General features: G+C 65.8%; 55 protein-coding genes and 1 tRNA gene (2 of these 56 only partly in view). 22 read left to right on the forward strand and 34 right to left on the reverse strand.

Features of this window, described 5'->3' with window-relative positions:
• Positions 1-544: the start of an adenylate/guanylate cyclase domain-containing protein gene (locus JQ617_RS30820; protein ID WP_212029604.1), read on the reverse strand. The gene continues 1019 nt to the left of window position 1, outside the view; the window shows 544 of its 1563 coding nt (coding positions 1-544); the start codon lies at positions 542-544; its stop codon lies beyond the left edge, outside the window.
• A gap of 193 nt (positions 545-737) precedes the next feature.
• Here JQ617_RS30820 and JQ617_RS30825 point away from each other — a divergent pair, with 193 nt between their 5' ends.
• Positions 738-1829, forward strand: coding sequence for an enolase C-terminal domain-like protein (locus JQ617_RS30825; protein ID WP_212029605.1), 1092 nt, complete (start codon positions 738-740; stop codon positions 1827-1829).
• A gap of 37 nt (positions 1830-1866) precedes the next feature.
• Here JQ617_RS30825 and JQ617_RS30830 read toward each other — a convergent pair whose 3' ends face one another.
• Complete coding sequence (locus JQ617_RS30830; RefSeq protein ID WP_212029606.1) at positions 1867-2289, reverse strand: RidA family protein; 423 nt, start codon at positions 2287-2289, stop codon at positions 1867-1869.
• Positions 2290-2408: 119 nt separating this feature from the next.
• Here JQ617_RS30830 and JQ617_RS30835 point away from each other — a divergent pair, with 119 nt between their 5' ends.
• Positions 2409-2894 carry an NUDIX hydrolase gene (locus JQ617_RS30835; RefSeq protein WP_212029607.1) on the forward strand — a complete coding sequence of 162 codons (486 nt, stop codon included), beginning with the start codon at positions 2409-2411 and terminating at the stop codon, positions 2892-2894.
• Between the two features lie 170 nt (positions 2895-3064).
• Here the strand turns inward: JQ617_RS30835 and JQ617_RS30840 are convergent, their stop codons facing one another.
• Together JQ617_RS30840 and JQ617_RS30845 are read right to left on the reverse strand one after the other, a co-directional pair.
• Positions 3065-3310, reverse strand: a complete 246-nt coding sequence (locus tag JQ617_RS30840) for a hypothetical protein (RefSeq protein WP_212029608.1) — start codon at positions 3308-3310, stop codon at positions 3065-3067.
• An 11-nt stretch (positions 3311-3321) separates the two neighbouring features.
• Positions 3322-3795 carry an L-2-amino-thiazoline-4-carboxylic acid hydrolase gene (locus tag JQ617_RS30845; protein WP_212029609.1) on the reverse strand — a complete coding sequence of 158 codons (474 nt, stop codon included), beginning with the start codon at positions 3793-3795 and terminating at the stop codon, positions 3322-3324.
• A 301-nt stretch (positions 3796-4096) separates the two neighbouring features.
• Between JQ617_RS30845 and JQ617_RS30850 the strand changes: the two genes are divergently transcribed.
• Positions 4097-4621: a Cif family virulence factor gene (locus JQ617_RS30850; protein WP_212029610.1), complete on the forward strand. Its 525-nt coding sequence runs from the start codon at positions 4097-4099 to the stop codon at positions 4619-4621.
• Between the two features lie 26 nt (positions 4622-4647).
• Here the strand turns inward: JQ617_RS30850 and JQ617_RS30855 are convergent, their stop codons facing one another.
• The 3 genes from JQ617_RS30855 to cpdR all read right to left on the reverse strand — a co-directional run bounded on the left by JQ617_RS30855 (position 4648) and on the right by cpdR (position 5534).
• Positions 4648-4887 (reverse strand): hypervirulence associated TUDOR domain-containing protein, encoded by a 240-nt coding sequence (locus JQ617_RS30855; RefSeq protein ID WP_212029611.1) that lies wholly within the window; start codon positions 4885-4887, stop codon positions 4648-4650.
• Positions 4888-5024: 137 nt separating this feature from the next.
• A tRNA-Val gene (locus JQ617_RS30860) sits at positions 5025-5099 on the reverse strand.
• Positions 5100-5174: 75 nt separating this feature from the next.
• A complete protein-coding gene (gene cpdR, locus JQ617_RS30865; RefSeq protein ID WP_007597092.1) occupies positions 5175-5534 on the reverse strand; it encodes a cell cycle two-component system response regulator CpdR in 360 nt (119 codons plus the stop codon).
• 334 nt (positions 5535-5868) lie between these two features.
• Here cpdR and JQ617_RS30870 point away from each other — a divergent pair, with 334 nt between their 5' ends.
• From JQ617_RS30870 to JQ617_RS30880, 3 genes are all read left to right on the forward strand, one after another.
• A complete protein-coding gene (locus tag JQ617_RS30870; RefSeq protein WP_212029612.1) occupies positions 5869-6759 on the forward strand; it encodes an N-formylglutamate amidohydrolase in 891 nt (296 codons plus the stop codon).
• Positions 6760-7296: 537 nt separating this feature from the next.
• Positions 7297-8079 carry a histidinol-phosphatase gene (hisN, locus tag JQ617_RS30875; RefSeq protein WP_063687003.1) on the forward strand — a complete coding sequence of 261 codons (783 nt, stop codon included), beginning with the start codon at positions 7297-7299 and terminating at the stop codon, positions 8077-8079.
• 22 nt (positions 8080-8101) lie between these two features.
• The gene (locus JQ617_RS30880) at positions 8102-9079 is read left to right on the forward strand and encodes a Bug family tripartite tricarboxylate transporter substrate binding protein (RefSeq protein ID WP_212029613.1); all 978 of its coding nucleotides are present in this window, start codon (positions 8102-8104) and stop codon (positions 9077-9079) included.
• Positions 9080-9327: 248 nt separating this feature from the next.
• Here JQ617_RS30880 and JQ617_RS30885 read toward each other — a convergent pair whose 3' ends face one another.
• Positions 9328-10218: a LysR substrate-binding domain-containing protein gene (locus JQ617_RS30885; protein WP_063686999.1), complete on the reverse strand. Its 891-nt coding sequence runs from the start codon at positions 10216-10218 to the stop codon at positions 9328-9330.
• A gap of 149 nt (positions 10219-10367) precedes the next feature.
• Here JQ617_RS30885 and JQ617_RS30890 point away from each other — a divergent pair, with 149 nt between their 5' ends.
• The gene (locus tag JQ617_RS30890) at positions 10368-11120 is read left to right on the forward strand and encodes a sulfite exporter TauE/SafE family protein (protein ID WP_063686997.1); all 753 of its coding nucleotides are present in this window, start codon (positions 10368-10370) and stop codon (positions 11118-11120) included.
• Positions 11121-11288: 168 nt separating this feature from the next.
• Here the strand turns inward: JQ617_RS30890 and JQ617_RS30895 are convergent, their stop codons facing one another.
• The gene (locus JQ617_RS30895; RefSeq protein WP_212029614.1) at positions 11289-11921 is read right to left on the reverse strand and encodes a LysE family translocator; all 633 of its coding nucleotides are present in this window, start codon (positions 11919-11921) and stop codon (positions 11289-11291) included.
• Between the two features lie 238 nt (positions 11922-12159).
• Here JQ617_RS30895 and JQ617_RS30900 point away from each other — a divergent pair, with 238 nt between their 5' ends.
• The gene (locus JQ617_RS30900) at positions 12160-13956 is read left to right on the forward strand and encodes an adenylate/guanylate cyclase domain-containing protein (RefSeq protein ID WP_212029615.1); all 1797 of its coding nucleotides are present in this window, start codon (positions 12160-12162) and stop codon (positions 13954-13956) included.
• A 198-nt stretch (positions 13957-14154) separates the two neighbouring features.
• Positions 14155-16935, forward strand: coding sequence for a di-heme-cytochrome C peroxidase (locus tag JQ617_RS30905; RefSeq protein WP_212029616.1), 2781 nt, complete (start codon positions 14155-14157; stop codon positions 16933-16935).
• A gap of 137 nt (positions 16936-17072) precedes the next feature.
• On the opposite strand, the gene JQ617_RS30910 is transcribed toward JQ617_RS30905, so the two are convergent.
• Entirely contained in the window at positions 17073-18020 is a 948-nt protein-coding gene (locus JQ617_RS30910) for an alpha/beta fold hydrolase (RefSeq protein WP_145658086.1), read from the reverse strand.
• 235 nt (positions 18021-18255) lie between these two features.
• On the opposite strand from JQ617_RS30910, the gene JQ617_RS30915 reads away from it, so the two are divergent.
• Entirely contained in the window at positions 18256-18723 is a 468-nt protein-coding gene (locus tag JQ617_RS30915) for an Hsp20 family protein (RefSeq protein ID WP_063687776.1), read from the forward strand.
• Between the two features lie 350 nt (positions 18724-19073).
• Entirely contained in the window at positions 19074-19844 is a 771-nt protein-coding gene (locus JQ617_RS30920) for an alpha/beta fold hydrolase (RefSeq protein ID WP_212029617.1), read from the forward strand.
• A 143-nt stretch (positions 19845-19987) separates the two neighbouring features.
• Here the strand turns inward: JQ617_RS30920 and JQ617_RS30925 are convergent, their stop codons facing one another.
• Entirely contained in the window at positions 19988-20806 is an 819-nt protein-coding gene (locus tag JQ617_RS30925; protein WP_212029618.1) for a hypothetical protein, read from the reverse strand.
• Between the two features lie 491 nt (positions 20807-21297).
• On the opposite strand from JQ617_RS30925, the gene gltB reads away from it, so the two are divergent.
• A complete protein-coding gene (gene gltB / locus JQ617_RS30930; protein WP_212029619.1) occupies positions 21298-26031 on the forward strand; it encodes a glutamate synthase large subunit in 4734 nt (1577 codons plus the stop codon).
• Between the two features lie 159 nt (positions 26032-26190).
• A complete protein-coding gene (locus tag JQ617_RS30935) occupies positions 26191-27642 on the forward strand; it encodes a glutamate synthase subunit beta (RefSeq protein WP_212029620.1) in 1452 nt (483 codons plus the stop codon).
• 208 nt (positions 27643-27850) lie between these two features.
• On the opposite strand, the gene JQ617_RS30940 is transcribed toward JQ617_RS30935, so the two are convergent.
• Positions 27851-29593, reverse strand: coding sequence for an outer membrane beta-barrel protein (locus JQ617_RS30940; protein WP_212029621.1), 1743 nt, complete (start codon positions 29591-29593; stop codon positions 27851-27853).
• A 191-nt stretch (positions 29594-29784) separates the two neighbouring features.
• Here JQ617_RS30940 and JQ617_RS30945 point away from each other — a divergent pair, with 191 nt between their 5' ends.
• On the forward strand, positions 29785-30792 hold the full coding sequence (locus JQ617_RS30945; RefSeq protein ID WP_212029622.1) for a KpsF/GutQ family sugar-phosphate isomerase: 1008 nt from the start codon (positions 29785-29787) through the stop codon (positions 30790-30792).
• A 103-nt stretch (positions 30793-30895) separates the two neighbouring features.
• On the opposite strand, the gene JQ617_RS30950 is transcribed toward JQ617_RS30945, so the two are convergent.
• Positions 30896-31453 carry a carboxymuconolactone decarboxylase family protein gene (locus JQ617_RS30950; RefSeq protein ID WP_212029623.1) on the reverse strand — a complete coding sequence of 186 codons (558 nt, stop codon included), beginning with the start codon at positions 31451-31453 and terminating at the stop codon, positions 30896-30898.
• A gap of 71 nt (positions 31454-31524) precedes the next feature.
• On the opposite strand from JQ617_RS30950, the gene JQ617_RS30955 reads away from it, so the two are divergent.
• Positions 31525-31851 carry a winged helix-turn-helix transcriptional regulator gene (locus tag JQ617_RS30955; protein WP_212029624.1) on the forward strand — a complete coding sequence of 109 codons (327 nt, stop codon included), beginning with the start codon at positions 31525-31527 and terminating at the stop codon, positions 31849-31851.
• A 182-nt stretch (positions 31852-32033) separates the two neighbouring features.
• Here the strand turns inward: JQ617_RS30955 and JQ617_RS30960 are convergent, their stop codons facing one another.
• From JQ617_RS30960 to hemH, 5 genes are all read right to left on the reverse strand, one after another.
• On the reverse strand, positions 32034-32477 hold the full coding sequence (locus JQ617_RS30960; RefSeq protein ID WP_212029625.1) for an NfeD family protein: 444 nt from the start codon (positions 32475-32477) through the stop codon (positions 32034-32036).
• Between the two features lie 51 nt (positions 32478-32528).
• Positions 32529-33533, reverse strand: coding sequence for an SPFH domain-containing protein (locus JQ617_RS30965; protein ID WP_063686969.1), 1005 nt, complete (start codon positions 33531-33533; stop codon positions 32529-32531).
• A gap of 201 nt (positions 33534-33734) precedes the next feature.
• Entirely contained in the window at positions 33735-34262 is a 528-nt protein-coding gene (locus tag JQ617_RS30970) for a hypothetical protein (protein WP_249157697.1), read from the reverse strand.
• Positions 34263-34380: 118 nt separating this feature from the next.
• On the reverse strand, positions 34381-35349 hold the full coding sequence (locus JQ617_RS30975) for an ABC transporter substrate-binding protein (RefSeq protein ID WP_212029626.1): 969 nt from the start codon (positions 35347-35349) through the stop codon (positions 34381-34383).
• Between the two features lie 4 nt (positions 35350-35353).
• Entirely contained in the window at positions 35354-36391 is a 1038-nt protein-coding gene (gene hemH, locus JQ617_RS30980; RefSeq protein ID WP_212029627.1) for a ferrochelatase, read from the reverse strand.
• A gap of 82 nt (positions 36392-36473) precedes the next feature.
• On the opposite strand from hemH, the gene JQ617_RS30985 reads away from it, so the two are divergent.
• Complete coding sequence (locus JQ617_RS30985; protein ID WP_212029628.1) at positions 36474-36872, forward strand: MAPEG family protein; 399 nt, start codon at positions 36474-36476, stop codon at positions 36870-36872.
• 7 nt (positions 36873-36879) lie between these two features.
• On the opposite strand, the gene JQ617_RS30990 is transcribed toward JQ617_RS30985, so the two are convergent.
• From JQ617_RS30990 to JQ617_RS31005, 4 genes are all read right to left on the reverse strand, one after another.
• Positions 36880-37317 (reverse strand): acyl-CoA thioesterase, encoded by a 438-nt coding sequence (locus tag JQ617_RS30990; RefSeq protein ID WP_212029629.1) that lies wholly within the window; start codon positions 37315-37317, stop codon positions 36880-36882.
• Positions 37318-37559: 242 nt separating this feature from the next.
• A complete protein-coding gene (locus tag JQ617_RS30995; protein WP_212029630.1) occupies positions 37560-38705 on the reverse strand; it encodes a nickel/cobalt transporter in 1146 nt (381 codons plus the stop codon).
• The gene (locus JQ617_RS31000) at positions 38696-39334 is read right to left on the reverse strand and encodes a DUF1007 family protein (RefSeq protein ID WP_063686956.1); all 639 of its coding nucleotides are present in this window, start codon (positions 39332-39334) and stop codon (positions 38696-38698) included. The genes JQ617_RS30995 and JQ617_RS31000 overlap by 10 nt, the downstream gene beginning before the upstream one ends.
• The gene (locus JQ617_RS31005; RefSeq protein WP_212029631.1) at positions 39334-41415 is read right to left on the reverse strand and encodes a M3 family metallopeptidase; all 2082 of its coding nucleotides are present in this window, start codon (positions 41413-41415) and stop codon (positions 39334-39336) included. Before JQ617_RS31005 ends, JQ617_RS31000 begins: the two co-directional genes overlap by 1 nt.
• A gap of 135 nt (positions 41416-41550) precedes the next feature.
• Here JQ617_RS31005 and JQ617_RS31010 point away from each other — a divergent pair, with 135 nt between their 5' ends.
• Entirely contained in the window at positions 41551-41805 is a 255-nt protein-coding gene (locus JQ617_RS31010; RefSeq protein ID WP_063686952.1) for a hypothetical protein, read from the forward strand.
• Between the two features lie 488 nt (positions 41806-42293).
• On the opposite strand, the gene JQ617_RS31015 is transcribed toward JQ617_RS31010, so the two are convergent.
• The gene (locus tag JQ617_RS31015; RefSeq protein ID WP_186467140.1) at positions 42294-42482 is read right to left on the reverse strand and encodes a hypothetical protein; all 189 of its coding nucleotides are present in this window, start codon (positions 42480-42482) and stop codon (positions 42294-42296) included.
• On the opposite strand from JQ617_RS31015, the gene JQ617_RS31020 reads away from it, so the two are divergent.
• From JQ617_RS31020 to JQ617_RS31035, 4 genes are all read left to right on the forward strand, one after another.
• Positions 42481-43623, forward strand: a complete 1143-nt coding sequence (locus JQ617_RS31020) for a type III PLP-dependent enzyme (protein ID WP_063686950.1) — start codon at positions 42481-42483, stop codon at positions 43621-43623. The two genes, JQ617_RS31015 and JQ617_RS31020, sit on opposite strands and share 2 nt — an antisense overlap.
• A gap of 127 nt (positions 43624-43750) precedes the next feature.
• Complete coding sequence (locus JQ617_RS31025) at positions 43751-44338, forward strand: GNAT family N-acetyltransferase (protein ID WP_212029632.1); 588 nt, start codon at positions 43751-43753, stop codon at positions 44336-44338.
• Positions 44339-44487: 149 nt separating this feature from the next.
• The gene (locus JQ617_RS31030; protein WP_212029758.1) at positions 44488-44877 is read left to right on the forward strand and encodes a RidA family protein; all 390 of its coding nucleotides are present in this window, start codon (positions 44488-44490) and stop codon (positions 44875-44877) included.
• Between the two features lie 40 nt (positions 44878-44917).
• Positions 44918-46360, forward strand: coding sequence for a homospermidine synthase (locus JQ617_RS31035; RefSeq protein ID WP_212029633.1), 1443 nt, complete (start codon positions 44918-44920; stop codon positions 46358-46360).
• Between the two features lie 115 nt (positions 46361-46475).
• Here JQ617_RS31035 and JQ617_RS31040 read toward each other — a convergent pair whose 3' ends face one another.
• The 11 genes from JQ617_RS31040 to JQ617_RS31090 all read right to left on the reverse strand — a co-directional run bounded on the left by JQ617_RS31040 (position 46476) and on the right by JQ617_RS31090 (position 54816).
• Entirely contained in the window at positions 46476-46808 is a 333-nt protein-coding gene (locus JQ617_RS31040) for a hypothetical protein (RefSeq protein WP_063687768.1), read from the reverse strand.
• 100 nt (positions 46809-46908) lie between these two features.
• Positions 46909-47625, reverse strand: a complete 717-nt coding sequence (locus JQ617_RS31045) for an MgtC/SapB family protein (protein WP_063686944.1) — start codon at positions 47623-47625, stop codon at positions 46909-46911.
• Positions 47626-47655: 30 nt separating this feature from the next.
• A complete protein-coding gene (locus tag JQ617_RS31050; protein ID WP_212029634.1) occupies positions 47656-48675 on the reverse strand; it encodes a WD40 repeat domain-containing protein in 1020 nt (339 codons plus the stop codon).
• A complete protein-coding gene (locus tag JQ617_RS31055) occupies positions 48675-49727 on the reverse strand; it encodes a CobW family GTP-binding protein (protein ID WP_063686940.1) in 1053 nt (350 codons plus the stop codon). Before JQ617_RS31055 ends, JQ617_RS31050 begins: the two co-directional genes overlap by 1 nt.
• A 56-nt stretch (positions 49728-49783) precedes the next feature.
• A complete protein-coding gene (locus tag JQ617_RS31060) occupies positions 49784-50647 on the reverse strand; it encodes a metal ABC transporter solute-binding protein, Zn/Mn family (protein ID WP_212029635.1) in 864 nt (287 codons plus the stop codon).
• A 2-nt stretch (positions 50648-50649) separates the two neighbouring features.
• Positions 50650-51519, reverse strand: a complete 870-nt coding sequence (locus JQ617_RS31065) for a metal ABC transporter permease (RefSeq protein WP_212029636.1) — start codon at positions 51517-51519, stop codon at positions 50650-50652.
• A 6-nt stretch (positions 51520-51525) separates the two neighbouring features.
• Positions 51526-52278: a metal ABC transporter ATP-binding protein gene (locus JQ617_RS31070; protein ID WP_212029637.1), complete on the reverse strand. Its 753-nt coding sequence runs from the start codon at positions 52276-52278 to the stop codon at positions 51526-51528.
• Between the two features lie 2 nt (positions 52279-52280).
• Positions 52281-52517, reverse strand: coding sequence for a hypothetical protein (locus JQ617_RS31075; RefSeq protein ID WP_212029638.1), 237 nt, complete (start codon positions 52515-52517; stop codon positions 52281-52283).
• 145 nt (positions 52518-52662) lie between these two features.
• Positions 52663-53163 carry a hypothetical protein gene (locus tag JQ617_RS31080; protein ID WP_212029639.1) on the reverse strand — a complete coding sequence of 167 codons (501 nt, stop codon included), beginning with the start codon at positions 53161-53163 and terminating at the stop codon, positions 52663-52665.
• Positions 53160-53771, reverse strand: coding sequence for a permease (locus JQ617_RS31085; RefSeq protein ID WP_082884970.1), 612 nt, complete (start codon positions 53769-53771; stop codon positions 53160-53162). Before JQ617_RS31085 ends, JQ617_RS31080 begins: the two co-directional genes overlap by 4 nt.
• A 448-nt stretch (positions 53772-54219) precedes the next feature.
• Positions 54220-54816 carry a superoxide dismutase gene (locus JQ617_RS31090; RefSeq protein ID WP_014491764.1) on the reverse strand — a complete coding sequence of 199 codons (597 nt, stop codon included), beginning with the start codon at positions 54814-54816 and terminating at the stop codon, positions 54220-54222.
• Positions 54817-55059: 243 nt separating this feature from the next.
• Between JQ617_RS31090 and JQ617_RS31095 the strand changes: the two genes are divergently transcribed.
• Positions 55060-55521: the 5' portion of a GNAT family N-acetyltransferase gene (locus JQ617_RS31095; RefSeq protein ID WP_063686925.1), read on the forward strand. It continues 66 nt past the right edge of the window; 462 of the gene's 528 nt are visible here — the first part of the coding sequence; its start codon is at positions 55060-55062; its stop codon lies off the right edge, out of view.

Genomic DNA, 55521 nt, shown 5'->3' on the forward strand with positions numbered 1-55521 from the left:
TCTCGGGGTGGCTGTTATGGCAGCTCACGCAGGCCGGGCCCATGGTCACCGGCGCGACGAGGCGGACCTTGTCGTTGAACAGCGAGGTCTCGGTCTCCACGATCTTCTGCTCGGGATCCCTGCGCAGCGCGTCCAGCGCGTCCTTCTCGAACTTGTCGAGCTGGTGCGGCGCGCGGTTCTGGAACGGGACGTCCGAGACGAAACGGTAGGTGATGTTCTCCTGCTGCGCGCCGATCACCCGGCCGAGCTCGAGCGACAGCGTGGCCGGGATCGGGATCGCGCCGGGAACCGACTCGTAATTGTGCACGACCCTGGTCGTGCCGTTGGGGTTGGCGAGGATGCGCCCGACGACGTTCGACGCGTAATAGCTGCGCACGCTCGTGATCACCGAGTTCAGATCGATCGCCTGGCGGCGTAGCGCGGTCTTGGAGAGCTCGGTCAGGTCCAGCCACACCGCCAGCGGCAGGGCGAGCAGGAGGAAGGCGATCGCAGCGCCGGTCAGGAGGCCGCTCTTGCGCTGTTCTTCGGAGATCTCTTGTTTCACTCTCTGGCTCCGTTGTGTGCAATCTTGTCGCAAATCACCGGGATTTGCGGCACAGCCTGCGGCGGCACAGAGCCAATAAACCCGGGTCCGCGCAACCCCCATTTATGGTGGTCGCGGCAGGCGGCTTTTCGTTTCATCGCAATCGTCTAAGATCGGCATGAACCTGCATTCACTCCGCCGGGAGCCCCTCCGAATGACCGAGACCGTCCGCATCAAGCGCTTCAACGCGCGCCCCGTGATCGTGCCGATGAACCTGCCGCTGAAAACCTCGACCGGGGCCGTGGCAAAGGCGCCGCTGGTGCTGATCGACTGCGAGACCGACCAGGGCGCGGTGGGGCACGCCTATCTGTTCTCGATCACGCCTTCGGCATTGAAGCCGCTAACCGCGATGGTCACGGAGATGTCGGAGCTCATCGCCAGCGATGAGCTCCTGCCGTTCGAGATCGAGCGCAAGCTGAGCCAGCGCTTCACCCTGCTTGGGCTCGCCGGCCTGCAGCGGCTGGCGCAATCCGGCATCGACATGGCGGCGTGGGATGCGCTGGCGCGCAGCAGAGGCCTGCCGCTGGCGCGGCTGCTCGGCGGCGCGCCGAAGCCGGTCAGGGCCTACAATTCGAAAGGGCTCGGCATCATGCCCGCGGGCGCCGCGGTGGAGGAGGCCCACAAGCTGCTGGCCGAGGGTTTTCACGCCGCGAAGATCCGCGTCGGCCGCAGCGATGCGCGGGACGATCTCGCCGTCGTGCGCGCGGTGCGCAAGGCGGTCGGAGACGACGTGACGCTGATGTGCGACTACAACCAGGCGCTCACCGTCACCGAGGCGATCCGCCGCGGCGAGATGCTCGACGACGAGGGCCTGAGCTGGATCGAGGAGCCGATCCGTCACGACGACTACGCCGGCTGCGCCCGCTTCGCCGATGCGCTGGGGACGCCAGTCCAGATCGGCGAGAATTTCGACAGCGCGTTCTCCATGCAATCCGCATTGTCCGCGGAGGCCTGCGACTATGTGATGCCCGACGTGCAGCGCATCGGCGGCGTCACCGGCTGGCTCCGTGCCGCCGCGCTGGCACATGCCGCAGGGATCGAGATGTCGACGCACCTGTTCTCGGAGGTCAGCGCGCATCTGCTCTGCGTGACGCCGACCGCGCACTGGCTGGAATATGTCGACTGGGCCGACGCGGTGCTGTCGACGCGGCTGCAGATCAAGGACGGCTATGCGCTGCCGGGCGAAGAGCCGGGCAACGGAATCGCGTGGGACGAGGCCGCGGTGAAGAAATATCTCGTCGCGTGAGGCCGCCGGTCGCGGCGTCGATCACCGATCGACGGGCCTACGAGCGGACGGCGGCAATCATGCTCAGCTCGACGGGAGCCCCGCGCGGCAGCTCGGCGACGCCGACGGACGTCCGCGTGTGACGACCGCGATCGCCGAGGCGTTCGATCAGCCGGTCGGAGGCACCGTTCATGACTTGCGACTGCTGGGCAAATCCGGGCGCCGAGGCGACGTATCCCACGAGCTGCAGGACCTGGACGATCCTGTCCTCTCCGCCCGTTGCGTGGTTGATGGCGGCAACACAGAGATCGGCGCAAAGGGCCGCGGCTTCCTGTGCGGCCGCGATATCGACGCCCGCGCCGACCTTGCCCGCATACAGCAGGTCTTCGCCGCGACGCGGCAGCTGACCGCTGACATACGCAATCCCGCCATGGATGATCACCGGCAAATAGTTGCCGCCGGGCTTGTTCACACTGCTCATCTCGCCTTCTTTCATCTTTGCGGATGACCGGACAATGACAGGCGGTGAGTCCCGGATCAAGACTGCGAGGCTTTCGCACGCCGTTGCGCAGCGGCGGCGCGCGCGATAACGATCCCCCCATGACCACATGGCGTCCACATCCCCGCATCCGCGTCGTCGCGATCGGCCTGCACTGGCGGGACGGGCGGCTGCTTGCGGCCGAGGTGCGCGACGATGCGGGGCGGATCAAGGGCGTGCGCCCGCTCGGCGGCGAGATCGAGTTCGGCGAAAGCTGGCAGGCCGCTCTCGTGCGTGAATTCAACGAAGAGCTCGGCATCGACATCAGCATCACAAGCGAGCCGTTGATGCTGGAGAACATTTTCGTGCACGAGGGATCGACCGGGCACGAGGTGATGTTCATCGCCGAGGTCGCGTTTCCAGAGGGCGCATTCGCCGGCCGGGACCGCATCGATTTCCGCGAGGACAATGGCGAAGAGATCGTCGCGCGCTGGTTCGATCTTGCTGAGCTCGACGTGGATGGCGGGCCACAGCTCTATCCGACCGGGCTGAAGGAGTTGCTGCTCGGGCGCAATGTTTCGAGCCCGTCATCCCCGCGCAACCGCTAAGCGGTTGTCGCTGGAGGCGCGAGTGGCGCGATGCTCAGCATCGCGCCGAGAGCCTCGAAGGATGAACGGCCCGGACATAGCGGGGCCGTCGCCCTTCGAGGGCCGCTGAAGAAGCGGCCACCTCAGGGTGACGGATATGGACTTGAACACATCGCCGCCTACCCGCGAGGCTACCAAGTCTCCGCGCCCGGGATCTTCTTCCGTACCGCCATGCGCTGGACCCAGATGCAGCGGCGGACGGATCGGTTGGAGCGGCCGACGGCGGATATCCCCTCGCCGGCCTGAAGCAGCGGCGCCACGGTCTGGCGCAGCTCGCGGCAGCGCTGGAGCTCGGCCTGCCAGTCGATGATCCCAGCGTCGGCGCGCGGGGCAAGCAGCGCCGACATCGTTATGGCAAGGCAGATGGTCCGGATCATCGACATTCCCTTCATGGCGCGCCGCCGCTATCGCGCCGGTAGCGGAAATCGCAATGGTCGGCGCCCTGCATGATCGTCTGCGTGCGCGCGAGCCTGACGTCGGGGCCAAACCCTTCCGCGGTCGCGAAGTCCGCGGTGCAGACCAGGAGAAAGCCGAGCTCGGGCTCGCCGAGCGCCTTGTAGAACTCGGCATAGGCGCAGCGCTTCACGTCGAACGCGAAGGAGTCCGGTGTCTGCTCGATCACGTCATAGGCGAGCGCGTCGTCACGGGCATAGGTCCTGAAGGCCGAGGACACGGCCTTGCCGAGATCGGCCTCGTTCTTCGCCTGCCAGAACTCCTCGCCAAAGCCGCGATAGAGATCGCCGAGCGCCTTGCGCACGATCGCGTTGGCGCGCGCCGCGCCAAGCTCGGCCTGCAGTGCCTTGACCAGCGGCACCAGCACCTGGGCCTGGATCTTGGCCTGTTCGATGACGGACACGGTCATGGGCGGGCTCGCGTCACGGGATGATGGGGCGTAGCCCGGATGGAGCGTAAGCGTAATCCGGGACAGCGCGGTCGCCAGGATGCACTTGCCCCGGATTGCGCTTCGCTCCATCCGGGCTACGAAGGCGCGGGATGATAGCGCAGCTTGATGCCGGCGGCGAGCGTTTGCCCGTTGCACCGAAGGCCCACGCGTCCGTGAGGTCACGACGGCCGCCGATCGTGCGTTCCTGAAACGTCACCGCGTCCATGGATGGTATGACGGTCACCATTCAAATGCCGACGGCAAATGACGAGAGGTGAACATGATCCGACCCGAGATGTCTCAGGATAACGCCAGGCCACGGCCTTCGGTGCGACGTCGCCGTCTTGCGGCCATCGCCGCAGCGCTGTTTCTCGCGGCGGCGTACTGGCCGGCCGCACCCGCACTGGCCGCGGCAAACGAAGCCGAGGCACGCGCCATCTTCGAGAGGTTCATTACCGCGCAGAATGCGCACAACGCGGACGATGTGAAAGCCCTGCTCTGGAATTCGCCGGCGACGCTGCTGTTTGCGCGGAACATCGAGACGCGGGGACGCGATGCCGTCGCCGACCGCTTCAAAACCTATTACGAGGGCACCTGGCACCTCGAACCCGACATGTCGAAATTCCACGTCGCCGTGATCTCGAGCGAGGTCATGCAGGTCCTCGTGCCGATCGTGTTCACGCGCGCCCTGCCGGGCAAGCCACCGCAGCAGAACACGTTCCTGATCAGCCAGACCTACGTCCGGGATGCGGACGGCTGGTCGGTTGCCTCGATCATGCCGATCGCGAATACGGAACTGAAGTAGAGGGATGCGGCATCCGGGCTGCGGACTCAGGTCCGCAGCAGTCGCAGCGCCCGGCCCTTGTGCAGGGCGACGTGGTCGGTCTTGTCGCTCTTGATTTCGTATTGCGGATCATCAGGCGAGGCGTGGTGCGTGTAGCCCTTGTAGTCGACATCCCTGGTGTGGACGCGCAGGACATGGCCGCGCACCCGGCCGGCCTCGGAATTCCAGCTGACGTGGTCGCCGCGTTTGAAGGATTTTGCGGAGGTCTTTGTGAGCCGCTTGGGCATGCCGGAACAATGCCGGAGTGGGCGGACGCGTTCCAGGGCAGAGGAGGATGCAGTCCGTCTTCGCTCTGCGAGCTTCGCCGGACACGCTTCGCCATCATTGGGCGTGGCTGTGCCACGCGAAGCCTTTTGGCGAAGCGTGGTGGGCACGACAGGGATCGAACCTGTGACCCCTACCATGTCAAGGTAGTGCTCTCCCGCTGAGCTACGTGCCCTAATAGTCCACTTACGTCGGGTGGGGTCCCTATAACGGCTCAGGGGACCCTGCGCAAGGACGGAAGGAGGCCGATTTAGGCCGCCAGCATCTTGTTCACTTCGCTGACCAATTCGCGCAGATGCACGGGCTTGGACAGCACCTTGGCGTTCTTGGGGGCGTCCGAATCCGAGTTCAGGGCGACCGCGGCGAAGCCGGTGATGAACATGATCTTGATGTCGGGGTCGAGTTCCGAGGCCCGGCGGGCGAGCTCGATGCCGTCCATTTCCGGCATCACGATGTCGGTCAGCAGCATCTCGAACGGCTCTTCCCGCAACCGCTGATAGGCGGCCATGCCGTTGTCGTGGGACGAGACCTGAAAACCGGCGTTTTCCAGCGCCTTGACCAGGAAACGGCGCATATCGTTGTCGTCTTCGGCGAGCAGGATCTTTGGCATGGCAGGAAACGTCGAATCCCCAGAGGATATCAGCAGAGGTTACTAAGCCCGACAGAGGGTAAATTTGGGGTGAAAATCTTAACCCCAAGCCGGCTCGCGCTGCCGGTCCCTTGTGGACCCGAACGGGCTCCGAATCAATCGAGCCGCACCAAGCCGTCCCCGCTTGCCTGTCCGCACGGTTAAGACCTGTTCCAGGGGCCGATCACATCTTTTCGCTTGGCAGAATGGTTGCGATTCCGGACAATGACGACACATAAGAGCCGCTCGACCGGCCGAATCATTCGATCCGGGTTCATGCCGGATCGCGCGGCGCGAAGGGACGAAGCCTGAGAAGATGACCCGGTTTGACGGCGAGGTGTCGCCAGCGTTCGAAATCTTCGAGCCCGCCGAATGGCGCGCGCCTGTCATCTTCAACTCGCCCCATTCCGGCTCGACCTATCCGGACGAATTCCTGGCGGCCTCGCGGATCGACCTTCCACAGCTCAGGCGGTCCGAAGATTCCTTCATGGACGAGCTGACCGGCCATTTGAGCGCGCGCGGCTTTCCAACGGTGCGGGTCAACTTTCCCCGCTCCTATGTCGACGTCAATCGCGAGCCCTATGAGCTCGATCCCCGCATGTTCACCGGCCGCCTGCCGAGCTTCGCCAACACCCGCTCGATGCGGGTCGCGGGCGGCCTCGGCACCATTCCGCGCGTGGTCGGCGACGGCCAGGAGATCTATCGCGACCGCATCCTGGTCGACGATGCGCTGGGACGGATCGAGACGCTGTACAAGCCCTATCATCGCGCACTGCGCCGGCTGATCAACAAGGTGCACCAGATGTTCGGCACCGTGGTGCTGGTCGACTGCCACTCGATGCCGTCGGTCGGCGTCTCCAGGGACGAGCCGCGCCGGCCCGACATCGTGATCGGCGACCGCTACGGCACGAGCTGCACGCCGCTGCTCCCCGACAGGGTCGAGGAGACCATGACCGGGCTCGGCTATTCGATCGGCCGCAACAAGCCCTATGCCGGCGGCTTCATCACCGAGCATTACGGCAACCCCGCGAGCGGGCTGCATGCGGTGCAGCTCGAGCTCAACCGCGCCATCTACATGGACGAGCGGCGGCGCGAGCGCGGCCCGCGCTTCGCGCAAGTGGCTGCCGATTTCGGCGTGCTCGCCGACGTGCTGGCGACCACGATCCCGTTCGCCGATCTCGGCCCGTTCCAGGCCGCGGCGGAATAGGCCAAACTTTTTCTGCTGTTCTGTCTTGGCGATCGGACGCGCGCGATTGGCGCGAACGCGTTTTCGCTTCGCTTGCCTCTGCGCATCAAACTGAAATTGGAGCGGACAGAAAAAAGGGCCGCTTCTAACGAAGAAGCGGCCCAAGTCTAGGGAGGAAACGCCCAAGGAGGGCAGCGGTAACGCAGAGCGCTACCGCACCGCAACAATATGCGGCCGCGCCGCACAAAGTGCAAGGGCTTTCGAGCCGTTTCCCATGCAGTATGCACATGGCTCAATTGCTTCTATGGAAACCCAGATTCAGTTTCTTTGATAAGGAAATTCAATGGGTTGATAGTCATTTGCATACGAACAAGGCATGGTCGGAACTAAGTTTTCAACTCTGTGATCGATATTTGGCCAGCGGATGACTCGAATGAGGCAGGGACCCTGGGGCATCCAAAATACCAGGGTGCAAAGCCAAGACAGCGCTGCACGCGGGAGGCGAATTGAGCTAGGCAGGAGCGAGCTTCACCTGACTTTCGCTTTTGGGGATTTGCCGTGACGGTGATCGACTTCTCCGCCTTCATCGGACGGCTCGCCACCGCCTCCGGCGAAACCATCCTGCCGTTCTTCCGCACCTCGCTGTCGATCGACGACAAGAGCAAGACCAAGGATTTCGACCCCGTCACCGAGGCCGACCGCGCCGCCGAGGCGGTGATGCGGCGGCTGATCAAGGCGAGCTTCCCCCAGCACGGCATCGTCGGCGAGGAATTCGGCAATGAGCGCGAGGACGCCGACTATGTCTGGGTGCTCGACCCCATCGACGGCACGAAATCCTTCATCGGCGGCTTTCCGATCTGGGGCACGCTGATCGCGCTGCTGCACAAGGGCACGCCGGTGTACGGCATGATGCACCAGCCCTTCATCGGCGAGCGCTTTTCCGGCGACAACGGCTCGGCCACCTACAAGGGCCCCTCCGGCGAGCGCCGCCTCCAGGTCCGCCGCTGCGCCTCGCTGTCGGAAGCGACGACCTACACCACCTCCCCGCTGCTGATGAACGAGCGCGACCGCGCCATCTTCGGCCGGATCGAGAAGGGCGCCCGGCTGTCGCGCTATGGCGGCGACTGCTACTCCTATTGCATGCTGGCGGCCGGCCATGTCGACCTCGTGGTCGAGACCGAGCTGAAGCCCTACGATATCGCGGCGCTGATCCCGATCGTGACCGGAGCCGGCGGTGTCGTCACCACCTGGGAAGGCAAGCCGGCCCAGGGCGGCGGCCGCATCGTCGCGGCCGGCGACGCCAGGGTCCACGAAGAAGCACTGAAGCTGCTCAACCAATAACAGACGCGAGCGGGAGGCTTGCATGACCATCTCACGCAGGCTGCCGGCTGGATTGTTGTTGGGATTGCTGTTGCTGCTGCCGTCATTGGCGTCGGCGCAGAATTTTCCGGCAAAGCCGATCAAGCTGATCGTGCCGTTCCCGGCCGGCGGGCCCAATGACATCATCGCCCGCGTGATCGGCCAGCGCATGTCGGAGCTGTCGGGCCAGCCGGTGCTGATCGACAATCGCGGCGGCCAGGGCGGCGTGCTCGGCACCGACGCGGTCTCCAAGGCCCCGCCCGACGGCTACACCATCGCGATCTCCTCGGCCGGCGCGCTCGCGATCAGCCCGAGCATGGAACGGGTCGCCTACGACACCCAGACCGACCTCGCGCCGGTGACGCTTGTTGCGACCGTGCCGGAAATGCTGGTGGTCGCCACCAACGTGCCCGTCAAGGACGTCAGTGAGCTGATCGCGCTGGCGAAGGCGCAGCCGGGCAAGCTCAACTTCGCCTCCTCCGGCCCCGGCAGCCTGCCGCATCTCGCCGGCGAATTGTTCAAGCTGACGGCGAAGATCGACATCGTCCACGTGCCCTATCGCGGCGCCGCGCCCGCGGTGAACGATCTGCTGGGCCAGCAGGTGCAGATGACCTTCCTCGATCTCCCGGTGCTGCTGCCACAGGTCAAGGCCGGCGCCTTGAAGCCGATCGCGATGGGGTCGGCCGAGCGCGCACCGACCGCGCCCGAGGTGCCGACGCTTGCGGAGGCCGGTTTCCCCGATCTGCGCGTCGAGAACTGGTACGGCATGGTCGCGCCCAAGGGCACGCCGAAGGAGATCGTCACCGCGCTGCATGCGCTGGCGACCAAGGCGATGGCGGATCCTGGCGTGAAGGAGAAGCTCGCCCAGCAGGGCGCCACGCTGGTCGGCGACGAGCCGGAGCATTTTCGCGCCTTCATCGCCGATGAGACCAAGAAGTGGGCCAAGGTGATCAAGGACGCCGGGGTCGAGACGGCGAAGTAGGCTCACTCCCCCATGGGAGGGTTAGGGCCGGCCTCAACACGACCGGTGCGTTCCCTCCCCCCCTTGCGGGGGAGGCTAGGGAGAGGGGTTCACACGGGGACTCCATCGATCGCACGAAGAATTTCTTCGCGACTCTCACGCCTTTTGCTGGGCTACCCCTCTCCCCCGCCCTCCCCCGCAAGGGGGGAGGGAGCGCAGTTGTGCTCGGTGCGGGGATCGAGGCTCATGCCAACTCGGGCAACAATCTCTCACACCGCCTCTGCCCGCAGATGCTCCACCAGCATCTTGGCCGGCCGCGGCAGCGTCTTGAAGCTGCGGGCGCAGATCACGAGCTTGCGGTTGGCCCAGGCGTCGCGCAGGCGGACCATGGCGAGCGGCATCAGCCTGGCGCAGCGGCGGGCGGCGGATATCGGCACCAGGGCGATGCCGACGTCGGCGGCGACCATCTGGCAGATCGCGTCGAAGTCGCGCAGGCGCGCCCGGTAATGCGGGCGCATGCCGAGCCGGGCGGCGTGCTTCGAAATGTGCATCTGAAGCGCGGTGGCACTGGTGAGCCCGACGAAGTCGCAGGCGCCCGCCTCCTGAAAATCGATCTGGCGGCGGCCCGCGAACGGGCCGCGCTTCGACGTCACCAGCGTCAGGTGATCCTCGCTGAAGACGAAGCGCTCGATATGATCGGGCAGCGCGTGCTCGGCGGCGAAGCCGAGATCGGCGGCGCCGGCGGTGATCGCGGCCGCGATGTCGGTGCTCTCGCGCTCCTCGATGTCGATGGCAACGTCGCGATGCTCGCGCAGGAAGCCGGCCAGCGCCTTCGGCAGATGCTCCGAAAGCCCCGAGGTGTTGACGAGAAAATGCACGCTCGCGCGCACGCCGCTGGCAAAGCCGGCGAGATCGCCGCGCATGGCGTCGACCTGGTGGATCACGAGCCGGGCATGGTCGAGCAGGCTCTCGCCGGCCGCGGTCAGCTCGACGCCGCGGCGACCGCGCTTGAGCAGGGCGACGCCGAGCGCATCCTCGAGGCCCTTGATGCGCGCGCTGGCCGAGGCCAGCGCCAGGTTCGACCGCTCCGCGCCGCGGGTGATGCTGCGCTGGTCGGCGACCGCGATGAAGAGCTGGAGATCGACGAGATCGAAGCGCATGGCAGGTTTCTCCAAACCTCATTGTTCGGGCATGACCTCTGCGGAAGGTCGCGCGTTTTCCGGATCGTGCTCGAGCCTTCGCCGTGAACGAAGGCTGGCTCCATAACCTCCAGATTGTGCCGGAGTGCGCCTTGGGTCAATGTGCCGACATGTTCGACCCTCTCCTCATCGTCATCGCCGCGGTCTTCCTGCTCGCCGGATTCGTCAAGGGCGTGATCGGGCTCGGCCTGCCGACCGTCTCCATGGGCCTGCTCGCCGTGAGCATGGCCCCGAGCCGCGCCATCGCCATCGTGATCGTGCCCGCCATCGTCACCAATATCTGGCAGACGTTTGCCGGCCCCTATCTGCGGGACATCCTGCGGCGGTTGTGGCCGCTGATGATCGGCACCGTGATCGGCTGCTGGCTCAATGCCGGCGCGCTGACCGGCCCGCATGCGCGCTACGGCACGATCGTGCTCGGCGTGCTGCTGGTCATCTACGCCGTGATCGGGCTGAACAAGCTGCAGTTTCGCGTCGCGCCGAAAAACGAGAAGTGGGTCGGCGGCGTGGTCGGCGTGATCACCGGCGCGATCTCGGCCTCGACCGGCGTGCAGGTGATCCCCTCGATGCCGTTCATGCAGGCGATCGGCATGGAGAAGGATGAGCTGGTGCAGGCGCTCGGCGTGTTCTTCACCACCGCGACGGTGGCGCTCGCCTTCAACCTCACCGCGGGCGGATTGCTGACGCCGGCCAATGCGGTGCCGGGCGCAGTCGGGATGGCGATGGCCTTTGCCGGCATGTTCATCGGCCAGTCCGTGCGGGCGCGGATGCCGGCCGAAGCGTTCCGCCGCTGGTTCCTGATCGCGATGATTTTGCTCGGGCTCTATCTCGCCGGCAGCGCGCTGGCGAAGGAGTTCGCCTGAGGGAAGATCGTAGGGTGGGTTAGCTGGCGGCTGCGCGAAGCGCGGCCGCTGGCGTAACCCACCTCTTCTGTCTCTGTGGAAACGAACAGTGGTGGGTTACGCCTCGGACTGCGCTTTGCGCAGCCGAAGGCTAACCCACCCTACGCATCCATCATTCGTTCGAACGAGCTACCGCGTCTCCAGCATGGCGACGCGGATGCCGAGATAGATGAAGAGACCGCCGAGCGCACGGTTGATCCAGGCGATGGCGCCCTCGGAGTGCCGCAGCCGGTTGGCGGCCTTGGCCGCGAAAGCGGCGAGCACCAGGCACCACAGCGTGCCCGTGAAGATGAAGATCAGGCCGAGCGTCAGGAAGGCGAGCGGCTTGTGCGGCGCATCGGCTGCGACGAATTGCGGCAGGAACGCCAGGAAGAACAGCGCGACCTTGGGATTGAGCGCGTTGGTGAACACGCCCTGCAGGAACACCCGCCGCAGCGAGCTGCGCTCGGCCTCGTCCCGGACCGCCGCCAGCACGGGCCGCGACCACAGCATCTGGAGGCCGGTGACGACCAAATATGCCGCCCCGACCAGCTTCACGATCGAAAAGGCGGTCGACGAAGCCATCAACAGTGCCGAAAGACCGATCGCCGCGCCCGCGACATGGAAAAAACAGCCGCAACTGATGCCGAAAGCGGCGGCGGCGCCGCCCCGCCAGCCCATCTGCATGCTGCGGCCGATCACATAGACGCTATCAGGGCCTGGCGTGATGTTGAGCAGCACGCCGGAGAGGATGAAAAGCCAGATTTCGTGAATGCCCAGCATGCAAGCGGCCCCCTCTCGCCCGTCCGGGCGGTCTCAAATTCCGCTTAGTCGGTTCGGCCGCCGCCGTCCACCGGCGGGATTGCGTAGGATTTACCTCGATTTTGCAATGCGGTTCATACTTTCACTCGGCCGCATCTGCTTTATAAAGGCAGGGTTACTTGAAATGCGGGATTCGAGGTGACTGCCACGCCGTGGCCGGTCCCAGATCCCTTACCAAGTCCCCTTGGAGCCCCGGAAGATGGAAAGACGTCTGGCCGCCATTGTCTGCGCCGATGTCGCCGGCTATTCGCGCATGATGGGCAGCGACGAAGCCGGCACCCATGCCGCCTTCAAGGCTCATCGCGCCGCGATCCACCCCATCATTCTCAATCACGGCGGCCGCGTCGTGAAGAACACCGGCGACGGCTTCCTGCTCGAGTTCGCCTCCATCGTCGGTGCCACCGAGGCGGCGGTCGCGATGCAGACGCTGATGGCCGAGCGCAACCACCATCTGCCTGCGGACCGCGCGATGCAGTTCCGGCTCGGCATCCACATGGGCGACGTCATCGCCGACGAGGACGAGGTGTTCGGTGACGATGTCAACATCGCCGTCCGCATGGAATCGGTGTCGAGCCCCGGCGGCTTCGCGATCTCGGCCAAGGCCTATCGCGAGGCCAGCAAGCATCTCACCGTGCCGCTGACCGACGCGGGCAACCATCGCTTCAAGAACATCAAGGATGCGATCGGGGTCTGGACCTGGACGCCCGAGGGGGCGCCGGCGCTGGCCCCCGAGCTGAGGGAGGCGTCGGCGCTGTCGCAGCAGTACCGTACGGCGATCGTCGGCGTGCTGCCCTTCGCCAATCTCAGCGACGCCCAGGACGAATATTTCTCCGACGGCCTCACCGAGGATCTGATCCACGCGCTGTCGCTGCAATCCTTCTATCGCGTGCTGAGCCGCAACTCGACCTTCGCCTTCAAGGGCAAGAATTTGAGCACGCGGCTGATCGCGCGCGAGATCGACGCGACCTATCTGATCCAGGGATCGGTGCGGCGCGCCGGCGCCAAGATCCGCGTCACGGCCGAGCTGATCGCGCCGGAGACCGGCGAGCAGCTCTGGACCGGGCGCTACGACCGCGACATCGGCGATCTCTTCGCGATGCAGGACGAGATCACCACCAACCTGTCCGCGGCGATCGCCACCGAGATCGTCCGTGCCGAGGCCTCGGCGCCGGCGCGGCTCTCGACCGACGTCACCGCCTGGGATCGCTTCCTCAAGGGACTGTCGCATTACTACCGGCAGACCAAGGAGGATCTGGCCGCCGCCGTCGACCTGTTCCGGGAGGCCATCAAGGTCGATCCCAAACTGTCGATCGCGCATGCCTATCTCGCCACGATCCAGATCCAGAGCATCCAGTTCGGCTGGGTCAAAGGCACGCGCGAGATGTGGGCCGAGGCGATGAACCTCGCCGAGACCAGCGTCCGGCTCGACCCGCGCTCTTCCTTCGCGTTCTCGATCCTGTCCTGGGCCCACGCGATGGAGGGACATTACGAGGCCGCGATGGACGCCGCCAAGCGTGCGGTCGCGCTCAACCCCTACGACAATGGCGCACGCGGCGTGCTCGGCATCTGCCATTTCGTGATCGGCGAGCATCGCGAGGCGATCGAGCTGTTCTCGATGGCGGCGCAGCGCGACAACAGCGACCCGCGCTACCAGTGGGCCACGCTGAACGCCTTCAGTCATTACCTGTTGCGCCAATATGACGCGACCCTGTCATGGGCGCGCGAGCAGCTCTACATCAACCCCAATCACATGCAGGCGCTGGCGATCCGCGCCGCGGCCCTGGCGCAATTGGGCCGGACCGCGGAAGCCGACGAGGCCGCCCGGGTGCTCATGAGCAACTACCCGACCCTCAACGTCGACCGTCACTTGCGCAATTTCCACTGGAAGCGGGCCGAGGACGTCGCGCATTACCGCGCGGGACTTCTCAATGCGGGTGTGCCGCTCGGCAAGCTGACCCTGGTCCAGAGCGACGTCAAACGCGCCGCCGAGTCCTGACCGGCGGCCCGCGGGCCTTTCACGCGCTCTTCACATCCCCGTGGCGGTCTGCCGCCTGGCCTTATTGACAGGACAGTGAAATCGGCCACACTTCTCTACACGCTGAAGTAGTATAGCCTGCTGTCGGTTTGTTAGGACTTTGCGCGCTTGATCGCGCCGCCGTATTTCGCGATTCGCTGTTTTTCAGGATTTTGGGCCATGCATGATCCCGCTTCGAAGCCGCCCCTCGCCCCCTCGATCCAGGTCTCGCCGGACAATCCCTGCCCATTCCTGCGCGGCCTCGTCGGCGAAGGCTTCGTCGACGGCGGCACCGTTCCGCTCAACACGCTGTCGCAGACCATCGCGAATGCGAGCGGCGAGACGGGGCTGAAGAAGACGTCGGCCCGCATCCAGACCCGCGGCGTCGCGATGATCGCCAACGGCTTCAGTCATATCCTGAAGAGCTGGTGGTCCGGCGCGCAGCTCGATGCATTGCGCGGCGGGCCCCTCGACAAGCTCGGCGCCGGCTCGCGCATCCTCGGCGTCGACGGCAAGGTCAACGAGGACGAGATCGCTCGTCTGGCGAGCTTCGGCCGTACCTACAACGACCCGAATACGGGCATGAGCGAGACCGGCCTCAACGCCGCGGAAATCAAGACGTTCATGCAGGAGAATCTCAAGCGCGCCGGGAGTAGCGCGCGCTGGTACTACCCGCTGCTGATGAAATTCGAATGGCCGATCCTGCTGAAGATCATGGGCAAGGGCGGCAAGGACAAGCCCGAGGACCGCTATCTCAGCGTGGACGACGTCCGCACGCTGTTCAACGAGCGCAGCTTCCCCGATCGCATCAACCAGCGGATCGTATCGCAACCGCTGCTGTCGACCTGCGCGCTCCGGTTTCGCTGGGCGCTTGGCCTCACGGCGGGCGCTTTGGCGCTCGTTCTTGCCGTCCTCGTTGCGGTCGCCGAATTCCCCAACCAGGTCCGCGCGATGCTGCCGCAGAAGGGCATCCTCGCGCAGCTCCTGCCGCCGCCCTTGCCCACGCTTCCGCAGACGACGGCCGCCTATTGGCTCGAGCAGAACTGGTCGCTGAAAGACCGGCACTGGTTCCACCACGCCAGCCAGGGCACCGCGACCTTCCCGGTGCCATATGAATGGTTCATGGCGCTGGAGCAGCCGCGCCTTCGCCTGGTCTCGCAGCCCGGCATGTTGAAGGACAGCACCTATCTCGAGCGCTTCGGCTTCATCCCGAGCCCGAAATCGATCAACACCGACGCGGCCACGCTGCGCCAGTTCGGCTACGCCAACGTCTATGAGACGACGCAGGCGGGCGACTGGTCATCAAGGTGGACGCCGGCCGAGAACGTCGACGGCCTGCCGGTCGGCTTCGCGCGAATGACGGGCGTGGTCGATCCCGCGACCGGCCGTCGCGAGGAGGACAAGATCGGGCTGACCTGCGCGGCCTGCCATACCGGCCATATCCAGTATCAGGGCATCGACGTGCGCTTCGACGGCGGCCCGGCGATGACCGATCTGAAGAAGCTCGAGCTCGTGACCGGGCTGTCGATCGCCTACACGGTGTACGTCCCGTTCCGCTTCGACCGCTTTGCCGATCGCGTGCTCGGCCGCGAAGCAAGCAAGGCGGACCGCAAGGCGCTCAAGCAGAAGCTCTCCGCGACCATGGATTTCCTGCTCGACTGGCAGACCAGGTACAACAACACGATCGAGCACAAGAAGACCTGGGACGGCAGGTGGCAGCAGGACACCGAGGAAGGCTTCGGCCGCCTCGACGCCCTCAATCGCATCGGCAATCAGGTGTTCGCTCAGGATCTCGCCTTGAGCGGGGTCAAGGGATTCGAAAAGAACCTGCATGCCCAGGACGCGCCGGTCAGCTATCCCGCGATCTGGACGGTGCCGTGGTTCAAGTTCGCCCAATACGACGCCTCCATCGAGCAGCCGCTGATCCGGAACGCGGGCGAGGCCCTCGGCGTGACCGCCCTGCTCAATCTGTCCGACGCCTATCCCGAGAAGCGGCTGTGGGCCTCCTCCGTCGATATCAGGACGCTCGGCTGGATCGAGGACATGCTCAGGGGCCCCGATCCGTTCAGGGCGCCCGATCCCGCCAAAGGTCCGAAGTTCGGCGGCCTGCTGTCGCCGAAATGGCCGTCGCAAATCCTCGGTGACGCCTGGCGGATCGACCAGACGAAGGTCGAGAACGGCCGCAAGATCTACGCCGAGATGTGCTCGGGTTGCCATTTGCCCGCCGTCGACACCCCGGCCTTCTGGTCCTCGGGGCATTGGGAGACAAGCGGCGACAGCAAGGTCCTGAACGCGGTCACGATCCCGCTCAAGGAGATCAAGACCGATCCCGAACAGTCGCTCGTGCTCAGCAAGCGGATCGTCGACGTGCCCGCCTTCCTGAAGGTGAATACGTCGGACCTGCAGAAATGGTGGCAGTGCGACATCCCGACCGCGAGCACCTCGCCGACCGAGATGGTCTATGCGCTCGGCCTCATGACCGTGGTCGATCTCGTCGCCCAGAAATGGATGGTCGACCAGGAGGTGCCGGACGCGGAACGGGCGAAATTGTGGAATATGGCGCGCAAGAACTGCCTCAATCCCGCGCCCGATCCGCGCTACCGCGCGCGGCCGCTGAACGGCATCTGGGCGACCGCGCCCTATCTGCACAACGGCTCGGTGCCTTCGCTGTACTGGCTGCTGAAGCCGCAGAACGAGCGCCCGCAGAAATTCTGCATGGGCCGCCGCGACTATGATCCCGTGACGGTGGGCTTCGCGGTCACTGCCGACGAGCGCTGCAAGACCGGCGAGACGCAGTTCTTGATGACCGGATCCGACGGCCGGCTGATCCAGGGCAACAGCGTGCTCGGGCATTCCTTCGAGCGCAAGGAAGGCGAGCCGAAACGCGATGGTGTGATCGGCCGCATCTTCAGGGATGACAACGAGCGCTACGATTTGATCGAGTATCTGAAGACGCTGTAGCGAACTGACACTGCTTCGAGATCGTCATGGCCGGGCTTGTCCCGGCCATCCACGTTCTTGTCTCGCCGAACCGAACTCCGTGGATGCCCGGGACGAGCCCGTCATGACGGAGTTTGCGGCGCGATCTCGCGCGCTTCTCACTTGAACAGCGGCGTGCCCGGCACGAAGGCGTCGAAGGCGGCCCAGAACTGGGAGCGGTAGCGGTCCTGCTCCTGAAGGATCTCGTGCTTGGCGCCCGCGATCACGAGATGCGAGCCGGCACGCAAATGATAGGCGAACTCCTCGATCGCCGCGGTCGAGACCACGGCGTCGTTGGAGGCCGCCAGCATCAGGATCGGCTGGCGGATCTCGGAGGGGTAGTTCATGCCCCGGAAGGTGTTCATGGCGCGGAAAGCGGTGTCGGCCCAGGCGACCGTGGGTGACGCCAACCCGAGCGTCGGATCCTCCTCCAGGATCGCGGCGTTGCGCGCATAGCGGACGGGATCGCTGGTCAGGGGATTGTTGATGAAGGGGTCGAGCCCGGTGATGCGGTCGCTGCCGCCGGGAACATAGCGGCCGCCCATCCCCATCAGGCGCATCGTCTTCAGCAGCGCGCGCGCCGGAAACGAGGTGGAGCGGCCGGGCAGGTCGATCATCGGCGCCGACAGCACCATGCGGTCGAACCAGCGCTTGCCGGAATGCGCCACGCGCAGCATCACCGTGCCGCCCATGGAGTGGGCGAGCGCGAAGAAGGGCGGCGGGCAGTCCGGCAGCACCACCTGCTGCACGAAGGCCTCGACGTCGATCTCGAAATCGGAGAAGTCGCGCACATAGCCCTTGCGCGGGTCGCGCAGGCGGCGCGACGAATGCCCCTGCCCGCGCCAGTCGATCATCGCCACGGCGAAGCCGCGGTCGCGCAGATCGCGCACGGTCTCGAAATATTTCTCGATCTGCTCGCTGCGCCCGGTGAAGACGCAGACCGTGCCTTTGCGGTTCGCCGGCGGCGCCCAGCGCGCAAAGCGCAGCTCGACGCCATCAGGGGTCTTGATCGTACCGCTGACGACGTCTTCGGGAACGGGGTTGGAGGGAATCGAGACCAGCGTCATGATCGGGAGTGCTTGGGCGCCAAGTGCTGTACTCAAGTGCTGCAAATCAAGGGGCGGGAGCGCCGAAAAGGCGCTGTTGCCGCCCTCTTGAACGCCGTCTCGTTCCACCCATATCACCTTCGTGCAGGCCGCTACCAGTGTTTCGGAACCGGAACATCAGGCTGCACACAGACTAAAGCCCGGCCCGATTGGCGGGCGGGTTACTCAAAACAGTCGCTCAATGGAGGACTTGACCATGCGTAGCTACGATCTCACCCCGTTTTATCGTTCCACCGTCGGCTTCGACCGTCTCTTCAACCTGCTCGACCAGGCAAGCTCGGACGGCAGCCCCGGCTATCCCCCCTACAACATCGAGCGCACCGGCGAGAACGCCTACCGCATCACCGTCGCGGTCTCGGGCTTTGCCAAGGATGAGCTCTCCATCGTCGCGAAGGAAAACACGCTGACGATCAAGGGCGAGAAGGTCGCCAACGAGAACAGCAAATCCGAAGTGCTCTATCGCGGCATCGCCGCGCGTGCCTTCGAGCGCGCCTTCCAGCTTGCCGACTTCGTGCAGGTGAAGGACGCCTCGCTCGAGAACGGCCTGCTTCACGTCGATCTCGTTCGCGAGATTCCCGAAGCCAAGAAGCCGCGCCAGATCGCGATCAACGCCGGCGCTGCGAAGGCGCAGGTGATCGAGAACTCGGCCGCGCAAGCCGCCTAAGCAGCACTCGACTTCCAGGTTGCGAGAACGCCCCGGTGCCCCGGGGCGTTTTTGTTGTGCGCTGGCCTCGCTCTGGTCGTCCCGGCGTCCCCCAACGTCGTCCTGGCGAAAGCCGGGACCCATTACCCCAGAGAGACGTTTGGCGAAGATTCGGAGTTCGGTACGTCTACCGCGCGCCACCGATAGACCTCGCGGTATGGGTCCCGCCCCCCCCCCAGCGCGCAATTGCGCGCTAGGCCGGGACGACAGCGGATATCTACCGCACCGCATCACAGACTGGTGAGCGGCGTAACGGCAGCATTGCGCACTCCGTCCTTTGGGCATCGAACCCAAGACAACGGAGACCGATCTTGACCCTTTGGCGCAGCCTTTTCGTCGCCGCGAGCCTGCTGGCGGCCCCTCTCAGCCTCGCGCATGCGCAGACACCGCAGACGGTGAAGGCGAAGAACGTCGTGCTGGTGCACGGCGCCTGGGCCGACGGCTCGAGCTGGTCCGAGGTGATCCCGATCCTCCAGGCCGCCGGCCTCAACGTCACCGCCGTGCAAAATCCGCTGTCGTCGCTCGCCGATTCCGTCGATGCCACCAAGCGCGCGCTGGCCGAGCAGGACGGACCGACCGTGCTGGTCGCGCATTCCTGGGGCGGCACCGTGATCAGCCAGGTCGGCACCGATCCGAAGGTCACCGGCCTCGTCTACATCGCGGCACGCGCGCCCGACGCGAATGAGGATTTCGTCGCGCTGTCCAAGCAGTATCCGGCAGGCCCCGCACGCGCCGGCATCGTCGAGCGCGACGGCTACACCAAGCTCTCAGAAGACGCGTTCCTGAAGTACTTCGCCAACGGCGTGAAGCCGGAGCAGGCCAGGGAGCTCTACGCGGTGCAATGGCCGACGGCGGCCTCGATCTTCGCCGGCCGCACCACGGAAGCGGCGTGGCATTCGAAGCCGAGCTGGTACGCGGTCTCGAAGAACGACGGCACCATCAATCCCGATTTCGAGCGCTTCCTTGCCAAGCGCATGAACGCCACCACGATCGAGCTCGACGCCGGCCATCTCTCGCTGGTGTCGCATCCGAAGGAGGTGGCGAATCTGATCCTGGAAGCGGCGGGATATCCGCGGAGCTGACCTTCATCGCAACAACGTAAAAGCGTCCGAAATTTTTCGGGCCCTTTTGTTTTGCGCAACTCTGTCCCAGCCGTCGTCCCGGCCTAGCGCGCAATTGCGCGCGGGGCCGGGACGACAGCGTGGGTGGGACAAAACCACCAACACTAATCCAGCCCCTGCGCGGCCGGCATCTCCTGCGTCGGCTGGATCGTTGCCGCGGGCTTGGCCCGGCCGACGGTTGGCGCGTTGGCTTGCGGCGCGGCTTCGGCGGGCTTGGCCTGCACAGCGGCGGCCTGCTGCTGCGGAGGTTGTGCCTGTGCGGGCTGAGCCTGCGGCGCCTTAACTTCGGACGCCTTGGCCTCTGGCGCCTGGACCTGCGGTGCCGGTTCAGCCGGCTTCACCGCCGCGACCGGGACCTCACCGCGCTGCGGAGCGGCCTTGGGCAGCGGCACGGTGCGCTTGGCGACATGCGGGATCGCGGCCGGCGGGCGCGGCGGGCCGCTGCGGACCACGGTCGGCGGCGGCAGCGCGGTTTGCGGGCCGTAAGAGCCGACCGCGCGCTCTTCATAGGACGGCGCCATGCCGTAGGCATCGGCGGCCGGCATAAAGCGCAGGATTCGTCCGTCACGGGCATCGATCACCAGCCGGCCGTCGTCGCCGCGGCGGTCGATCACCGCGATGGTGTAGACGCTGCCGCGCAGGCGCGGGATGCCGAGCGGCGAGAAGCCGTTGTCGCGCAGGACGGCGTAGACCTCGGTCGCCGGCAGCAATGCCGGGGCCGGGCCGCGCTCCTCATAGCCATAACCGTAGCCATAACGCGGCGGTGGTGGCGGCGCAGCGTCCGGCGGCCCATAGGGTCCGTCGAAATCCGACACCGCGATCATCGCCCCTCCCGAGATACCGTTCGCGGGAACTTGCGCTTGAACCGAGCTTGCGGCCATCGCCAGCGCGGCGGCGGCCACACATCCTGTGAAAAACTTCATGGTCGAGACGCTCCTGTCAGACCCCGAACGGAGGCGCGCTCTTTCGCTTCTCGCGGCGTGGCGCGCCTTCCGAAGGGCCGATCCGAAGCTTCATTGGCGATTTCGGCGTCTGCAGGGCCGGATCAGGGCGCGTTTGCTTCAAAACCGGGGCCGCGCAACTTTCGGAAAGCGATTGATTGACATATCGGGAATCGGGACTTCCGCGCGCTTGTGTGATAGACAAAAATTTGGCAAGGTGCTGGTTAGGACAGGAAGACTGTCTTAATTTTCTTTGCAGTTCCGGCATACGGATTGCAACGAAAGTCGGTGCTTTCGAGCACAAGAAGGCAACAGGCAAAGCCGTTCTCGGGGACGAAGAACGCCTTGGCCTGAATTTAAGAAAATGCGGCTCGCAACGGACGAGCGGTGACCCAGAGGCGGGTGCCGCGGTACGCCCAAGGTGCGCCGAAGATGGCGGTGAGACAGCTTGCCGCATGGAGAGGATTGGAACAATGAACGGGTCGCAATTCGAGCGCGCAAGCATCGTGGCAGAAGAGCTGTCGGCGACGGTCGCCTCGAAAACGACCGATCCGATTCAGGAACACAATTCGCGCCCGCCGGCCGTTGGCCTCTACGATCCGAGCCTGGAGAAGGACAGCTGCGGCGTCGGCTTCATCGCCAACATCAAGGGCAAGAAGTCGCACGAGATCGTCTCGGACGCGCTGAGCATTCTCTGCAATCTCGAGCATCGCGGCGCCGTCGGCGCCGACCCGCGCGCCGGTGACGGCGCCGGCATTCTCGTGCAGATCCCGCACGCCTTCTTCAGCCGCAAGGCGAAGGAGCTCGGCTTCGCGCTGCCGGCGCCCGGCGAATACGCCATCGGCGCGCTGTTCATGCCGCGCGACACCGCCTGGCGCAACGTCATCAAGAGCATCATCGCCGACCAGATCAAGGAAGAGGGCCTGACCCTGCTCGGCTGGCGCGACGTGCCGACCGACAACTCCTCGCTCGGCGTCACCGTGAAGCCGACCGAGCCCGCCTGCATGCAGGTGTTCATCGGCCGCAACGGCACCGCCAAGACCGAGGACGACTTCGAGCGCCGGCTCTACATCCTGCGCAAGTCGATCTCGCAGGCGATCTACCAGCGCCGCGACCGCGGCCTTGCGGGCTATTACCCCTGCTCGATGTCGTGCCGCACCGTGATCTACAAGGGCATGTTCCTCGCCGACCAGCTCGGCAAGTACTATCCCGATTTGCACGAGAAGGATTTCGAGAGCGCGCTCGCGCTGGTGCATCAACGCTTCTCGACCAACACTTTCCCGGCGTGGTCGCTTGCGCATCCCTACCGCATGATCGCGCATAACGGCGAGATCAACACGCTGCGCGGCAATACCAACTGGATGGCGGCGCGCCAGGCCTCGGTGAGCTCCGAGCTCTACGGCAAGGACATCAACCGGCTCTGGCCGATCTCCTACGAAGGACAGTCGGACACCGCCTGCTTCGACAACGCGCTCGAATTCCTGGTGCAGGGCGGCTATTCGCTGCCGCACGCCGTCATGATGATGATTCCGGAGGCGTGGGCCGGCAATCCCTTGATGGATGAGAAGCGCCGCGCCTTCTACGAATATCATGCCGCGCTGATGGAGCCGTGGGACGGCCCCGCCGCGATCGCCTTCACCGACGGCCGCCAGATCGGCGCCACGCTCGACCGCAACGGCCTGCGGCCGGCGCGCTATCTCGTAACCAAGGACGACCGCATCGTCATGGCGTCCGAGATGGGCGTGCTGACGATCCCCGAGGACCAGATCATCACCAAGTGGCGCCTGCAGCCCGGCAAGATGCTGCTGGTCGATCTCGAGCAGGGCCGCCTGATCCCGGATGACGAGATCAAGGCCGAGCTCGCCAAGAGCCATCCCTACAAGGAGTGGCTGGAGCGGACCCAGATCGTGCTGGAAGAGCTGCCGAAGGTGCCGACCACCGGCGTGCGCTCCAACCTGTCGCTGCTCGATCGCCAGCAGGCGTTCGGCTACAGCCAGGAAGACATCACCATCCTGATGACGCCGATGGCCTCCACCGGCGAGGAAGCCGCGGGCTCGATGGGCAACGACACGCCGATCTCGGCGCTGTCGGACAAGGCCAAGCCGCTGTTCACCTACTTCAAGCAGAACTTCGCGCAGGTCACCAACCCGCCGATCGACCCGATCCGCGAGGAGCTGGTGATGAGCCTCGTCTCCATCATCGGACCGCGGCCGAATCTGTTCGACCTGCAGGGCCTTGCCACCACCAAGCGCCTCGAAGCGCGCCAGCCGATCCTGACCGACGCGGATCTCGAGAAGATCCGCTCGATCTCCGACGTCGCCGAATCGCACTTCAAGTCGCGCACGCTCGACACGACGTTCCACGCCGGTCTCGGCGCGGCCGGCATGGACCAGGTCTTGGACGAGCTCTGCGCGCGCGCCGAAAGCGCGGTGCGCGAGGGCGTCAACATCATCATCCTGTCCGACCGCATGGTCGGCACCGACCGCGTGCCGATCCCGTCGCTGCTGGCCTGCGCCGCCGTGCATCATCATCTGATCCGCACGGGCCTGCGCACCTCGGTCGGCCTCGTCGTCGAATCCGGCGAGCCGCGCGAAGTGCATCACTTCGCCTGCCTTGCCGGCTACGGCGCCGAAGCGATCAATCCGTACCTCGCGTTCGAGACCATCGTCGCGATGAAGGACCGCCTGCCCGGCTCGCTCGACGACTACGAGATCGTCAAGCGCTACATCAAGTCGATCGGCAAGGGCCTGCTCAAGGTGATGTCCAAGATGGGCATCTCGACCTACCAGTCCTATTGCGGCGCGCAGATCTTCGACGCGGTCGGCCTCAAGGCTGATTTCGTCGGCAAATTCTTCGCCGGCACGCACACCCGCGTCGAAGGCGTCGGCCTTGCCGAGATCGCGGAAGAAGCCGTGCGCCGTCATGCCGACGCGTTCGGCGAGGCGCAGGTCTACAAGACCGCGCTCGACGTCGGCGGCGAATACGCCTATCGCAGCCGCGGCGAGGACCATGCCTGGACCGCCGAGTCGGTCGGGCTGCTGCAGCACGCCGCACGCGGCAATTCGCTGGAGCGCTACCGCGCCTTCGCGAAGATTCTCAACGAGCAGTCGGAGCGGCTGCTGACGCTGCGCGGCCTGTTCCGGATCAAGAACGCCGACGAGGAGAAGCGCAAGCCGGTGCCGCTCGACCAGGTCGAGCCGGCCAAGGACATCGTCAAGCGTTTCGCCACCGGCGCGATGAGCTTCGGCTCGATCTCGCGCGAGGCGCACACCACGCTCGCGATCGCCATGAACCGGATCGGCGGCAAGTCGAACACCGGCGAAGGCGGCGAGGAAGCCGACCGCTTCAAGCCGATGCCGAACGGCGATTCCATGCGCTCGGCGATCAAGCAGGTCGCCTCGGGCCGCTTCGGCGTCACCACGGAGTATCTCGTCAACTCCGACATGATGCAGATCAAGATGGCGCAGGGTGCCAAGCCCGGCGAAGGCGGCCAGCTGCCCGGCCACAAGGTGGACGCAACCATCGCCAAGGTCCGTCACTCGACCCCGGGTGTCGGCCTGATCTCGCCGCCGCCGCACCACGACATCTACTCGATCGAGGATCTGGCGCAGCTGATCTACGACCTCAAGAACGTCAACCCGACGGGCGACGTCTCGGTCAAGCTCGTCTCCGAGATCGGCGTCGGCACGGTCGCCGCCGGCGTCGCCAAGGCGCGCGCCGACCATGTCACCATCGCAGGCTTCGAGGGCGGCACCGGCGCTTCGCCGTTGACCTCGATCAAGCACGCCGGTTCACCTTGGGAGATCGGCCTCGCCGAAACCCACCAGACCCTGGTGCGCGAGCGGCTGCGCAGCCGCATCGTGGTCCAGGTCGACGGCGGCTTCCGCACCGGCCGTGACGTCGTGATCGGCGCGCTGCTCGGAGCCGACGAGTTCGGCTTCGCCACCGCGCCCTTGATTGCGGCGGGCTGCATCATGATGCGCAAGTGCCATCTCAACACCTGCCCGGTCGGCGTCGCCACCCAGGACCCCGTCCTGCGCAAGCGCTTCACCGGCCAGCCCGAGCACGTGATCAACTACTTCTTCTTCGTCGCGGAGGAAGTCCGCGAGATCATGGCCTCGCTCGGCTTCCGCAGCTTCAACGAGATGGTCGGCCAGGTTCAGCTGCTCGACCAGACCAGGCTGGTCGCGCACTGGAAGGCCAAGGGGCTCGATTTCTCGAAGCTGTTCGTCAAGCAGAAGGAAGAGAAGGGCCAGAAGATCTATCACTCCGAGCGCCAGAACCATCATCTGGAGGCGGTGCTCGACCGCACGCTGATCGAGAAGGCGACGCCTGCGCTCGACCGCGGCGCGCCGGTGAAGATCGACGCTGCGATCAACAGCACCAACCGCTCTGCGGGTGCGATGCTGTCGGGCGCGGTCGCCAAGATCTACGGCCATGCCGGCCTGCCGCATGACACGATCCATGTCAGCCTCAAGGGCACCGCCGGCCAGGCCTTCGGCGCCTGGCTTGCCCACGGCGTCACCTTCGAGCTCGAAGGCGAAGGCAACGACTATGTCGGCAAGGGCCTTTCGGGCGGCAAGATCATCGTCAAGCCGCCGCGGAACGGCGGCATCGTGCCGGAAGAGAGCATCATCGTCGGCAACACCGTGATGTACGGCGCGATCGAGGGCGAGTGCTACTTCCGCGGCATCGCCGGCGAACGCTTTGCCGTGCGCAATTCGGGCGCGGTCGCCGTCGTCGAAGGCGCGGGCGATCACTGCTGCGAATACATGACCGGCGGCATCGTGGTCGTGCTCGGCAAGACCGGACGCAACTTCGCGGCCGGCATGTCGGGCGGCATCGCCTACGTGCTCGACGAGACCGGCGATTTCGACAAGCTGTGCAACATGTCGATGGTCGAGCTCGAGCCGGTGCTGTCGGAAGAGCTGATCAACGCCGGCACCTATCACCACTCCGGTGACCTCGAGGCGCATGGCCGGGTCGACGTGTTCAACAATTTACTCGCCTCCGACGTCGAGCGGTTGCACGTCCTGATCTCGCGCCACGCGAAAGCGACCGGCTCCAAGCGCGCCGCCGACATCCTTGCCAATTGGAAGGACTGGCTGCCCAAATTCCGCAAGGTGATGCCGGTCGAGTACCGGCGCGCGCTGCGCGAAATGGCCGCCAACGCGGACGCCGAGCCGAAAATCGCGATCGGGGCGTAGGTAAGAAGCCTCGTGGTGAGGAGGGGCGAAGCGCCGCCTCGAACCATGAGACAGCCATCCGAGCCTTCATCCTTCGAGACGCGGCGCAAAGAGCGCGCCGCTCCTCAGGATGAGGGGTGAAAGAACAAAACGAACTAAGCGGCAGGGACTTCGGGTTTAATGGGCAAGATCACGGGTTTTCTGGAAATCGAACGGCACGACCGCAAGTACACCCCGGTCGCCGAGCGCGTGAAGCATTACAACGAGTTCGTCGTTCCCTTGAGCGAGAAGGAAGTGCGCGACCAGGCCGCGCGCTGCATGAACTGCGGCATTCCCTATTGCCACGGCACCGGCTCGGTCGCGCCCGGCACGCCCGGCTGCCCGGTCAACAACCAGATCCCCGACTGGAACGACCTCGTCTATCAGGGCAACTGGGAAGAAGCTTCGCGCAATCTGCACTCGACCAACAATTTCCCAGAGTTCACCGGCCGCATCTGCCCCGCGCCGTGTGAAGCGTCCTGCACGCTCAACATCGACGACAACCCCGTCACCATCAAGACCATCGAATGCGCGATCGTCGACCGCGCCTGGGACAATGGCTGGCTGAAGCCTGAGATCGCCGCCGAGAAGACCGGCAAGAAGGTCGCCGTGATCGGCTCGGGCCCGGCCGGCATGGCCTGCGCCCAGCAGCTCGCGCGCGCCGGCCACGACGTGCACCTGTTCGAGAAGTACGCCAAGGCCGGCGGCCTGCTGCGCTACGGCATCCCTGACTTCAAGATGGAGAAGGGCGTCATCGACCGCCGCGTCAAGCAGATGGAAGGCGAAGGCGTCACCTTCCACTACAACAGCCATGTCGGCGCCGACGGCAATGTCGACCCGCGCGAGATGCTCAACGAGTATGACGCCGTGGCGCTGACCGGCGGCGCGGAAGCCCCGCGCGACCTGCCGATCCCCGGCCGCGACCTCGCCGGCATCCACTACGCCATGGACTTCCTGCCGCAGCAGAACCGCCGCGTCTCCGAGGAGCCGCTGGGCGGCGTCCAGGAGATCCTAGCCGGCGGCAAGCACGTCGTCGTCATCGGCGGCGGCGATACCGGTTCGGACTGCATCGGCACCTCGCTGCGCCAGGGCGCGCTGTCGGTGACCCAGCTCGAGATCATGCCCGCCCCGCCCGAGCGCGAGAACAAGGGCCTGACCTGGCCGAACTGGCCGCTGAAGATGCGGACGTCCTCCAGCCAGGCCGAAGGCGCGGTTCGCGAATTCGCCGTGCTGACCCAGAAGTTCTCGGGCGAGAACGGCAAGGTCAAGAAGCTGCACTGCGTGCACGTCGACGACAAGTTCAAGCCGATCGCCGGCACTGAGTTCGAGCTCGACGCCGAGCTCGTGCTGCTCGCCATGGGTTTCGTGCACCCCGTGCACGAAGGCCTGCTCAAGCTGCTCTCGGTCGACCTCGACCCGCGCGGCAACGTCAAGGCCAACACGCTGGACTACCAGACCTCGCGCCCCAACGTGTTCACCGCCGGCGACATGCGCCGCGGCCAGTCGCTGGTGGTGTGGGCCATCCGCGAGGGCCGGCTGTGTGCACGGTCGATCGATACATTCCTGATGGGGAAGACGGATCTGCCGCGCTGAGCTGTTGCTCCGCCGCCAGTTCAGCAAACAGTGTCATCGCCCGGCTTGACCGGGCGATGCAGTATTCCAGAGACGTCAAACGTATACGGATAGGCCGCGGCGTACTGGATGCCCCGGTCAAGCCGGGGCATGACAGCGGAGTGGGTGGCGAGAGCGGCGCCAACCAGGCCGCATACGCAATCGCTCAAACGCGATGCTTCGCCCCTCGCTAGTTCTGCAACCTCACCCCGACCATCACCACCGTCCCCTGCGAGCTCGAGGCCGACTGGTTCGAATCCAGGATGTCGTGGCGCAGTGTGCCCTTGATCCAGATGTTGCGGTTGAGCTTGTAGATCAGATTGCCTTCGAGCGAGTAGGTTTTGTCGTTGCGGCCCTGGTTCTGGTAGTCGTAGGTGCCGTAGGTGAACTTGCCGACCGCGGTGAGCCAGCGGCGGAAGTCGTGATCGACCTCGACGCCGTAGGTGTGCACCAGCACGCCGGAGGAGCCGGGGACGGTGGTCTCGTTGATCTGCGTGTCGGTGGCGAGCTTCACGGTGGTGAGGCCGCTCGCGTTCCAGATCAGCGAGCCCGAGGTGAGGAAGCCCGCGAGCTGGCTGAGGCGCGGGTCGACATAGTTGCGCGCGGAATAGCCGACCGAGACCTCGCCGGTGAGGATGCGCGAGAACTCGAAGGACGTGCCGACCTTGGCATAGCCGCCGTCTGAATCGCGCAGGAAGCCGTTGCGGTCGGCGGCCTGGTCGTGGACGCGGGTGTCGCCCTGGATCTCGACGAACGGCTTCAGGCCCGGCTTGAGCTCGTAGGAGAAGCGGCCGACGCCGCCATACTGGTTGAAATCGCGGTCATCGTTGCTGAAGGTCGAGCCGTCGGTGAGCTTCGAATTGGTGTAGGCGGTGCGGTCGAAGGTGGCGCCGGCGGCGACCTGGAAGCGGTTGAAGGTCTGGTCGAAGCCGACCGTGGTGCCGTAGGTGGCGTAGACGGGATATTTCTGCAGGCCGGCCTGCACGTTCGGGCTGCCGGGATTGTCGGTGGCGAGCCGCAGGCGCAACTGCGAGGTCAGCTTGAGATCGCGATTGACGTCGAGGCGGCCGTCGACATGGCCGGTGAAATCGGGGCGATCGATCTCGACCGGCGACGGCGAGGCAAAGCCGTCGATCGTCGCCGGCATGTTGTTGGTGTAGCCCGAGAACGAGCCGCGCAGGTCGGCGACCAGCGCGTGGCGCTCCCAGTCAGACTGGACGAGAAGGTCGGGCGCGACGACGTAGACCGGCGATCCCACGGGCTTGTTGAGGCGCGCCGGGTTGGTGTCGTAGCCGGCGGAGAGCTCGAGCCCGCCCTTGATCAGGAAGCTGCCGGCGTAGTCGCCGACCGCGCCGAACGCGTCGTCATCGGCCTTGAGACGGCGGCGCAGCGGCTGGCCGGGCACATTGCCGGCCATCGCCGGCGGCACCGGCGGCTTGTGCGCGGTCTCCGACGGCGGCGGCGCGATGCGCGGCGGACCAAGCGTCCTCGCCGGCGTCACAGGCGGCGGTGCCGAGCCGGGGCCGAGCGGGCGCTTCGGCTTGGCCTGGCCCGGATAGAACTTGGGCTGCTGCCGCTTGCGGTTCAGCGAGTCGTAGCCGGAGCCGCTGGCGCCATTGGCCGCGGGCAGGCCGTAGGTCGGCACCTGGCCGACGCGCGAGGTCGCGGGCGCCTGCTGGCTCTTGCGCGGATCGGCCCCGGGATCGGGCAGAGTCGGCAGCGCATCCGACGGCGCCTGTGGCACGCCTGCCGTGCGGCGCGTCGGCAGGGTGTCGGGCGCGGCGAAGCCGCCGCGGTTGGGATTGAACAGGTCGGGCGTGATGCTCTGGGCGGCCGCTGGGGCGCTTCCAAGGGACGTCAGCGCAAGGCACGGCAAAGCGGCGCGCAGGAGATGCGCGCTCTTGCTCCGGCCGGTGCCTGGAGACGACCTCAAGGTGGAATAACTCCAACGAAATCAAACACTTTCGCGATGGTGCCCGCCGGGCGGCGGGAACCATCGTTAATGGAGTTAAAACAATTATGGTTAATGACCGGTTGAGGGCATTGGGGCGCGCGTCGCCTCGCTGGCCGGGGCGTGCTAGAGAGGCGCCAACGGGCGAACGCCCCTCCTCCCTGGACCTCAATATGCCGAGTTCGAAACCGCTGATGACCAAATCATCCGGCTCCATCCCCGACAGCGTCGAATCCGCGCTCCGCACGCTGGAGACCGAGAGCGGCGGCATCAACGCCCTCGCCGCCGCGCTGCGCGGCCCGCTCGGCGAGACCTTCGCCAAGGCCGTCGACCTGATCCACAACGCCAAAGGCCGCGTCATCGTCACCGGGCTCGGCAAGTCCGGGCATATGGCGCGCAAGATCGCGGCGACGCTGGCCTCGACCGGCACGCCCGCTTTCTTCGTCCACACCGCGGAAGCCGCCCATGGCGACCTCGGCATGATCACCAAGGACGACGTCATCATGGCGCTGTCCTGGTCCGGCGAGCAGCCGGAGATGAAGACGCTGGTGAACTATTCGGCGCGCTTTGCGATCCCGATGATCGCGGTGACGTCGAACGCGGCGTCCTCGCTCGGACAGGCCGCCGACATCGTGATCGAGCTGCCGAAGGCCCGCGAGGCCTGCCCGCACAATCTGGCGCCGACCACCTCGACCATGATGCAGGTCGCGATCGGCGACGCCATAGCGATCGCGCTGCTCGAGGGCCGCGGTTTCACCGCGCTGGAGTTCGCGCATTTCCACCCCGGCGGCAAGCTGGGCGCGATGCTGAAATTCGTGCGCGACTACATGCGCACCGGCGCGGAGATTCCGGTCAAGCCCCTGGGCACCAAGATGTCGGACGCCGTGGTCGAGATGTCGGCCAAGGGCCTGGGGTGCGTCTGCATCGTCAACGACGCGGGCGAAGCCGTCGGCATCATCACCGACGGCGATCTGCGCCGCCACATGCGGCCCGACCTTCTGACGGCGACGGTCGACGAGATCATGACGAAGCAGCCGAAGTCCGTGCCGCCCTCGATGCTGGCCACCGAGATGATCGAGGTGCTGAACACCAGCAAGATCACGACCCTGCTGGTGACCGACGCGGGCAAGGTGGCGGGCATCGTGCACCTGCACGATCTGCTGCGGGCGGGCGTGGCGTAGGGCACGCGCGCCTCCACATCGTCATTGCGAGCGCGGCGAAGCAACCCAGACTGCCGCCGCGGAAAGATTCTGGATTGCTTCGCTGCGCTCGCAATGACGGCGGTTAGAGCGCGGCCGGAAACCGCGCCGCGTTCTCCTCCAGCGGCAGCCGCAGCCCGTTCGCCAGATACGACACCGTGCGATAGAAGCCGCACAGCAGCATGATCTCGAGGATCTGCGCTTCGTCGTAATGCGCCGAGAGCGCGGCGAACTCGGCATACGGCAACGTCGCGCCTGTGTGCAGCGCGTCGACGCCTGCGATCAGCGCCTGCTCGGCCGGTGACCAGCAGGCCGAATTCGCATCGCCGTGCACGGTGGCCCGGACCTCCTCATCGCTGAGCTTCGCCGGCCCGGCAAAAATGGCGACATGCACGCCCCATTCGTATTCGCATCGGTTCAGCGCACAGGTACGGTCGATGACGATCTCGCGCTGGCGCAGCGACAACGGCCCCGGGTCAAGCAGCCCGCCGGCGCGGAACTTGTCCCAGACGCGGCCGTGACCGGCCATCACCCGGAACAGCAGCAGCGGCGGCGCGCCGCGCATGATGCGGTCGAACTGGGCCTGGATCTCCGGGGGATAAGGCGGGGCGAGCGGCGCAATGCGCGGCGTGGCCTCGGACATGGGCCGTCTCCTTTGCTACACTTATCGTAGCAATACGCTACATTATCTGTAGCGCGACGCAAGAGGCGACGATGGCGAAACAGACCGGCCCGGCAAGACAGAGCGTCCGCGGCTCACGCACCGGGCGGCCGATCATGGTGCTGCTCGACCTGCTCGGCCGGCGCTGGGCCTTGCGGATATTGTGGGAATTGCGTGACGCGCCCCTCACCTCGCGCGCGCTGCGCACCGCATGCGACGAGGCCTCGCCCACGGTGCTGCAAGCGCGGCTGACGGAGCTGCGCGAGGCGGGTTTCGTGGAGCTTGGCGACGGTGGAGGCTACGGGCTGACGGCGCTGGGGCAGGAATTGTGCGAGACATTCATGCCGCTGCACCGGTTTGCGGAGCGGTGGAAGAAATAAGGTAAGTCGTAGCAAGGCGCTCTGATCTCCCTTCTCCCCTTGCGGGAGAAGGTGGCGCGAAGCGCCGGATGAGGGGTATGCCTCCTCAAATTCGGATCAGCGTTGGAGGAGAGAGACCCCTCACCCGTCTCGCCGCTGCGCGGCGAGCCACCCTCTCCCGCAAGGGGAGAGGGGAAGAGTCACTACGCCGCCGCGACCGTCAGATTGGCGCCGTCGACCTGCACCACCTTCACCTTCGTCCCCGCCGGCGTGTCCGGCCCTGCGACGCGCCAGACTGTGTCGCCGATGCGGACCGTGCCGGAGCCGTCGATGATCGGCTTCTCCAGCGTGAACTCGCGGCCGAGCAGCGCCTCGGTGCGCTTGTTCAGGAACGGGCTCGCACTTTCCTCGGGCTTCGGCCGCGCGAGGCGGCGCCACACCGGCACGGCGGCCGCCGCGAACAGCGCGAACATCACGAGCTGGATCTGCCAGGACAGATGGACACCGAACGAGATCAGGCCCACCAGCAAGGCCGCAAGTCCGAGCCAGAACAGAAACACGCCCGGTGCGATCGTCTCCAGCGCCATCAGGATGAAGCCGAAGATCAGCCAGTTCCAGGTGCCGAGCGATACGAACATGTCGGTCATGACACGACCTCTCCCAAGTGTGGCGCGTACCGTTAGGGCACGCGCCGATCATTATCCCTGCCGCGGGGGCACTGCCGGCGGCGTGGGGCTGGACGGCGGCACCGAGCCGGGACGGCGAGCGGCGGCGGCCGCGGACGCCGCGCTCTCGCCGAACGTGGCCTTCGCGATCTCGCCGATGCCGGCGAGCGAGCCGAGCATCGAAGTGGCTTCCATCGGCAGCATGATGATCTTCTGGTTCGGCGCCTCGGCGAACTGGCCGAACGCCTTGATATATTTGTCGGCGATGAAATAGTTCAACGCGGCGACGTCGCCCTTGCCGATGGCTTCGGACACCGCGAGCGTCGCCTTGGCCTCGGCTTCGGCCAGGCGCTCGCGCGCCTCGGCGTCGCGGAAGGCGGCCTCGCGGCGGCCTTCGGCCTGGAGGATCTGGCCCTGCTTGGCGCCCTCGGCGCGCAGGATCTCCGACTGGCGCTGGCCTTCGGCGGCGAGGATGTCGGCGCGCTTGACGCGCTCGGCCTTCATCTGCCGGCCCATGGCCTCGACGAGGTCGGCCGGCGGCACGATGTCCTTGATCTCGATGCGGTTGACCTTGACGCCCCACGGCGAGACCGCGGCGTCGACGACGCGGAGCAGGCGCTCGTTGATCTCGTCACGGTGCGACAGCACCTGGTCGAGATCCATCGAGCCCATCACCGAGCGGATGTTGGTCATGGTCAGCACCGTGATCGCCTGGTTGAGGTTGGCGACCTCGTAGCTCGCCTTGGCCGCGTCGAACACCTGGAAGAAGGCAACGCCGTCCACCGTCACGGTGGCGTTGTCCTTGGTGATCACCTCCTGCTCGGGGATATCGATCACCTGCTCCATCATGTTGATCTTGCGCCCGACGCGATCGAAATAGGGCACGATCAGATTGAGCCCGGGGCTCAGCGTCTGGGTGTATTTGCCGAACCGCTCGATGGTCCAGTCATAGCCCTGCGGCACCGTCTTCACGCCGGCAATCAGCGTGACGATGACGAGCAAGACAAGAACAATCGCGAAAATGTCGAAACCGCTCATAGCTCCTCCAAGGCGGAAAGGAAGCCGGGAAAAGGCCCTTTCCGGCGCTGTCATTGGTCGGGATCACGACCCTACCGGTTCAGCGGTCGCAATTCACGTCGGTTTGCCGCGATAATTCCGCAAGCACGGCGGCGGATGAATTTATTTGAACCGGCGGCACTGCGGCCATTGAAAAGCGGCGCCGCCCACCCCACCGCCGGCCTAGTTGGACCAACCGAAATTGACCGGCTTCAACCCGACGAGCTCGGGCCGCTCCTTGCGCAGCTTCGCCAGCTGGGCGGCGGTCGGCCTGGTCTCGAAATTGCGCGGCTGCCCCGGAAAGACGGTCGCCACGTAATACAGGCCGGGCGAGACGATATCGATCTTGGGCGTGCGCACCGGCACGAATCCCGACGCCACGCCGTTCGGGAGATAGGTGCCCGGGCGGCCCGTCGTCGTGTAGTTCTGCAGCTCGAGGCCGGTCGTTCCGACCGCGACGGGAATGGCGACAAATCCGTCCGGAGCGAGGCTGATCCCACGCGCATTGATCGCCGGAAAGCCGCTGTGAACGAACTGCAGATAGTTGATCGTCTCGCTGCCGCCGTTGCCGACCACCAGGATCGCCGCATCGCCCTTGACGGAGCTGCCGGCCCGGACCGCGTCCGGATACATGGTGGACGCGACATCGCCGGTCGTATTGCAGCCTGCGAGCACGCAGGTCGCGACAACGACAAATACCCATCTCCGCATTGACCGAAACCCGCCGCCTTGTGCCGTCCGCCGCAGCCACCGAATGGCGACGGACTCCCCACGCCACTATGTCAGACCGTTGCGGCCTGCTCCAGAAGGAGCAGGTGCGGCAGCGCAATTATTCAACCACGGAGTTGGCGATCGCCAGCAGCGAGGGCGAGATCACCAACTCGAGCGACTTGGCCGTCTTCAGGTTGACCGCGAGCTCGAACTTGGTGGGGTTCTGGACCGGGAGGTCGGCTGCCTGCGCGCCCTTCAGGATGCGGTCGATGTAGGAGGCCGCGCGGCGGATCTGCTCGGCGCTGTCGGTGCTGTAGGACATCAGGCCGCCCTCCTCGACGAAGGTGCGGCTCCAGAACACCGCCGGCAGGCGCGCCTGCGCGATCGCCGCCAGCAGCTGCGCGCGGTTGGCCATGGTGAAGAAGTCCGGCAGGACCAGGAAGCCGCCGTCCTTCCGCGAGGCCAGCGCCGCGATCGCAGCGGCATCCTGCACCGGCGCGGGCTCGACGGCGACGTGAAGCGTCCGTGCGGCGTCCTCGATCGTGCGCAGCATCAGGGGCGCGAACGGCGCGGTGGCGGGATTGTAGACGACGAAGACGCGGGACACTTTCGGCGTGACCTGCGTCAGCATCTCCAGCCATTTGCCGGCCAGCGGGCCGTCGTAATCGGTGAAGCCGGTGACGTTGCCGCCGGGATGGGCGAGGTTTTTGACGAAGCCCTGGCTAACGGGATCGGTAACGATCGCGAACACGATCGGGATCGTCGTGGTGCGACGGCGCAGCTCCTCGACCGAGGGCGTGCCGACCGCGAGCAGGATGTCGGGCTTGAGCGCGATCAGTTCGTCGGCGAGCGCGGCGATCCGCACGCGGTCGCCGGCGCCGCTGCGCCAATCGATCCTGAGATTGTCGTGCTCCTTTAAGCCATGGGCCGCGAGCGCCTCGACCAGGATCGCGCTGCGGGTCTGGCCGACGGTATCGTCGGCGGCCGTGACCGAGAGCACGCCGAGCCGGCGCGCCGGCTGCTGCGCCAGCACCGGCGACGGCAGCGCCGCGACCATCCCAAGTGTCAGGAGCTCGCGGCGGTTCACGTGTCTATATCCAGCCCTGGAGTTCGCGCAGCACCAGGGAGCGGATGACGTCCATGCCGGGTCCACTGTCGTTCAGGCAGGGAATCGCGGAAAACTCTTCGCCGCCATTGTGCTTGAAGATCTCGGCGTTCTCCTGCGCGATCTCCTCCAGCGTCTCGAGGCAATCGGCCGAGAAGCCCGGCGTCACCACCGCGATGCGGCGCACGCCCTCCTTGGCGAGCCGCTCCATGGTCTTGTCCGTATAGGGCTGCAGCCACTCGTCATTGCCGAAACGCGACTGGAAGGTCAGCAGCAGCTTCGTCTCGTCCATGCCGAGACGGCGGCGCAGTGCCTCGGTGGTGGCGATGCAGTGGCTCTGATAAGGGTCGCCCTTGTCGACATAGGATTTCGGCATCCCGTGGAAGGAGGCGACGATCAGCTCCGGCTTGAAGGGGAGCGTCGAAAGATGCGTCTCGATCGAGACCGCGAGCGCCTCGATATAGGCCTCGTCCTCGTAGTAAGGCGGCGTCACCCGCAGCGTCGGCTGGTTGCGCAACTGCGCGAGCACGCGGAACACCTCGTCGCAGACGGTCGCCGAGGTGGAAGCGGAATATTGCGGATAGAGCGGCACCGCGAGGATGCGCTCGCAGCCCTTGGCGATCAGCGCGTCGATGCCCGACTTGATCGATGGATTGCCGTAACGCATCGCCCAGTCCACCATGACGTTGCCGCGATCCGACAGGGCGGCCGCCAGCTTGTCGGCTTGCGAGCGCGTGATGGTCTTCAGCGGCGACTCGTTCCGCTCGGTGTTCCAGATCTTGCGGTAGTCGAGCGCCTTGGTGCGGGGACGGCTGCGCAGGATGATGCCGTTCAGCACCAGCTTCCAGACCAGGCCCTGGTCCTCGATGACGCGGGCGTCCGAGAGGAACTCCTTCAGATAGACCCGGACGCCGGGAGCGTCGGCCGTATCGGGCGTGCCGAGGTTGACCAGCAGCACGCCGACGCGCGGCAGGCCGGATCGGGTGGCCGGTTTCGCAGTCTCGAGGGGGACGACGCTGTTCATGGCTGGTTGGGTCGCGCGTTGGTCCGAACTTGTCAAGATGAGGGCGGTTTCGCTAGGGTCGCACCCAAGCGGGGGAGGAACGATGACGCTCGCGGAATGGTGCGTATTCGGGGCGCTGCTGCTCTACCTGTCTACGATCGCCTCGATCAAATGGATCAGGTTTCGTAGCTTCGACAATTCCCGGCCGCGCGATCCTGCCTTCTACGAGGACGCCCTCGCGCAGCGCGCCCTCGGCGCCCATCAGAACGGCATCGAGACCTTCCCGTTCTTCGCCTTCGCGGTGCTGCTCGCCGAATTCAGGGATTCGCCGCAGCGGCTGATCGACGAGCTCGCGGCGCTGTTCCTGATCGTGCGGATCGCCTATGTGCTGACCTATCTCGGCAACCGCCCGACCCTGCGCTCGATCCTCTGGAGCATCGGCCTTGCGATCAATCTCGGGATCTTCTTCATGCCGATGCTGAAGCGGTTTCTGCCGGTGTGAGGCGGCCTCATGCCGGCAGATGACGTTCCCGTGTCGCGATCAGCGTTCGGATCGACGCCGGTATTGCGACCGGACGATGGGTCTGCTGGTTGGTGTAGACCCACACGATCTCGCCGGTCACCAGCGCGTCCTCTCCGCTCTTCAGGAAAATGGCGAGTTCGAAGGTGAGGCTCGAATTGCCGATCCGCGCCACGCGCGCGCCGACGTCGAGCTCCCAGTCGAACCTGACAGGCGCCTTGTATTCGATGACAGACTTGACGACGTGGAAATCGATGCCGCTCGTCTGGGCATCCGCATATTGGTCAAAGCCCAGCGCGCGGAAATACTCGGTGATCGTGGTGTCGAAGTAGGTCAGGTAGTGCGCATTGAAGACGACGCCCTGGCCGTCGATCTCGGAATAGCGCACCCGAAACGGGTGGAAGAACCAGAATTGTTCACGCGACATCAATCCCCCGAGACGTTCCTTGTTGATTTTGACCGCTTGAATAGCCGAGCGGAAGGAGGTTCGCAAAGCGCGCTGTTGCCCGGATTACGCACCTCTCGTGTCCCGGACGCGGTGCAGCGTGCTCGCTGCTCCGCAGAGCCGGGACCCGGAAGGCTACAGGCCACCGTACGGAGAGATGGGCCCCGGCTCGGCAGCGCACCGTCGAAGAGACGCTGCGCTGCGTCCGGGGCACGAGAGCCCGGCTAGAAACACGTCGTCCGCTCGGCCGCGATGTAGCCGAACAGGAGGCCGATGCCGAACAGCAGCACGAGGGCGGCGGCGCCGAACTCGATGCCGCGCATGAACAGCGCGCCGCCGCCGTCGCGGCCGGCGCTGAGGCGAGCGGCGATGTCCTTGGCGGAGACGGCGACGACCGCGATCGCGGCGACCGTGATCGCGGTGCCGAGCCCCATCAGGAAGGTGGCGGCAATGCCGGCCCAGAACAGGCCCTGGGCAAGCGCGAACACCAGCACCAGGATCGCGCCCGAGCAGGGGCGGATGCCGACGGTCAGGATCGCGGCAAAGCCGCGCCGCCAGCCGCCGGGTCCGGCGAGCTCGCTCGGGGTCGGCCCATGGGAGTGGCCGCAATGCTCGTCATGGACGTGGTCATGCCCGTGGTCGTCATGGGCGTGGGCATGGTGATCATGGGCATGGGCATGATCGTGGTGATGATGATCGCGCCCATGATGATCATGCGCATCGTGCTGATGGTGATGGCCGTGATCGTGGTCATGCGGCACGCCCGCCATCGCCGGCACCGGCTGGGTCGCCTGCAGCGCGCGGATGAAGGTGCGGCCCTTGACCCAGGCGAGGCGAAGACCGAACAGCGCGATCAGGGCGTAGCTTGCGATCTCGATCACCCCTTCCGCCTTGCACATGGTCTTGGCGGTCGCATTCAGGATCCAGGCCGAGATGCCGACGATGAGGATCGCCACCAGCGACTGCATCAGCGCCGAGGCAAAGGACAGCGCGATGCCGCGCCGGGCAGTCTCTCGGTTGGCGACGAGATAGGAGGCGATTACCGCCTTGCCGTGGCCGGGGCCGGCGGCGTGGAAGATGCCGTAGGCGAACGAGATGAACAGCAGCGTCCACACCGCCGAGCCGTCGGACTTGGCGGCGCGGATGGTCGACGACATCTGACGATAGAATTCCGACTGCTTGGCCAGCAGCCAGCCGATGAGCCCGCTGGCCTCGGGCTGGGGCGCCTGCGCCGCCTTCGGCGCGCCGAACGGATTTTGCGCGAGGACATCGTGAAGCGCGGCATCCGCCACGCCGGCGACGAGGAGAACGGCGGCGCAGGCAAGCAGCCCGCGCGCAAGCGGAGAATGGAGACGACCGATCAAGGGCAATCCACCGTGATCTTGTTGGCGAACATCATGCCGAAATTGCTGTTCTCGCCGTTCAGGAAGGTCTGCTCGTTGAGCTTCTGGGCGGTGGCCGAACCGTCGCTGGGACGGTCGAGCTTCATCTGGCAGCCCGCGGGCGCGCCGACCAGCTTGACCGGATTGTCCTTGGCCATCTGGAAGTCGATGAAGTAGGAGCGGTCGAACACTTCGAGCATCAATTGCTTCGGCTTGACCGGATTCTTCAGCGGCAGCGTGAAGTGCAGGGTCAGCACAGTGTCCTTGTAGTCGAGGAAATAGTCGACCGGCTCCTGAAATCGCTCCTTCTTGCCGTCCGCTCGCGCGAAGGTGAAGTAGGCGTATTCTTTCAGCGACTCGACATTGGTCTGCGCCAGCGGCCCGAGCTCCTCGCGCGTATAGGCGCCTTTGGTCTTGCTCTCGAGCCCCTGCACCGCATAGGCCGAGAACATGTCGTCAAAAGTCCAGGAATGGCGCACACCGGTGATGCTGCCGTCTGCGGCGTAGAGCAATTCGCTGGTCGCGGTGATCCAGACATGCGGATGCGCGCTCGCCGCACCCGCGACGAGCGTCATGGCTGCGGCGAGCAGCAGGCCGAACAGGACGCGCATGCCCATCAGGCCGCCTTGGCGTCGTCGAGCAGGCCGCGGCGGCGGAGCAGCGCGTCGGGCTCGGGCGGACGGCCGCGGAAGGCCTCGTAGGCGGCTTCCGGATCGACCGATCCGCCGCTCGAATAGATGTCGTCGTGCAGGCGCTTGGCCACCGCGGGATCGAAGATGTCGCCGGCCTCCTCGAACGCGCCGAAGGCGTCGGCGTCCATCACCTCCGACCACATGTAGCTGTAGTAGCCGGCGGCATAGTGGTCGCCGGTGAAGATATGGCCGAACTGCGTGGGCCGGTGCCGCAGCGCGATCTCCTCGGGCATGCCGATCTTCTCCAGCTCCTTCTTCTCGAAGGCGCGGACGTCCTGCGCGGCGGCGGCCGGCTGGGTGTGGAATTCGAGATCGACCAGCGCCGAGGAGACGAACTCGACCGTGGCAAAGCCCTGGTTGAATTTTCGCGCGGCGAGGAAGCGCTGCAGCAGGTCGTCGGGCAGCGGCTCGCCGGTCTGGTAGTGGCGGGCGAACTGCTGCAGCACTTCGGGCCGCTCCTGCCAGTGCTCGTAGAGCTGGGACGGCAGCTCGACGAAGTCGGTGAAGACGGAGGTGCCCGACAGCGACGGATAGGTCACGTTGGAGAGCATGCCGTGCAGGCCGTGGCCGAACTCGTGGAACAGGGTGCGGGCATCGTCGGGCGACAGCAGCGCGGGCTCGCCCTCGGCGCCCTTGGCGAAGTTGCAGATGTTGAGGACCAGCGGGGCGACGTCGCCGTCGAGCTTCTGCTGGTCGCGCAGCGAGGTCATCCAGGCGCCGGAGCGCTTCGACGGGCGGGCAAAGTAGTCGCCGTAGAACAGCGCCTTGTGCTTGCCGTCCGGCCCCTTCATCTCCCAGACCCGGACGTCCGGATGCCAGACCGGGACGTCCTTGCGCTCCTCGAAGGTGACGCCGAACAGGCGCGTGGCGCAGTCAAAAGCGGCGGCGATCATGTGGTCAAGGCCGAGATAGGGCTTGATCGCGGAATCGTCGAAATTGGCGCGCTGCAGGCGCAGCTTCTCGGCGTAGAAGCGCCAGTCCCAGGGGGCCAGCTTGAAATTGCCGCCCTCTTCCGTGATCAGCGCCTGCATCTCGTCGCGGTCGGCGAGCGCCCGGGCGCGGGCCGGCTTCCAGACCCGCTCCAACAGGCTCCGCACCGCATCCGGCGTCTTGGCCATGGAATCCTCGAGCCGGTAGGCGGCGTAGGTCGGGTAGCCCAGCAGGTTGGCGCTCTCCTCGCGCAGCTTCAGGATCTCGACGATGGTCGTGTTGTTGTCGTTGGCATTGCCGTTGTCGCCGCGCGCGATGAAGGCCTTGTAGACCTTCTCGCGCAGGTCGCGCCGGGCCGAGCTCTTCAGGAACGTCTCGACCGAGGAGCGCGACAGCGTGACGATGGCCTTGCCGGCCATGCCGCGCTCTTCTGCCGCAGCCCTGGCGGCGGCGACGAAGCTCTCCGGCAGGCCCTGGCGATCGGCCTCCCCGAGCTCCATGAACCATTCCTGCTCGTCGCCGAGCAGATGATGGCTGAAGCCGGTGCCGAGCTGGGCCAGCCGCTCGTTGATCTCGGCCATCCGGGTCTTGGCTTCCTCCGAGAGGCCGGCGCCGGCGCGGTGGAAGCGGGTGTAGGTGCGCTCCAGCAGGCGGAGCTGCTCGGGCGAAAGACCGAGATTGGCGCGGTTCTCGTGCAGCTGGGCGATGCGACCAAACAGCACGGCGTTCATCATGATCGGATTCCAGTGCCGCGCCATCCGCAGCGAGACGTCCTTGTCGATCTCCAGGATGGCCGGGTTGGAATGCGCCGAGACGAGGTCATAGAACACCGCCGCGACCTTGCTCAGCAGCTTGCCGGAGCGCTCCAGCGCCGTGATGGTGTTGGCGAAGTCGGCCGCGGCGGGATCGTTGGTAATCGCCGCGATCTCGGCGGAATGGTCGGCGAAGGCCTGCTCGAAGGCGGGGAGGAAGTGCTCCGGCGCGATCTCGTCGAAGGGCGGGGTGGCAAACGGCGTCACCCAGGCCTTCAGCAGCGGATTGATCCCGGAGTCCGTAGTTTGGCGGGGGTCTGACATCGCAAGTCCCGATTTTTGAGCTGGTTTGTTGCGACAAGCTATAGCACGCGATCGGGCTTTTTTGGGCCATTTGGCCTTGCTCCCGCCCGCCTTTTCGGGGAGATTGCGGCCCTCCAAGACAGGACCCCCGAGCTCATGAACGCGCCTTCCCAGTCCTCCCGCCAGATCGTCTGGCCCAGCGTCATCACCGTCATCAGCGCCGCCATCCTGATCGGCGCCGAGGTGTTCGGCGCGGCCTTCGCCGGCGGCTGGGCGCTCGCGATCCTGTTCGGACTCGGCGATCAAGGCGCGCACATCCTGCAGGCCGTGCTGTTCGCACTCGGCGTGCTGGTGATGACCGCGTTCGTCCGCGCAGCTCAGCGCATCGAGCCCTTCACCAAGCGCGGCTGACGCGTCTCGCGCGCGAGAGACGCGCGCGGCACAGCGAAAACTTAACGCGCGTTCATCTTCCGCGTCGCTCGCGCAACACTGCGCAAGCAGACGTTAGGCAATTCTGTTCTCAGCCTAAAAAAATTCTTGCGAAGCAGGGTCAAAACGCTTATGTGCGGTCTTGCCCAATTTCGCACGTGCCTGTGGTCGTGTGTCAGTCGGTAGGTATCCGGACAAGAGGCCGGACAGCCGCCAAGGGGTGAAGAAGCCGAGGGGCTCTTCGGAAGTGCGGAAGTCAGAAGGCTCATAGCCGGAAGACTGAAGGCAAACCCGAAGCGTCCAGCATCTCTCTCAAAGAGATGCCTAGTCGAAGGTGACTTCGCTCTTTGCAACCGTGACTGGCAGCCGGAGGCGAACCGGCGCACCCCGCTCTCAACGGGGGACGCGACTTAAAGCAACGACGGATCGGGCTTTTTTGGTCTCTACCGGCATTCCAACGCCGGCGCGGGCTACTGAAAAGGCTTGTCCTTCATTGCCAGGTGTGCGGGCGGGAATCTCTCCCAACCAATCCACGGCAGCACAGTCTGGTTTGAGTATTTTGGCATCAACGCGCCTCCATCGCGCGGTGTGGCCAGAGCGCTCTTATCCGACGTCACGTTGATGCGGACCCCGTCGCTGGGGCCGTTGGAGAGTGCCATGACCGAACGTATCCAGGAATTCCTGCGCAATCGCCGCAAGGATGGTCTCGACACCGAGCCGTGCCTCGTCGTCGACCTCGAGGTCGTGCGCGACAATTACCAGACCTTCGCCAAGGCGCTGCCCGACAGCCGCGTGTTCTATGCCGTCAAGGCGAACCCGGCGCCGGAAGTGCTGGCGCTGCTGGCGTCCATGGGCTCCTGCTTCGACACCGCGACCGTCGCCGAGATCGAGATGGCGCTGGCTGCTGGAGCTACGCCCGACCGCATCTCCTTCGGCAACACGATCAAGAAGGAGCGCGACATCGCGCGCGCCTTCGCGCTCGGCATCCGCCTGTTCGCGGTGGACTGCGCTGCCGAGGTCGAGAAGGTCGCCCGTGCCGCTCCCGGCGCGAAGGTGTTCTGCCGCATCCTCTATGACTGCGCCGGCGCCGAGTGGCCGCTGTCGCGCAAGTTCGGCTGCGACCCGGAGATGGCCGTCGAGGTGCTCGACGTCGCCAAGCGCCTGGGCCTCGAGCCGTGCGGCATCTCCTTCCATGTCGGCTCGCAGCAGCGCAAGGTGAAGGCGTGGGACCGTGCGCTGGCGATGGCCTCGCAGGTGTTCCGCGACTGCGCCGAGCGCGGCATCAACCTCACCATGGTCAACATGGGCGGCGGCTTCCCGACCAAGTACCTGAAGGACGTGCCGCCGGTCGTGACCTACGGCCGCTCGATCTTCCGCGCGCTGCGCAAGCACTTCGGCAACCAGATTCCGGAGACCATCATCGAGCCGGGCCGCGGCATGGTGGGCAATGCCGGCATCATCGAATCCGAGGTCGTGCTCATCTCGAAGAAGAGCGACGAGGACGAGGTGCGCTGGGTCTATCTGGACATCGGCAAGTTCGGCGGTCTCGCCGAGACCATGGACGAGTCGATCCGTTACGCCATCCGCACCCGTCACGACGGCGCGGACATGACGCCGTGCGTGCTCGCCGGTCCGACCTGCGACAGCGCCGACGTGCTGTACGAGAAGAACCCGTATCCGCTCCCCGTCACGCTCGAGATCGGCGACAAGGTGCTGATCGAAGGCACCGGGGCCTATACGTCGACCTACTCGTCGGTGGCGTTCAACGGCATCCCGCCGCTGAAGACCTACCACATCTGATCCGCCTCCTGGTCTGAGGCCTGACGAACCCGGAGCCGGCTTGCCGGCTCCTCCCTGACATTTCGATCTGACGACGCCTTGAACCGGCGTGCCTTGCGCACGCCGCTCAAGCGGGGACTGACGTGCCATGACTGCTCCTCGGAAGCCACAAGTCGCCCTCACCTCGAAAGCCGCTCCGTTCGCGATCCGTGCGGAACGTGCTGGAGACGTCGCGATGCGTGAGGCGCTGCTCGATGCCTGCTTTGGCGAGACCCGCCACGGCCGCACCTGCCAGCGCCTGCGCGACGGACGTGCGCCCGCCACAGGCCTTGCCCTGTCGGCGATGCGCGAGGGCAAGCTCGTGGGAACCGTGCGGCTTTGGCATGTCAGCGCCGGAGGCAGGCCCGCCCTGGTCCTCGGACCACTGGCGGTGGACCCTGCCTGCCGCGAGCTCGGGATCGGCGCCGCGCTGATGAATCAAGCGCTGGCCGCCGCCCGGGCGCGCGGGCATGACGCCGTGATCCTGCTCGGCGACGCCCCCTATTACGCCCGCTTCGGCTTCTCGGCCGAGAAGACGGCCGGGCTCTCGCTGCCCGGTCCGTTCGAGCGCGACCGCCTGCTGGCGGTCGAATTCCAGGCCGGTTGCCTCGACGGCGCCGAGGGGATGATCGTCCCGACCGGCGCCGCCCTGCCCAAACGGAGGTCGGTTCGCGGCCTCCAAGCGCACGCGGCCTGAGGGATCGCTTTCGTAGCGAAGACCGAACGCCGCATTGAGCGGCAACGCCCGGCCGCGCCTGCGCCGAACCCTTTCCTTGGGGGGTTGCGCAGGCGGCGGAAACGCCCTTTAACCCCGCGAAACACCCCCTTCAGTCGAGGCCCATGACCATGCCCCGTCGCCTGATCTCCACCGGCTCCCCGCTCGAGAAGTCCGTCGGCTACAGCCGCGCCGTGATCGACGCCGATTTCGCCTTCGTCGCGGGAACCACCGGCTACGACTACACGACGATGACGATGCCTTCCGATGTCACGAGCCAGTCACGCAACTGCTTCAAGACCATCGGGGCCGCCCTGAAGGAGGGCGGATTCGAGATGGCCGATATCGTCCGTGCGACCTACTACGTCACCGACGCGAGCTACATCGACGCCCACTTCGCCGTCTGCGGCGAAGTCCTCGGTGACATCAGGCCGGCGGCGACGCTGCTGGTCGTCAGCGGGCTCGCCAAGCCCGAGATGAAGGTCGAGATCGAAGTCACCGCCAAGCGCCGCAGCGCCTGATCCACCCCTCACTGCCAGCACTTTCCGGAGAATCTATCCCATGAGCGCCCCCTCGCAGATCTACGCGAAGATCACCGGCCCGATCGTCATGGTCGGCTTCGGCTCCATCGGCAAGGGCACCTTGCCGATGATCGAGCGGCACCTCGATTACGACAAGTCGCGCGTCACCGTGATCGACCCCAAGGACGAGGGCCGCAAGGCGCATTGCGAAAAGCAGAACGTGCGCTTCATCCAGAAGGCCGTGACCAAGGACAATTATCGGGAGTTGCTGACCCCGCTGCTGACCGAAGGCGGCGGCCAGGGCTTCTGCGTCAATCTGTCGGTCGACACCGGCTCGACCGACATCATGGAGCTCTGCAACGAGCTCGGCGCGCTCTATATCGACACCGTCAACGAGCCCTGGCTCGGCTTCTATTTCGATGCCTCGAAGGGCCCGGAAGCCCGCTCCAACTACGCGCTGCGCGAAGTGACGCTGGCCGCCAAGCGGGCGCGCCCGGCGGGCTCGACCACGGCCGTCTCCTGCTGCGGCGCCAATCCCGGCATGGTCTCCTTCTTCGTCAAGCAGGCGCTGCTCAACGTCGCCGCCGACCTGAAGCTCAATGCTCCCCGTCCCAAGACCAAGGCCGAATGGGCGGACCTGATGCGGCAGGCCGGCATCAAGGGCATCCACATCGCCGAACGCGACACCCAGCGCTCGAAGACGCCGAAAGAGCCCGACGTGTTCGTCAACACCTGGTCGGTGGAAGGCTTCCTGTCGGAAGGCGTGCAGCCCTCCGAGCTCGGCTGGGGCACCCACGAGAAGTGGATGCCGGAGAATGCGAAGACGCATGAAGCCGGATGCGGCGCGGCCATCTACCTGATGCAGCCCGGCGCCAACACGCGCGTGCGCACCTGGTGCCCGACCCGCGGCGCGCAATACGGCTTCCTCGTCACCCACAACGAGTCGATCTCGATCTCCGATTACTTCACGGTGCGCGATGCATCCGGCAAGGCGGTCTACCGGCCGACCTGCCACTATGCCTACCACCCGGCCGACGATGCCGTGCTGTCGCTGCACGAGATGTTCGGCCGCGCCGCCAAGATGCAGGAGAAGCACCACATCCTCGACGAGAACGAGATCGTCGACGGCATCGACGAGCTCGGCGTGCTGCTGTTCGGCCACGACAACAACGCCTATTGGTACGGCTCGCAGCTCTCCATCGAGGAGACCCGCGCGCTCGCGCCCTACCAGAACGCCACCGGCCTGCAGGTGACCTCCGCCGTGCTCGGCGGCATGGTGTGGGCACTGGAGAACCCGAAGGAAGGTATCGTCGAAGCCGACGAGATGGACTTCGATCGTCTGCTGGAAATCCAGCTGCCGTATCTTGGCCCGGTGAAGGGTTTTTATACCGACTGGACGCCGCTGACGGATCGTCCGGGACTGTTCCCGGAGGATATCGACACGTCTGATCCCTGGCAGTTCAAGAACATCCTGGTGCGGTAATCCACTGCCGTCATGCCCGGGCTTTGTCCCGGGCATCCACGGACTTGTTCTGTAGCAGGCCAAGAACGTGGATGGCCGGGACAAGCCCGGCCATGACGCTGGAAGCACGAACTCCCTACTTCTTCTCGATCGGCGGCGCGATCTTCTCGGCCGGCGCCGGGGGCAAGGCCGGCTTGGTCGCCGCGCCCTGGGTCTGCGGATCGGGGCGTGCGGGCTCGGGCGCCGGCGTGGTCGGCCGGTCACCGCCGGGCTTGGCTTCCGCGGGGACCTTGCTCTGCTCGTCGGACGGCGTGCCCTGGAGCGGCTGCGTCCCCTGCGCCAGCTCCATCCGGCTTTCGGCCCGGATCTGAGCCAGCGACATCACCGACACCACGACGCCTGCCGCGAACAGCGAGCCGGCAATCGTCAAGTCGAGCTTCAATCTGCGCTTGTCATCTGGGCCGGGCATGTCGATCACCGCCTTTGTCTGCGGGATCAACGAAACTGAGGCGCGCCGGTTCCGGGGCCCTGCAAGCAGGAACCGCCCCTTTGCGCGCCAAAAGGCCGCGCTACTCCGTCGTGCTGACTTCCCAGGTCGCGTGGCGCACGCCCGGCAGGTGCTGCAGGTCGGTCGCCACCGCGTTCAGCTCGTTCGGGTCGACGGCGGTCGCGACCAGCTTGGCGACGATTTCGAGATTCTCCTCGCCGATCTCGGCAACCTCAATATCGGCGACCGGGTATTTGGCGGCTTCGAGCTTGTCGACGAGACGGTCGCGCATATCCGGAAGGGCATCGGTCGCCACCGCGAGCTTGAAGTAATAGGTCGCCTCGAGCGCCTTCTCGTTCAGCGGGATGCGGTTGATGGCGTTGACCAGCGGGCGCAGCATGGTGTTGCCGGCGATGACGAACACGGTCAGCATCGCGGCCTGGGCGACGAGGTCGGCGCCGGCACAGGAGCCGACCGCAGCAGAGGCCCACAGCGTCGCTGCGGTGTTGAGCCCGCGCACGTCCATGCCCTGCTTCATGATGACGCCGGCGCCGAGGAAGCCGATGCCTGAGACGACATAGGCGATCACCCGCACCGCGCCGTCGGCGCCGGTCAGATGCATGGCGAGGTCGACGAAGGCGGCCGCGCCCACCGCGACCAGCACGTTGGTGCGCAGGCCCGCGGTGCGCTGGCGATATTGCCGCTCGGCGCCGATCAGCGTGCCCAGCACGAAGGCCGTGGTCAGGCTGACCAGCGTGTCCGCGAAATCGGCAAGCTGGAAGGTCGTGAGAAAACGCATGATCCCCTATACGGCGGGAACCATGACGAATTAAAGCTCCAGCAGGCCGCCGTCCCCATTTTCGTCGGCGAAGGCCAGCAGCGTGCCCTTGGCATTCCAGGCGATCGCAGCCGCCGGCGGGGTGCCGTTGCGGCGGACCAGGATCTCCGCGCCGTCCTCCAGCCGCACCATCAGCACGGTGCCGTCACTGTAGCCGCAGGCCAGGATGTCGTTCTTGGGATGGCAGGCGACCACCGAGACGCGCGCCTGCAGCGGCGCGAGCATGGCGGGCTCCTTGCCCATCGGGCCGTCCTTGCTGGCGAACGGCCAGATGATGACGGTGTCCGCGCCCGAGGTCGCGAGCCCCTTGCCGCCCGCGCTCCAGGACATCGAACGGACGCGGCCGGGATAGCCGGTCATGCGCATGTGCCTGTTGTCGGCGAGCCGCCAGCCGTGCAGCGCCGGCTCATGCATCGCGGTGACCAGGAACTTGTTGTCGGGGCTGAAGGTGACCGCATGATGCGAGCCGGCCCAGGGCAGGAATTCGGCCGAGCCTTCCATGTTCGGAAACCACAGCGTGGCGCCGTTGTAATGGGCGATCGCGAGCCGCAGGCCTTTCGGCGCGAAGGCGAGACCGCCGACGGTCGAGGGCACCTCGAGCGACTTCTCCTCGTTCTTGCCGCTCTTGACGGTCGCGACCTTGCCGGCGGACCAGGCGAAGGCGCCGTCGGCGTGCAGCGCCACCGCGTCGATCCAGCGCCGCTTCGGGTCGGTGGCGAGCAGCGTCACCTCGCCCTTGGCGTCGAGCGAGACGACCTTGCCGTCGTCGCCGCCCATCACGATGCGCTTGCCGTCGCAGGCGGTGGAGAGAATGCCGCCGCTATGCACGGCGACCGTGGTGATCTCGCCCTGCGCGTCGACGAACTTGACGTTCTCCTCACCGCCGACGAAGGCGGCGCGATCCCTGAGGAAATGCACCGAGGTCACGGCCATGCCGAGCGCGACCGGCTTGACGCGGTCGGTGACGGAAACGATCGAGGCGGAATCGGGGGCCGGAGTAAACTCTTTCATCACGAGACGATGCAGCTCTCGAAGCCTTCGCGAATGGCCTTCTCCGGCAATTCGCGGCCGATGAAGACGAGGCGGCTCTCGCGCGGCTCGCCCTCCTTCCACTTCCGCTGGTGGTTGCCCTCCAGCATCATGTGGACGCCCTGGAAGACGTAGCGGTCGTCGTCGTCGTGGAACGCGAGGATGCCCTTGGAGCGCAGGATCTTGCCGCCCTCGACCTGCACGAGGTTCTGCAGCCAGGGCATGAACACGTTGGGATCGAGCGGCTTGTCGGTCTTGAGCGAGAGCGACTGCATGTCCTCGTCGTGATAGTGCTTCAGGCCATGGCCGTGATCATGGTGATGATGGTCGTGGCCATGATGATGGTGATGATCATGGTCGTGGTCATGATCGTCGCCGGCTTCGAGGAAGTCGGGCTCGATGTCGAGGATGCGGTCGAGATCGAAGGCGCCACGGTCGAGCACGTCGGCCAGCGCGACCGAGCAGCGCTCGGTCCGGTGCAGCTTCGCATAGGGATTGATGCCGCGGATGCGGGCCTCGACCTCCGCGAGCTCGCCCTTGTTGACGAGGTCGGTCTTGTTCAGGACGATGACGTCGGCGAAGGCGATCTGGTTCTTGGCCTCGGGCGCGTCCTTGAGACGGTCGGACAGCCATTTGGCATCGGCGACGGTGACGACCGCGTCGAGCCGGGCGTTCTTCTGCACGTCCTCGTCGACGAAGAAGGTCTGGGCGACCGGCGCGGGATCGGCAAGGCCGGTGGTCTCGACGATGATGGCGTCGAACTTGCCCTTGCGCTTCATCAGGCCGTCCATGATGCGGACGAGGTCGCCGCGCACGGTGCAGCAGATGCAGCCGTTGTTCATCTCGAACACTTCCTCATCGGCGCCGATGATGAGGTCGTTGTCGATGCCGATCTCGCCGAACTCGTTGACGATGACGGCGTATTTCTTGCCGTGGTTCTCCGACAGGATGCGGTTGAGCAGCGTGGTCTTGCCGGCACCGAGATAGCCGGTCAGCACGGTCACGGGAATTTTCTGGGAGGTCGCTTCAGACATAACAACTCCGACTTCGGGCTTTTTCCGCGCGACGCGAGGCGGGGTGGCCCCCTGCCCTAGTGGTCAAGCGCGCTGGTCAGGGCCTTTATATTGTGCCTGACCATGTCAATGTAAGTGGGTGCAGGCCCCTTTTCGCCGGTCAAACCGTCGGAAATCAGGGTCCCGCCGACCTTTGCCCCGGTCTCGGCCGCGATCCGCCGGATCAGGCGGTCATCGCTGATATTTTCCAGAAATACCGCCGGGATTTTTTGGGCCTTGATCTGGCCGATGATGGCCGCGATGTCCCGGGCGCTGGGCTCGGTTTCCGTGGAGACGCCCAGGGGGGCGATGAACTGGACGCCGTATTCGGCGGCGAAATAGCCGAAGGCGTCGTGGGTGGAGATTACCTTGCGTCGCTCGGGGGGGATTTTGCCGACGGTCTCGCGGACCTCGCGGTCCAGCGTTTCGAGCTTTTCCAGATAGGCCCTGGCCTGGGCGCGGAAGAACTCCGCGCCATCAGGATCGGCCGCGGCCAGCGCATCGGCGATGTCGGTCACGTAGATCCTGGCATTGGGGACCGATTGCCAGGCATGGGGATCTGCGGCCGAGCCGAGCTTCAGCGGCGCAATGCCCGCACTCGCGGTGATCACCTGCGCCTTGCTCCCTGCGGACTGCACGAGGCGCGGCAGCCAGCCCTCCAGCCCAAGGCCGTTGACGACGACGAGCTTCGCCTCCGCGATCCGCTTCGCATCGCCCGGCGCCGGCGTGTAAACATGGACGTCGCTGTCGGGGCCGACCAGCGTGGTCAGGTTGACGCGGTCGCCGCCGACATTGCGGACGAAATCGGCAAGGATCGAGAAGCTCGCGACGACGTTGAGCCGCTCGGCGGCGTGTAGCGGCGAGGCGACCATCAGCAAGGCGAGGAGCAGCACAAAGCGCATCGTCACGCTTCCAGATGCCGGCCGGGAAACAATTGCCGGACGATGCCGCCGACGCGGCCGAACAGCACCGAGACGATGTAGAGCACGGTCGCGACCAGGATGATCGCCGGCCCTGAGGGAATGCGGGTCTGGAACGACAGCACGAGGCCGGCATAGCCGGAGATCGCGGCCGCGACGACGGCGATGCAGATCATCGCGGTGAGATCGCGCGACCAGAACCGCGCGATGCCCGCGGGCAGGATCATGAGGCCGACCGCCAGCAGCGTGCCCAGCGCCTGAAAGCCGTTGACGAGGTTGATGACGACCAGCGCCAGGAAGGCGAGATGCGCAGGGCCGCCGGCCCGGCTCACGGTGCGCAGGAACAGGGGATCGACGCTCTCGATCACCAGCGGGCGGTAGATCACCGCGAGCACCAGCAGCGTCACGGTGGCGTTGAAGGCAACCACCAGCAGGGTCTGGTCGTCCATCGCGAGGATGTTGCCGAACAGCACGTGCAGGAGGTCGATATTGGTGCCCTTGATCGAGACGATGGTCACGCCGAGCGCCAGCGAGGCCAGATAGAAGGTCGCGAGCGACGCATCCTCCTTCAGCCCGGTCGAGCGCGCGACCACGCCGGCGAGGATCGCCACTGCAAAACCGGCGATCAGCCCGCCGGCCGTCATCGCGAACAAATTGAGGCCGGAGAGCAGGAAGCCGACGGCGGCGCCGGGCAGGATCGCATGTGCCATGGCGTCGCCGACGAGGCTCATCCGCCGCAGCATCAGGAACACGCCGATCGGCGCGCCGGCCAGCGCCAGCGCGATCACGGCGGCAAGCGCGCGCCGCATGAACTCGAATTCGGTGAACGGGCCGATCAGCGCGTCATAGACCATCTGTGATCACGCCGCCTGCGAGCGCCCATCTTCGCCACAGGCCGCGGCGGTGTCGTCGAAAGCCTCGCACATCCGCATCGCGACCATCAAATTCTCGGGCGTCAGCACCTCCGCCGTCGGTCCCCAGGCAACGGGGCCGCGCGCCAGCACCAGCGTCTCGGTGAAATGGGTACGCACCATCTCCATGTCGTGCAGCGCGGCGAGCACGGTACGGCCCTCGCCGTGCCAGTGCTTCACCAGCGCGAGCAGATCGGTGGTGGTCTTGCTGTCGATGGCGTTGAAGGGCTCATCGAGCACGATCAGGCGGGCATCCTGGAGCAGCACGCGCGCGAACAGCACACGCTGCATCTGGCCGCCCGAGAGCGTGCCGATCGGGCGGTTCTCGAAGCCGTTGAGGCCGACGGATGCGATGGCGCGGAGGATCTTCGCGCGCGCGGCCTTGCCGATGCCGCCGAACAGGCCGGCCTCGCGCCACAGCCCGGTGCCGACGAAATCGAACACCGAGATCGGGAAGCTGCGGTCGATCTCCGCGCTCTGCGGCAGATAGGCGATGTCGCGGGCATCCAGCCCGCCGAGATGGATGCTGCCGTCGAGCGGCCGGAGGATGCCGACGATGCCGCGCAGCAGGGTCGACTTGCCGGCGCCGTTGGGGCCGATCACGGCAACCAGCGCGCCGCGCGCAATCTCGCCGCTGAGATGATGCACGGCCGGATGCCGGTCATAGCCGAGCGTGACGTTGTGGAAATGCAGCGCCGCCATCCTCACCTCATCGCCAGGAAGACCACGCCCCAGAGCACGGCGCAGACGGCGAGCGCGGCCGCGAGGCGGCCCGCCATGGTCATGCGCAGGATCGACCAGGGCGCCGCCTGGGCCGGATGCGGCGAGGCCGCGCCGTGAACATGGGCATGGGTGTGGTCGTGCCCATGCGAATGACCGTGGTCATGAGAATGGCCATGGGCATGGTCGTGATGATGGGCGTGGGACGCGGCGGGAACCATTTGGTAATGTTATATTATAACATTACCGCTGTCCACGACCCAGCTGTCATTCCGGGCCGGCGAAGCCGAACCCGGAATCTCGAGATTCCGGGTTTGATGCCTCGCATCGCCCCGGAATGACGTGCCAGGACGTCCACGCCGGGGGTCACGGCTTGCCGATCACCATGGCGATGGCGGCCGCCACGAACGGGAACGGCACCGAGACGGCGCAGCGGAACCAGACGAAACGGGCCGGCATGAACGGGATTTCCCACAAAATCACCCGCTGGAAGGCAAACAGGGCCCAGGCGACGACGTAGGCGACCACCTGAGGCACGCCCCCGCCGGATTTGAGCGCCACGGTGCCGATGGAGAAGCCGATCACCGGGCCTCCGGGCGTGGCCGCGCCGGCGAACACGGCGGTGGCCACCCCGAGCCAGCCGCTGTCCGGGCCGAGCCAGCCGGTGATCACCTCCTGCGGGATGATCGCGGCGATGTAGCCGGAGCCGATCACGCCCAGCGCGATCCGCGGCACGATGTTGATGAAGTCCATCGAACCTTCGCGCAGCGAGGCCTTGAACACCGGAGGTCCGCGGCGAAAGGCGATCAGGCCGACGCCGAAGACGGAGCCCCACAGCAGGATGTCGATCAGAAGCGCTGCGCTCAACTCTCGTCGTCCTTCGCGAGCGGCTTCGGATAGAGCCGGACATAGACGAAGCGGCCGAGCGCGCCCGCGAGCACCGGCAGCGGCAGCGAGATCAGGATCCGCCACAGCGTGAAATCGGTGCCCATGATCGGGATTTCCCAGGCCACCGCCCGGCCGTAGCCGATCAGGGTCCAGCTCACGACCATGGCGATGGTGGCGCCGAAATCGGCGCCCACCGCGAGCAGCGCGCTCGCCACGGGATAGGCGGTGAAGGGCCCGCCCGGCAGGATCGCGCCAAAGGCAGCACCGATCAGAAGCCCCTTCAGGCCGGATTTCGGCCCGAGCGAGCGCGAGACCTTTTCGTGCGGCAGGATCTCGGAGATGAAGGCACCGAGCAGGCAGCCCGCCAGCACGCGCGGCAGGATGCCCGAGAACAGCGAGAGGTCGTGGGTCAGGATGTCGAGGACGCCATCAGTGCCGTCGCGCCGCCAGACCAGCGCCGCGCTCACCGCCACCAGGGCCGCGATGATGATCGTCGACCAGCCGATCGGCTTGCGCACGCGCCCCGGCCGCGGCTCGGACTCCGCATCCTCGGCAGGCGCAGGACTTTTCAGGGGAGGTTCTGACAACGGGCTTGGTCGGCTCGAGGGTGATGCCCGTCCTGATTAAGGGTGGCGTTCCCCCGATGCAAACGGAACGATGGCAGACCAGTGCGCGCGTCGCGCAGGACTCGCACGAGTGGCATTGAACAACGGCGTTGCCACGGCCGCGGTCAACCTCTCCCGCTTGCGGGGGAGGTCGGCGCGAAGCGCCGGGTGGGGGCTCTCTCCACACTGAGATTCCCACTGTGGAGACACCCCCACCCCAACCCTCCCCCGCAAGCGGGAGAGGGAGCGCACCGACTTTTGCGGACGCAATTCCGCACAGCAAAAAGGCGGCCGCGTAGCGACCGCCTTTTTCTATTTCTGTCATTCCGGGGCGCACGAAGTGCGAACTTGGGTGCGCAATTGCGCACCCGAGAATCTCGAGATCCCGGGTTCGATGCTTCGCATCGCCCCGGGATGACGGAGTAAAGCCTCAGGCCTTGTCGAACAGGGACTCGACGTATTCCCAGTTCACGAGGTTCTCGACGAACGCCTTGAGATAGTCGGGGCGACGGTTGCGGTAGTCGATGTAGTAGGAGTGCTCCCAGACGTCGCAGCCGAGGATCGGGGTGGCGCCGTGCACCAGCGGATTCTCGCCGTTCGGGGTCTTGGAGATCTCGAGCTTGCCGTTCTTGACCTGGAGCCAGCACCAGCCGGAGCCGAACTGGCCGACGCCGGCCGCCTGGAAGTCGGTCTTGAACTTCTCGAAGCCGCCGAGGTCCTCGTTGATCTTCTTCTCGAGCTTGCCCGGCAGCTTGGTGCCGCCGCCATTGGGCTTCATCCAGCTCCAGAAGTGGATGTGGTTGTAGTGCTGGCCGGCGTTGTTGAACACCGCCGGGTTCTTGCCGAACGAGCCCTTGACGATCTCTTCAAGGGACTTGCCTTCCCATTCGGTCCCCTTGAGCGCGTTATTGCCGTTGGTGACGTAGGCCTGATGATGCTTGTCGTGGTGGAATTCCAGCGTCTCCTTCGACATGAACTGGCCGAGGGCGTCATAGGCGTAAGGGAGTGGGGGCAGCGTAAAGGTCATGGGATGTTGTCCGCGACTGATGGGGAACGAGTTCTAACGGTCACCCCTTATAGAAGGTTCCTCCGGCATTAAATACCTCAGAATTTGCGAAAAGGCGTGATGGGGGTTGCGTTGTCCGAATGCACAAATCGGTCGCACCGGGCCGCGGTCGATCAAACCCAGGGTTCGCCATAAAATATCATTGCCTTTGAAGCGCTTATGGCAGAACGAACGCACTCCGGCGCGGAGATAGAAGAGAGCACGATGAGCATCGAGATCGACATTTTGAACGGCGATGCCTCGTGGCGGATCGCGGAGCCGCTGCATCAGGCGGTCTGGGGCCCGCAATTGGTCGCGGACAAGCCCTGGGCTCACGTCAAATGGGCCAATGCCGATCTGCGCGTGCTGATCGAGACGCCCGAGGACGGCCTCGTCTGCCATGTCGGCATCTACTTCCGCACCGTCACCTGGAACGGACAGAAGGTGCATATCGGCGGCATCGGCGGCGTTTGCACGCGGGCGGACCAGCGCGGGCGCGGCTATGCAACCATGGCGATCGACGCGGCGGTGCACACCATCCGCGCCAACGAGGCGACCCGCTTCGCGCTGCTGTTCTGCGAGCCGCACAATTTCACGTTCTATGAGACCCGCAGCTGGCTGCCCTTCAAGGGCGAGGTCTATTGCGAGCAGCCGGAGGGGCGCATCCGCTTCACCCACATGGCGCCC

This window comes from Bradyrhizobium sp. KB893862 SZCCT0404 (assembly GCF_018130885.1).
Taxonomy (GTDB): Bacteria; Pseudomonadota; Alphaproteobacteria; order Rhizobiales; family Xanthobacteraceae; genus Bradyrhizobium; species Bradyrhizobium stylosanthis.

What these genes read in the sequence shown, in the direction of transcription:
- JQ617_RS30825 (WP_212029605.1), top strand. Translation starts at nt 738, where the DNA reads ATGACCGAGACCGTCCGCATCAAGCGCTTCAACGCGCGCCCCGTGATC.
- JQ617_RS30830 (WP_212029606.1), bottom strand. Translation starts at nt 2,289, where the DNA reads ATGAGCAGTGTGAACAAGCCCGGCGGCAACTATTTGCCGGTGATCATC.
- JQ617_RS30835 (WP_212029607.1), top strand. Translation starts at nt 2,409, where the DNA reads ATGACCACATGGCGTCCACATCCCCGCATCCGCGTCGTCGCGATCGGC.
- JQ617_RS30840 (WP_212029608.1), bottom strand. Translation starts at nt 3,310, where the DNA reads ATGATCCGGACCATCTGCCTTGCCATAACGATGTCGGCGCTGCTTGCC.
- JQ617_RS30845 (WP_212029609.1), bottom strand. Translation starts at nt 3,795, where the DNA reads ATGACCGTGTCCGTCATCGAACAGGCCAAGATCCAGGCCCAGGTGCTG.
- JQ617_RS30850 (WP_212029610.1), top strand. Translation starts at nt 4,097, where the DNA reads ATGATCCGACCCGAGATGTCTCAGGATAACGCCAGGCCACGGCCTTCG.
- JQ617_RS30855 (WP_212029611.1), bottom strand. Translation starts at nt 4,887, where the DNA reads ATGCCCAAGCGGCTCACAAAGACCTCCGCAAAATCCTTCAAACGCGGC.
- cpdR (WP_007597092.1), bottom strand. Translation starts at nt 5,534, where the DNA reads ATGCCAAAGATCCTGCTCGCCGAAGACGACAACGATATGCGCCGTTTC.
- JQ617_RS30870 (WP_212029612.1), top strand. Translation starts at nt 5,869, where the DNA reads ATGACCCGGTTTGACGGCGAGGTGTCGCCAGCGTTCGAAATCTTCGAG.
- JQ617_RS30880 (WP_212029613.1), top strand. Translation starts at nt 8,102, where the DNA reads ATGACCATCTCACGCAGGCTGCCGGCTGGATTGTTGTTGGGATTGCTG.
- JQ617_RS30885 (WP_063686999.1), bottom strand. Translation starts at nt 10,218, where the DNA reads ATGCGCTTCGATCTCGTCGATCTCCAGCTCTTCATCGCGGTCGCCGAC.
- JQ617_RS30890 (WP_063686997.1), top strand. Translation starts at nt 10,368, where the DNA reads ATGTTCGACCCTCTCCTCATCGTCATCGCCGCGGTCTTCCTGCTCGCC.
- JQ617_RS30895 (WP_212029614.1), bottom strand. Translation starts at nt 11,921, where the DNA reads ATGCTGGGCATTCACGAAATCTGGCTTTTCATCCTCTCCGGCGTGCTG.
- JQ617_RS30900 (WP_212029615.1), top strand. Translation starts at nt 12,160, where the DNA reads ATGGAAAGACGTCTGGCCGCCATTGTCTGCGCCGATGTCGCCGGCTAT.
- JQ617_RS30905 (WP_212029616.1), top strand. Translation starts at nt 14,155, where the DNA reads ATGCATGATCCCGCTTCGAAGCCGCCCCTCGCCCCCTCGATCCAGGTC.
- JQ617_RS30910 (WP_145658086.1), bottom strand. Translation starts at nt 18,020, where the DNA reads ATGACGCTGGTCTCGATTCCCTCCAACCCCGTTCCCGAAGACGTCGTC.
- JQ617_RS30915 (WP_063687776.1), top strand. Translation starts at nt 18,256, where the DNA reads ATGCGTAGCTACGATCTCACCCCGTTTTATCGTTCCACCGTCGGCTTC.
- JQ617_RS30925 (WP_212029618.1), bottom strand. Translation starts at nt 20,806, where the DNA reads ATGAAGTTTTTCACAGGATGTGTGGCCGCCGCCGCGCTGGCGATGGCC.
- gltB (WP_212029619.1), top strand. Translation starts at nt 21,298, where the DNA reads ATGAACGGGTCGCAATTCGAGCGCGCAAGCATCGTGGCAGAAGAGCTG.
- JQ617_RS30935 (WP_212029620.1), top strand. Translation starts at nt 26,191, where the DNA reads ATGGGCAAGATCACGGGTTTTCTGGAAATCGAACGGCACGACCGCAAG.
- JQ617_RS30945 (WP_212029622.1), top strand. Translation starts at nt 29,785, where the DNA reads ATGCCGAGTTCGAAACCGCTGATGACCAAATCATCCGGCTCCATCCCC.
- JQ617_RS30950 (WP_212029623.1), bottom strand. Translation starts at nt 31,453, where the DNA reads ATGTCCGAGGCCACGCCGCGCATTGCGCCGCTCGCCCCGCCTTATCCC.
- JQ617_RS30955 (WP_212029624.1), top strand. Translation starts at nt 31,525, where the DNA reads ATGGCGAAACAGACCGGCCCGGCAAGACAGAGCGTCCGCGGCTCACGC.
- JQ617_RS30960 (WP_212029625.1), bottom strand. Translation starts at nt 32,477, where the DNA reads ATGACCGACATGTTCGTATCGCTCGGCACCTGGAACTGGCTGATCTTC.
- JQ617_RS30965 (WP_063686969.1), bottom strand. Translation starts at nt 33,533, where the DNA reads ATGAGCGGTTTCGACATTTTCGCGATTGTTCTTGTCTTGCTCGTCATC.
- JQ617_RS30970 (WP_249157697.1), bottom strand. Translation starts at nt 34,262, where the DNA reads ATGCGGAGATGGGTATTTGTCGTTGTCGCGACCTGCGTGCTCGCAGGC.
- hemH (WP_212029627.1), bottom strand. Translation starts at nt 36,391, where the DNA reads ATGAACAGCGTCGTCCCCCTCGAGACTGCGAAACCGGCCACCCGATCC.
- JQ617_RS30985 (WP_212029628.1), top strand. Translation starts at nt 36,474, where the DNA reads ATGACGCTCGCGGAATGGTGCGTATTCGGGGCGCTGCTGCTCTACCTG.
- JQ617_RS30990 (WP_212029629.1), bottom strand. Translation starts at nt 37,317, where the DNA reads ATGTCGCGTGAACAATTCTGGTTCTTCCACCCGTTTCGGGTGCGCTAT.
- JQ617_RS31000 (WP_063686956.1), bottom strand. Translation starts at nt 39,334, where the DNA reads ATGGGCATGCGCGTCCTGTTCGGCCTGCTGCTCGCCGCAGCCATGACG.
- JQ617_RS31005 (WP_212029631.1), bottom strand. Translation starts at nt 41,415, where the DNA reads ATGTCAGACCCCCGCCAAACTACGGACTCCGGGATCAATCCGCTGCTG.
- JQ617_RS31010 (WP_063686952.1), top strand. Translation starts at nt 41,551, where the DNA reads ATGAACGCGCCTTCCCAGTCCTCCCGCCAGATCGTCTGGCCCAGCGTC.
- JQ617_RS31020 (WP_063686950.1), top strand. Translation starts at nt 42,481, where the DNA reads ATGACCGAACGTATCCAGGAATTCCTGCGCAATCGCCGCAAGGATGGT.
- JQ617_RS31015 (WP_186467140.1), bottom strand. Translation starts at nt 42,482, where the DNA reads ATGGCACTCTCCAACGGCCCCAGCGACGGGGTCCGCATCAACGTGACG.
- JQ617_RS31025 (WP_212029632.1), top strand. Translation starts at nt 43,751, where the DNA reads ATGACTGCTCCTCGGAAGCCACAAGTCGCCCTCACCTCGAAAGCCGCT.
- JQ617_RS31030 (WP_212029758.1), top strand. Translation starts at nt 44,488, where the DNA reads ATGCCCCGTCGCCTGATCTCCACCGGCTCCCCGCTCGAGAAGTCCGTC.
- JQ617_RS31035 (WP_212029633.1), top strand. Translation starts at nt 44,918, where the DNA reads ATGAGCGCCCCCTCGCAGATCTACGCGAAGATCACCGGCCCGATCGTC.
- JQ617_RS31040 (WP_063687768.1), bottom strand. Translation starts at nt 46,808, where the DNA reads ATGCCCGGCCCAGATGACAAGCGCAGATTGAAGCTCGACTTGACGATT.
- JQ617_RS31045 (WP_063686944.1), bottom strand. Translation starts at nt 47,625, where the DNA reads ATGCGTTTTCTCACGACCTTCCAGCTTGCCGATTTCGCGGACACGCTG.
- JQ617_RS31050 (WP_212029634.1), bottom strand. Translation starts at nt 48,675, where the DNA reads ATGAAAGAGTTTACTCCGGCCCCCGATTCCGCCTCGATCGTTTCCGTC.
- JQ617_RS31055 (WP_063686940.1), bottom strand. Translation starts at nt 49,727, where the DNA reads ATGTCTGAAGCGACCTCCCAGAAAATTCCCGTGACCGTGCTGACCGGC.
- JQ617_RS31060 (WP_212029635.1), bottom strand. Translation starts at nt 50,647, where the DNA reads ATGCGCTTTGTGCTGCTCCTCGCCTTGCTGATGGTCGCCTCGCCGCTA.
- JQ617_RS31065 (WP_212029636.1), bottom strand. Translation starts at nt 51,519, where the DNA reads ATGGTCTATGACGCGCTGATCGGCCCGTTCACCGAATTCGAGTTCATG.
- JQ617_RS31070 (WP_212029637.1), bottom strand. Translation starts at nt 52,278, where the DNA reads ATGGCGGCGCTGCATTTCCACAACGTCACGCTCGGCTATGACCGGCAT.
- JQ617_RS31075 (WP_212029638.1), bottom strand. Translation starts at nt 52,517, where the DNA reads ATGGTTCCCGCCGCGTCCCACGCCCATCATCACGACCATGCCCATGGC.
- JQ617_RS31090 (WP_014491764.1), bottom strand. Translation starts at nt 54,816, where the DNA reads ATGACCTTTACGCTGCCCCCACTCCCTTACGCCTATGACGCCCTCGGC.